Origin of the sequence: Rhodovulum euryhalinum (genome assembly GCF_004342445.1) — a bacterium.
In the GTDB taxonomy this organism is placed as follows: domain Bacteria; phylum Pseudomonadota; class Alphaproteobacteria; order Rhodobacterales; family Rhodobacteraceae; genus Rhodovulum; species Rhodovulum euryhalinum.
Map to the genome: position 1 here is coordinate 55,883 of NZ_SLWW01000001.1, position 55,644 is coordinate 111,526.

The window sequence follows — 55,644 nt, forward strand, 5'->3', positions numbered from 1 at the left end:
CCCAAGTGGAACCCGATGAACGTGTGTTCCTACCACTTGCAAGAGGCGGGGGCGACGCCGGAACAGGAACTGGCCTACGCGCTGGCAACCGCAACCGCGGTGTTGGACGATCTCAAGGGCAAGATCGCGCCCGAGCACTTCCCCGACATGGTCGGCCGCATCTCGTTCTTCGTGAACGCCGGGATCCGGTTCGTGACCGAGATGTGCAAGATGCGCGCATTCGTGGAACTCTGGGACGAGATCTGCCGCGAACGCTATGGCGTCGAGGACGAGAAATACCGCCGCTTCCGCTATGGCGTGCAGGTGAACTCGCTCGGGCTTACCGAACCGCAGCCAGAGAACAACGTCTACCGCATCCTGATCGAAATGCTGGCGGTGACCCTGTCAAAGAACGCCCGCGCCCGCGCGGTGCAACTGCCGGCCTGGAACGAGGCGCTCGGCCTGCCGCGGCCGTGGGATCAGCAATGGTCGCTCAGGATGCAGCAGATCCTGGCCTACGAGACCGACCTTCTGGAATATGGCGACCTCTTCGACGGCAACCCGGCGGTCACTGCGAAAGTCGAAGAACTGAAAGCCAACGCACGGTCGGAACTTCAGCAGATCGACGCGATGGGCGGGGCGGTCGCGGCCATCGAATACATGAAGTCCCGCCTGGTCGAGAGCCACGGCGAACGCATCGTCGGCGTAGAGACCGGCCAGACCGTCGTGGTCGGGGTCAACCGCTGGACCGAGGCCGAGCCCTCGCCGCTGACTTCTGGCGACGATTCCATCATGGTCGTGGACCCCGCGGTCGAGGCCGAGCAGATCGCCCGGCTGAACGCGTGGCGCGCGGCGCGCGACGAGGCCGCGGTCCAGGCCGCGCTGAAGGCGCTGCGCGAGGCCGCCGCCGCCGGCGCCAACATCATGCCGCCCTCGATTGCGGCGGCCAGGGCCGGGGCGACGACGGGCGAATGGGGCGACGTGATGCGCGCCGTCTTCGGCCAGTATCGCGGCCCGACGGGCGTCTCGAAAAGCCCCTCAAACCGCACCGAGGGCCTGGACGAGATCCGCGCGGCGGTCGACGGGTTGACCGGCCGGCTGGGCCGCCGCCCCAAGCTGCTGGTGGGCAAGCCGGGCCTCGACGGGCACTCGAACGGGGCCGAACAAATCGCGGCCCGCGCGCGCGACTGCGGCATGGACATCACCTACGAGGGCATCCGCCTGACCCCGGCCGAGATCGTCGCCGCGGCCAAGGAGGGGGGCGTTGACATCGTGGGCCTGTCGATCCTGTCCGGCAGCCACATCCCGCTGATGGAGGCACTGATGCGGTTGATGAAGGACAACGACCTGATGCACATCCCCGTGGTGGTCGGCGGCATCATCCCCGACGAGGACGAAAAGCGCCTCAGGGCGATGGGCGTTGCCAAGGTCTATACGCCCAAGGATTTCGAGCTGAACCGCATCATGTTCGACATCGTCGGTCTGATCGGCCCCGAACCCGTGGCGGCGGAATAGCCGGGGGCGGCATACCGCGCCGTCGTCGCCTTGCCTTGGGGGCCGTTTCGGTGCTAACAGCCCCGGCTTGGAACAATCTGCGCCGGCGGCCATGCTGAAACGGGTCTGGAATACGCTCATCCTGCCGCTGCTGGGGCGCCCCGCGCGCTTCCAGGTGGCAGCGCTGTGCTATCGCGGCCCGAGGGAGGCCCCCGAGATCCTGCTGATCTCCTCGCGCGACACGCACCGCTGGATCCTGCCCAAGGGCTGGCCCAAGGCCGGTTTCGGCGCCTCGGACATGGCCGCACAGGAAGCCTGGGAAGAGGCGGGCGTGCGACCGCGCCATGTCCGCCCGGATGCGATCGGCCGCTACCGCTATACCAAGCGCCTCAAGGGGGGCGTGCCGGTCGCGACCGATGTCAACGTCTTCGCCATCGAGGTCGAGACGCTCGAGGACGGCTTCCCCGAGGCGGCCGAACGCACGCGCTGCTGGATGCGCCCGGACCAGGCCGCGGACGCGGTCGACGAGCCCGAGTTGAAGGCGCTTTTGAGAAACCTGCCGGCGGTGCTGTCCGCATGAGGCGCGGGGCGCCTGAGACGCCCCGCTGAAGACCCCGAAAGGCCGCGCACATGGTGTCGGACACACACAAGACGAACCAGTGGCGCACGCTCGACAAGGACCTGAACCGGTTCTCGCGGGTCGAATATGCGACGATGCACGTCTCGCGCCCGCTGGTGGGCGTGGGCATCTCGCTGGCCTTCATCGTGCTTGCGGCACTGGCAGCCATGGTCATCACGGGCCAAAGCCCCGGCACGCTGTTCATCGTGGCCGCGGCCGGCTTCGGCGCCTACATGGCGCTGAACATCGGTGCGAACGATGTCGCCAACAACATGGGCCCCGCCGTTGGCGCGAACGCCCTGTCCATGGCGGGCGCCATCGCGATTGCGGCGGTCTGCGAGAGCGCGGGCGCGCTGATCGCGGGCGGCGACGTGGTCTCGACGATCTCGAAGGGCATCATCGACCCGGCCGGGGTTGCCGATGCGCAGGTCTTCACCTGGGCAATGCTCTCGGCGCTTTTGTCCGCCGCCATCTGGGTGAACATCGCCACCTGGCTCAGCGCACCGGTGTCGACCACCCATTCGGTCGTGGGCGGCGTGCTGGGGGCGGGCATCGCCGCGGCGGGCCTGTCGGCGGTGAACTGGCCGACCATGGGCGGCATCGCGGCAAGCTGGGTGATCTCGCCGCTTCTGGGCGGGGCGATCGCGGCTGCCGTGCTCGCCTTCATCAAGTGGCGGATCATCTATGTCGAGGACAAGATCGCCGCGGCACGCCTCTGGGTGCCGGTTCTGATCGGGCTGATGGCCGGGGCCTTCGCCGCCTACCTCGCCCTCAAGGGGCTGAATCGGGTTGCCGATATCGGCCTGGGCCACGCGCTTGCGATCGGCCTGGCCGTCGGACTGGCCGCCTGGCTGGTCGCGATCCCCGCGATCCGCCGCCAGTCCAACGCCATGGAGAACCGCAACAAGTCGCTCAAGGCACTGTTCGGCTTTCCGCTGGTGATCTCGGCCGCGCTTCTGTCCTTCGCCCACGGGGCGAACGACGTGGCCAACGCCGTGGGGCCGCTGGCCGCCATCGTCCACGCGCAGGGCGAGGGCGATTTCGCCGCCACGGTGGCGCTTCCCGTCTGGGTCATGGTGATCGGTGCCTTCGGCATCTCGTTCGGGCTGGTGCTGTTCGGGCCCAAGCTGATCCGGATGGTCGGCAGCCAGATCACCAAGCTGAACCCGATGCGCGCCTATTGCGTGGCCCTGTCAGCCGCGGTCACGGTGATCGTGGCCTCGTGGCTGGGGCTGCCCGTCAGTTCGACTCACATCGCGGTGGGGGGCGTGTTCGGCGTCGGGTTCTTCCGCGAATGGCATGTCGAGCGACGCGTCCGCAAGGCCAGCATGACCCAACCGGCCACGAAACGACTGCCGCCCGAGGAACGACGGCGCCGCAAGCTGGTGCGGCGGTCCCATTTCATGACCATCGTCGCGGCCTGGGTGGTCACGGTGCCCGCGGCGGCGGCGCTGTCAGCGGTGACATTCCTGGTGATCCGGGCGCTTCTCGGATAGTGCCACGCCGTGCGGGCAAACGGGCAGGAACCGTCCAGGCGTATCTTGCCGCTCAGACCGCCGCACCCTCGTCAAGACGATCGAGGAATACACTTGCATCGCGCAGGATCTCGGCCCGCCGCCCCGCGTCCATCCGGTCCCATGTTCGGTACATCTGCACCATGCGCGGGTTGCCCGCGAACCTGATGCGGTGGCGGTCGAGAAAATGCCAGTAGAGCAGGTTGAACGGGCAGGCCCCCTGCCCCGTCTTCGCCCTGACCGAATAGGCGCAGCCCCGGCAGTAGTCGGACATCCGGTCAATATAGGCCCCGGACGAGACATAGGGCTTGGACGCCACGATCCCGCCGTCGGCGAACTGGCTCATCCCCACGGTGTTCGGCGCCTCGACCCATTCATAGGCATCGGCGTAGACCGCAAGATACCATTCGTGCAGTTCGGCCGGATCGACCCCGGCCAGAAGCGCGAAATTCCCCGTCACCATCAGCCGCTGGATGTGGTGGGCGTAGGCCTCGTCTCGGGTCTGGGCGACGACCTGCGCGAGGCAGTTCATGCGCGTCCCGGCCCCCCAGTAGAACGCGGGCAGGCTGCGCCGGTGGCCCAGCGCATTGCGTCCCGGATAGCCGGGCCCTTCGCGAAAATAGATGCCGCGCACGAATTCGCGCCAGCCAAGGATCTGGCGGATGAACCCTTCGACGGCATTGATCGGCGCGCGGCCTGCCAGGTACTCGGCCTCGGCACGGCGGCAGACATCCAGCGGATCCAGAAGCCCCACATTCAGGTAGGGCGAGATCAGGGCGTGGTGAAGGAACCGGTCGCCCGCAAGCATCGCGTCCTGCGTATCACCAAAGCACGGCAGATGGTGGCGCATGAAATGGTCAAGCGCGGCCTCGGCCTGCCCGGTATCGGTCGCGAACCAGAACGGCCGGAGCCGGCCGAAATTGTCGGGGAACCGCTCGTCGACGAGGTCCAGCACCTCTTTCACGGTCTCACCGGGGTCGAAGCGCAACGGCCCCGCGCGAAAAAGGTCGTCCCGCGCGGGCTTGCGGTTCTCTTGGTCAAAGTTCCACTTGCCCCCGGCCGGAGCGTCGCCCTCCATCAACAGGCCGGTCTTGCGCCGCATCTCGCGGTAGAAATACTCCATCCGCAGCACCTTGCGCCCCTCGGCCCAGGCATCGAACCCGGCATGGGAACACAGGAACCGGTCGTCGGGCAGTTGGCAAAGCGCCAGCGGCAGTTCGCCCAGCGCCCTGATCAGCCGCCATTCGCCGGGCTCGGTGGCCAGCACCGCGTCCGTGCCATGCTCCGCCGCGCGGCGGAGCAGTTCGCCGGGGATGCTCTGGCTGTTCGCAGGGTCGTCGAGCCTTGTATACGCGACGCGCCAACCCTCCGCCCGCAGACGCGCGGCGAACTTGCGCATCGCGGCGAAGGTAAATGCGATCTTCTTGGGGTGATGGCGGACATAGGACGCCTCTTCCATCACCTCGGCCATCACCACGAGATCTTGCGCCCTGTCGGCCTGGCGCAGGGCGGACAACCCGGGGGACAGCTGGTCTCCGAGAACAAGGACGAGCCGGCTCACCACGGCACCCGTTGGCCCGACCAGTCGAAGAACCCGCCGGTCTGCTCTGGTCCAAGCCCGTCTATAACCGCCAAGAGGTTCGACGCCGCCTCGGCGGGCGCGACCGTCCGGTGCCGCCCGGCATATTCGGCGGTAAACCGCGTGGCGACCGTGCCCGGATGCAGCGCAACGCAGACCGCATGAGGATGGGAGCGCGCCAACTCGATCGCCGCGGTGTGCAGCCCCTGGTTCAATGCCGCCTTGGCCATGCGATAGGAATACCAGCCGCCCAGCCGGTTGTCCCCGATCGAACCGACACGGGCCGAAAGGGCGGCAAAGACCGCGCGACGCTCGCGCGGCATCAGGCGAACGGCATGTTTCAGCACCAGAAGCGGGCCCACCGCGTTCACAGCGAACTGGTGGGCCAGCGCCTCGGGGGCAAGGACCTTCAGCGTCTTTTCGGGCGGCTGGCCCGCGCCGTCGAGCATGCCGGTTGCGACAAGGATCAGGTCGAACGGGCCGCTCAGCGCGCCCAGCGCTTGGGCGATGCTGGCCTCATCGGTGAGGTCCAGCCCGTCATCGCGGCGCGACAGGGCCGTGACCGCGCCCGGACCCAGCCGGTCGGCAAGTGCCGCGCAGAGGGCGGTGCCGATCCCGCCCGAGGCGCCTATGACCAGGGCCCGTTCCATCGCGGCCAAGCTAGGGCGGACGCGGGCGGACACAAGCCCCGGCGATTCCGCTTTCCTTTGGTGTCGGCATGCCTATACTGGTCGCCATGGAACGTAAGGCCCACATCATTGCCGCCGCCCGCGCCCCGCGCGCGCTGCCGCTTGGCCTGCTGCTGCTTAGCCGCCTCTGAGCGTGCCGTCCCGGCGCGACCGCTCAGAGGATCCCGTTCCGCGCCACGACCCTTCCGGCTAAGACCAACACGAGAGATTCCACAATGACCGACAAGACCGAACAGGACCGGGTCCTGATCTTCGACACGACGCTGCGCGATGGCGAGCAAAGCCCCGGCGCGACGATGACCCACGACGAAAAGCTCGAAATCGCCGCGATGCTCGACGAGATGGGCGTCGACATCATCGAGGCGGGATTCCCAATCGCGTCCGAGGGTGATTTCGAGGCGGTGCGCGCCATCGCCAGGCAGGCCCGGACCGCGGTGATCTGCGGGCTGGCACGCGCCAATTTCGCCGATATCGACCGCGCGTGGGAAGCGGTGCAGCATGCGCGCCGTCCGCGTATACACACTTTCATAGGCACCTCGCCCCTGCACCGCGACATCACCAAGCTGACGCAGGACGAGATGGTCGAGAAGATCCAGGCCACCGTCACCCACGCCCGCAACCTCTGCGACAACGTGCAATGGTCGCCGATGGACGCGACACGGACCGAACACGACTACCTGTGCAGGGTGGTGGAGACCGCGATCCGCTGCGGCGCGACCACGATCAACATTCCGGATACGGTGGGCTATACCGCGCCCCGCGAAAGCGCCGACCTGATCCGGATGCTGCTGGAGCGCGTTCCCGGCGCCGACGAGGTGATCTTTGCCACCCATTGCCACAACGACCTCGGCATGGCGACGGCGAACGCGCTGGCGGCTGTCGAGGCGGGCGCCCGCCAGATCGAATGTACGATTAACGGCCTCGGCGAACGGGCCGGCAACACCGCGCTGGAAGAGGTGGTGATGGCGCTGAAGGTGCGCAACGACATCATGCCGTTCCGCACTGGGATCGACACCACGAGGATCATGGCGATCTCGCGCAAGGTCTCGACCGTGTCGGGCTTTCCGGTGCAGTACAACAAGGCGATCGTCGGCAAGAACGCCTTCGCCCATGAGTCCGGTATCCACCAGGACGGTGTGCTGAAGAACGCCGAAACCTTCGAAATCATGCGCCCCGCCGATATCGGGCTGAACGCCACCAACCTTGTGATGGGCAAACATTCGGGCCGGGCGGCCCTGCGCGCCAAGCTCAAGGAACTGGGCTACGACCTGGGCGACAACCAGTTGAACGACGTCTTCGTGCGGTTCAAGGCGCTGGCCGACCGCAAGAAAGAGGTCTACGACGACGACCTGATCGCGCTGATGCGCGACAGCGACCTCGACGCCGAACACGACCGCATCCAGGTCAAGTTCCTGCGGGTGATCTGCGGCACCGAGGCGCCGCAATCGGCCGACCTGATCCTGTCGATCGACGGCATTGAACAGCGGGTCACCTCGCAGGGTGACGGGCCGGTGGACGCCACCTTCAACGCGGTCAAGGAACTGGTCCACCACCACGCGCATCTGGAGCTTTACCAGGTGCACGCGGTCACGGGGGGCACCGATGCCCAGGCCACGGTCAGCGTTCGGCTGCGCGAGGATGGATTCATCGCGACCGGCCAGGCGTCGGACACCGACACCGTCGTGGCCAGCGCCAAGGCCTATGTGAACGCCCTGAATCGCCTGGCGGTACGGCGCGAAAAGACCCGGCCGGATGATACCAGGGCGGCCGTCTGAGACCGGCAGCCAGGTCCGGGGTGGGACGCGACATCCCGCCCCGGAACATCAAAAGCAGGAATAGTGATAGTAAATTTCGGCAGTCAGGCGGCATTGACCAGTTCGATTGTTCGATAAGTGCAAGCGGCGAAAATGCGCCGCAGCGGCGTGCAATGCGCCCTTTACCCTTGTGGCGCCAAACGCCTATAACGTGACGCGGCCCGACATACGGAATCGCGGGCAATCTCCTCAAGCGCTGGATGTCTCCATGGTAGGTTTTGGCGGTCTGTTCTCGTCGGATATGGCGATCGACCTCGGCACGGCAAACACGCTCGTCTATGTCAAGGGACGCGGCATCATCCTGAACGAGCCCTCGGTGGTGGCCTTCCACGTCAAGGACGGGCGCAAGCAGGTTCTGGCCGTCGGCGAGGATGCCAAGCTCATGCTCGGACGGACCCCCGGCAGCATCGAGGCGATACGGCCGATGCGCGAGGGCGTGATCGCCGATTTCGACGTGGCCGAAGAGATGATCAAGTATTTCATCCGCAAGGTCCACAAGCGCACCACCTTCACCAAACCCAAGATCATCGTCTGCGTGCCCCACGGCGCGACCCCGGTCGAGAAACGCGCGATCCGCCAGTCGGTGCTGTCGGCAGGTGCCCGACGTGCCGGGCTGATCGCCGAACCGATCGCGGCGGCCATCGGCGCGGGGATGCCGATCACCGATCCCACCGGCAACATGGTGGTCGATATCGGCGGCGGCACGACAGAAGTTGCGGTTCTGTCGCTGGGCGACATCGTCTATGCGCGGTCGGTCCGCGTCGGCGGCGACCGGATGGATGACGCGATCATCAACTATCTGCGCCGCCAGCAGAACATCCTGATCGGCGAGGCGACAGCCGAACGCATCAAGACCTCGATCGGTTCGGCGCGGATGCCCGATGACGGGCGCGGCGCCAGCATGCAGATCCGCGGCCGTGACCTGTTGAACGGCGTGCCCAAGGAAATCGAGATCAACCAGGCCCAGATCGCCGAGGCGCTGGCCGAACCGGTGCAGCAGATCTGCGAGGCGGTGATGACCGCGCTGGAGGCCACGCCCCCAGACCTGGCCGCCGACATTGTCGACCGCGGCGTGATGCTGACGGGCGGCGGCGCGCTGCTGGGCGAGCTGGATCTCGCGCTGCGCGAGCAGACAGGGCTGGGCATTTCGGTCGCCGACGAGTCACTGAATTGTGTGGCGCTCGGCACCGGCAAGGCGCTGGAATACGAAAAACAGCTTCGGCATGTGATAGACTACGAGAGCTAACCCGGACGGCCGCGCGCGCCGCAAGCGAGGCAGACTTGGCCGCTGATCGCAACGCACAGCTAGACTACGCCCGCCCGATCCGGCGCATCCTTTTCGGGGGAACGATTCTTTTCCTGATGGCGCTGTTCGCGCTGTGGCGGATCGACAGTCCGCGCGTCGAAAGGTTTCGCGCTGCCCTCGTCGACACGGTCATTCCCAGCTTTGACTGGGCACTTGTCCCCGTGACCCGGATGGCCGAACTGATCGAGGGCTTCCAGTCCTACGCGCGCCTTGCCGAACAGAACCAGGAATTGCGCCGCGAATTGCGTCAGATGAAGGCCTGGAAGGAAGCCGCCCTGCAACTCGAGCAGGAAAACGCCAAGCTGCTCGACCTGAACAAGGTGCGGCTGGACCCGAAACTGACCTATGTTACCGGCGTTGTGATGGCCGATTCCGGTTCGCCCTTCCGGCAGTCGGTACTGCTCAACGTCGGTGCGCGGGACGGCATCCTGGACGGCTGGGCCACGACCGACGGGCTTGGCCTTGTCGGCCGAATCTCGGGGGTCGGACAGAATACGTCGCGGGTGATCCTGCTGACCGATTCCAACAGCCGTGTGCCCGTCACGATCCAGCCCTCGGGACAGCGCGCGGTGCTGGCCGGCGACAACTCGGCCGCGCCGCCTCTCGATTTCGTCGAGGATCCCGCGCAGGTCCGGCCCGGCGACCGGGTCGTGTCATCAGGCGATGGCGGGGTATTCCCGGCGGGCCTTTTGGTGGGCCATGTCGCGATGGGCCGTGACGGGCGGCTGCGGGCGCGGCTGGCTGCCGAGTACGACCGGCTGGAATTCCTGCGCGTGCTCCGAAGCCATGCCAACGAGGTGATCCGCGACCCCGGCGCGCTGGTAGCCCCGGCCCCGATCGGTCCCGACCCGGTGCCCGGGGCCGCGCTGGGAACGGAGGCGGGGGATGGTTGATCCGCTGACGCTCGACCGCTGGATCTACCGGCTGATCTTCGTCGCGGTAGCGGGCGCGGCGGTCTTCATCCAGATCCTGCCGTTGGAGACCCGGGCGGGGCTCTTGCCGGGCCCCGAGTGGATGCTCTGCCTCACCTTCGCCTGGCTCCAGCGGCGGCCGGACTACCTGCCGCCCTGGCTGATCGCGGGCGTGTTCCTGATGCTGGACATGCTGTTGATGCGGCCGCCGGGCCTGTTCACGGCGCTTGCCCTGATCGGCGCCGAATTCCTGCGCTCGCGCCAGCAGGTATCGGTCGAGACGCCTTTTGGTCCGGAATGGCTGTTGACCGCGGGCACGATCGCGGGCGTGTTCTTGGCCGACTGGGCGGTGCTTGCGATCTTTTCCGTACCCGAGGCAAGTTTCGGCCTTCTGGCCGTACAGGCGGTGATGACCGTCCTGGCCTACCCGTTGGTGGCGCTGGCCTCGCGTTATCTGTTCCTGGTGCGGCGGGTCACGCCCGGCGATCTGGACCCGAGGGGACTGACCCGATGAAACGCTCGCCCAGGGATACCGAGGAAAGCGGCCGCCGGATCACCCGGCGCGCTCTGGTTCTCGGCGGCGCGCAGGCGGTGTTCGCCACCGCGCTGGCGCTGCGGATGCGCCATCTGCAGGTCACCCAGGCCGACGAGTTCCGCATGCTCGCCGAGGAGAACCGGATCAACATCCGCCTGATCCCCCCGGCGCGCGGCCTGATCTACGACCGGGCGGGCCATATCGTCTCGGAAAACGAGCAGAACTATCGCATCGTCGTGGTGCGCGAGGATGCGGGCGACCCCGAAGAGGCGCTTGCCCGGCTGACACGTCTCGTGCCGCTCGACCAGGACACGATCGAGAGGGCGCTGAAGGAAATCGAGCGCCACAGCCCCTTCGTGCCCGTGACCATCGCGGACCGGATGCGCTGGGAGGACGTCGCCCGTGTCGCCGTCAACGCCCCGGTCCTGCCCGGCATAAGCCCCGAGGTGGGGCAGTCGCGGCACTACCCGCTGGGATTCGATTTCGCCCATGTGGTCGGCTATGTCGGGCCGGTATCGGACTATGACCTTGCGCAGATCGAGGATCCCGATCCGCTGTTGCAGATCCCCCGGTTCCAGATCGGCAAGACCGGCGTCGAGGCCAAGTACGAGGAACTGCTGCGCGGCAAGGCGGGCACGCGGCGGATCGAGGTGAACGCCGCCGGACGGGTGATCCGCGAGATCGACCGGATCGAAGGCGAGCCCGGGGCCGACCTGCAACTGACCGTGGATGCGGGGCTGCAGAACTTCATACAGGCGCGGATGGGTGAGGAAAGCGCGGCGGCCGTCGTGATGGACCTCGAACAGGGCGATCTGCTGGCGATCGTTTCGTCGCCGAGCTTCGATCCGAACCTGTTCGTCCGCGGCATCTCGGTGGCCGATTACCGGGCCCTGACCGAGACCCCCTACCGGCCGCTGTCGAACAAGTCCGTGCAGGGCGCCTATCCGCCGGGATCGACCTTCAAGATGATCACCGCGCTCGCCGCGCTCGAGGACGGGGCGATAACGGCGGACGAAACGGTCTGGTGCCCGGGCTTCCTCAAGCTCGGCACCCGCCGGTTCCATTGCTGGAAACGTGGTGGTCATGGTCACGTGAACCTGATGGAAAGCCTCCAGCAATCCTGCGACGTCTACTACTACGACATCGGCCAGCGCATCGGGATCGACAAGATCGCAGCGATGGCGCGCAAGCTGGGCCTGGGCGAGGCGCAGGACTTGCCGCTGTCGGCGGTCGGCGCGGGGCTGGTGCCCGACCGCGCGTGGAAACGGGCGCGCTACGGCGAGGAATGGCGGATCGGCGACACGCTGAACGCCGCGATCGGCCAGGGCTACGTGCTGGCCACACCGCTGCAAATGGCGGTGATGAGCGCGCGGATCGCCACCGGCCGGGCGATCGAACCGCGGCTGGTGAAATCCATCGACGGGGTCGAGCAGCCCGCCCGCCCGGGCGAACCGCTCGACATAAATCCGGCCAACCTTGCCCGCATCCGCCAGGCGATGGACGCGGTGGTAAACACCCGCCGCGGCACGGCGTTCAACAGCCGCGTGGTTGCCGCCGAGATGGCGATGGCCGGCAAGACCGGCACCAGTCAGGTGCGCAACATCACCGCCGCCGAGCGCGCCGCAGGCGTGTTCCGCAACGAGGACCTGCCCTGGGAACGGCGCGACCACGCGCTGTTCGTCGCCTTCGCCCCGGCCGAGGCGCCGCGGATCGCCGTCGCGGTGGTGGTCGAACATGGCGGCGGCGGGTCGACCGCGGCCGCCCCCATCGCGCGCGACATCACGCTCAGGGCACTTTACGGCGAGGTGCCGCCCCTGTCCGCCTATCCCGAGCGGCAGCGTTGGCAGGTCGACGAGAAATTGCGCAACCTGCCGCTGCGCGACCCGGGCAGCGCGCCTTCGAGCGGACGGAGCCGCGCGTGAGCTATCTTGAATATACCGTCAAGCGGGTACCCACGGGCCTGTCCAAGGTACTCTATGTCAATTGGGCGCTGGTGCTCTTGCTTTGCGCGGTGGCCGCGGTCGGGTTCCTGATGCTCTACTCGGTCGCAGGCGGCACGCTCGACCGCTGGGCCGAGCCGCAGATCAAGCGGTTCGCCCTGGGGATGGCGGCGATGTTTCTCGTCGCCTTCGTGCCGATCTGGTTCTGGCGCAATATCGCGGCGCTGGCCTATGCGATTTCGGTCCTGCTGCTGCTGGCGGTCGAATTCTTCGGCGAGGTCGGCATGGGCGCCCAGCGCTGGATCGATCTCGGCTTCATGCGGCTGCAGCCATCGGAACTGATGAAGATCACGCTCGTTATGATGCTGGCGGCCTATTACGACTGGCTCGACATCAACAAGGTTTCACGCCCGCTCTTCGTGCTGATGCCGGTCCTGCTGATCCTGACCCCGACCTTCCTGGTGCTGGCGCAGCCCGATCTTGGCACGGCACTCCTGCTGATCGCGGGCGGCGGGATCATGATGTTCCTCGCGGGCGTCCACTGGCTGTACTTCGCCGTCGTGATCGCGATGGGCGCGGGTCTCGTGAGCGCGGTCTTTCTCGGCCGCGGGACGGGCTGGCAGTTGCTGCGGGACTACCAGTACCGCCGGATCGACACGTTCCTCGACCCGGAATCCGACCCGCTGGGGGCGGGCTATCACATCACCCAGTCGAAGATCGCGCTGGGCTCGGGCGGCTGGTCGGGGCGCGGCTTCATGCAGGGCACGCAGTCGCGGCTGAACTTCCTGCCCGAGAAGCATACCGACTTCATCTTTACAACGCTTGCCGAGGAGTTCGGCTTTCTCGGCGGCTTTTCGCTGCTGGCACTTTACATCCTGATCATCCTGTTCTGCGTGAGTTCGGCCCTGAAGAACAAGGACCGGTTCTCGTCGCTGCTGACGCTGGGGATCGCCGCGACCTTCTTCCTGTTCTTTGCGGTCAACATGTCGATGGTGATGGGCCTCGCCCCGGTGGTGGGCGTACCGCTGCCGCTTGTGTCCTATGGCGGTTCGGCGATGCTGGTGCTGATGGCGGCCTTCGGGCTGGTGCAGAGCGCCCATATCCATCGGCCGCGGGGGCGCTGATATGCTGACCTTGCTGTTCTCGGCCCGGGCCGGGCTCTGGCCGAAATATCAGGCGCCATTGGCGCAGGCACTGGACCAGGCCGGGATCAAGGCGCGGATCGTCACCGAAACGGATGCGCCCGGGACGGTGGATTACATCGTCTATGCCCCGAATGACCGCCTGTCGGATTTCACGCCCTTCAGCCGGTGCCGCGCGGTGCTCAGCCTCTGGGCGGGGGTCGAGCGGATCGTGACCAACCGGACGCTGACTCAGCCCTTGTGCCGGATGGTCGATCCCGGTCTCGAGGAAGGCATGGTCGAATGGGTGACCGGGCATGTGCTGCGCCATCACCTGGGGATCGACCGGCATGTTCTGCGCCGCGAGCCCGCCTGGGATCCCGTGGTGCCACCGCTTGCGCGCGACCGGCAGGTGGCGGTGCTGGGGCTCGGCGCGCTGGGGCGGTCCTGCGCGCAGGCACTCTCCGCGCTGCGGTTCCAGACGCTGGGCTGGAGCCGGACGCCACGCACGATCGAAGGGGTAGCCTGCCACCACGGCCCCGAGGGCCTGCGCCTTGTGCTGGAGCGCGCCGAGATCGTCGTGCTCTTGTTGCCGCTGACCGCCGAGACCGAGGCCCTGATGAACGTCGAACGGCTATCCTGGCTGCCCGAAGGCGCGGTCCTGCTGAACCCGGGCCGCGGGGCGCTGGTGGACGATGTCGCGCTGCTGGGCGCGCTGGACGGGGGGCGGCTGGCGCATGCGACGCTGGATGTGTTCCGCATCGAACCCCTGCCCGCCGGTCACCCGTTCTGGGCGCATCCGAACGTGACGATCACCCCCCATATCGCGGCCGAAACCAGGCCCGAAAGCGCCGCGCGGGTGATCGCCGAGAACATCCGCCGGGGCGAGTCCGGCGCGCCGTTCCTTTTCCTCGTGGACCGAGCGCGGGGGTATTGAGGGGGCGCTCCCGCCCCCGGCCCGCGCGGGGCTGACGCCCCGCTTGTCCGGCGTTGGGCCGGGCGCGCGGCCGTTGGCCGCGCGCGCCTCCGGCGGGGGAGTATTTGGACCAAGAAGAAGGCTCAGCGGAGCCGCGGGGGGGCGTCTGGGTCGGCCAGCGGTACCGGCCGGGCAGGCTCGGGGGCGGGCAACTCGATCCGGAGCCCGATGCGGGCAAGGCGCGCGGCAACCGGGTCATCCGCCCTGACGAAGCCGACATCGAGGGCCGCCTCGGCCAACCCGCAGAACCGGACCGCCTCGCCGATCGCGCGGGCAAGCACGGGCTCGGCGCCGGGCCGTGCATCGACGAAGGCAAGCAGGAGCCCCCGGCCGCCATCCGCATGGCAAAGCCCCCCGAGCCAGGCGCCGGACGCCAGCCCCGCCACCCCGGCAAGCCGCGAATCAAGAGCGGCGAGAAGCGGTTCGGAAAGCCCCGGCGGCGGCGTCACCGCCTCGGCCCGCAGGTTCTGCGCCTCGGGCGCCGGAGCAAGCGCCTCGGCCCACCAGACAACCGCCGAGGCGGGCAGGAGTTCCGCAGCCTCGGTGCCGAGATTGACCCCAAGTCCAAGCCCCTGCCCGGCCAGCATCCCGGCAAGCGCCCGGCCCGGCAGAGCGGCATAGGGCGCCGGGGCCCCGGTGAAGTCGGTGAGCCGCGACTCGCGGTCGAAGGCCAGGACGACGGGCCCCTCGTCGAGCGCGAAGACACGGGGGGCAAGGCGGCCTTCTTCCGCCTCGCGCTCGAGCAGCACAACCAGTTCCGCCGCCGCCAGCGCGCCGTACCAGCGCAGACGCGGGGCGGGGTCATCCGGGGCGGCCGCCAAGGCGCGATGGGCGAGGTCGAGGGGAGTCGGGTCGGTCATGGGAGTACCTCTTGCACCCGGGCGCGCAGCGCGGGCAGGAGTTCGTCGTCGAACCAGGGGTTGCGTTTGAGCCAGGCGGAGTTGCGCCAGGACGGGTGAGGCAGCGGGAAGACCCGGGGCGCGTGGGTCCGCCACCCCGCCACCGTCGCGGTGACGCCACCGCGTGCCGCAGGCCCCAGATGCCAGGCCTGGGCATAGCCCCCGATCAGCAGCGTCAGCGGCACCTCGCCCAGCGCGGCCATCACCCGGCCATGCCATACCTCGGCGCAAAGCCGGGGCGGCGGCAGGTCAGCCCCCCGAGCGTCATAGCCCGGGAAACAGAAAGCCATCGGCAGGACGGCCACGCGGGACAGGTCGTAGAAGCGGTCCGCGTCGATCCCCATCCAGTCGCGCAGGCGGTCCCCCGAAGGATCGAAGAACGGCCGCCCCGCCTTGTGGACCCGCATCCCCGGCGCCTGGCCGCAGACGAGGATGCGCGCCCCGCCCGCGAACCACGGGACCGGCCGCGGCGCATGCGCGGTCTTTGTCGCCGCGAAACGATCCGCGCAGAGGCGGCAGGCGGCGATCTCGTCCCTGAGGCGATTTGCGGAGGCACTCATTTCCCCGATCTAGGCCGGTTCGGACCGGGGTTCAATTCAGGCTTGTTATCATTTCGATATTTCTAGTAAAATACAAATATGAACGAGATTCCACAGGATGACATCACCCTTGCCCGCATGGCCTCGGCCTTTGCTGCGCTGGGATCGGAGCAGCGGATCTCGGTCCTGCGGACTTTGGTCCGGGCGGGCCCCGAAGGGCTGCCGATCGGCGAGCTTGGGGCGCGGTCGGGGATCACCGGCTCGACGCTGACCCACCACATGAAGATCCTGGCCCAGGCCGGACTCGTGCGCCAGACCCGGCAGGGCAGGTCGATCATCTGCGCGGCCGCATCCTATCCCGAGATGCGATCGCTGTCGGAATTCCTGCTGTCGGAATGCTGCGCCGATGCCGTTCACCCGCACGAGGAGGGACACCATGGCTGACATTACCGGATCCCCGGGCGGGCTGCCCGGGCTGTGGCGGCGGTCGGACAAGGCGTGGATCGCGATCCTGCTGATCCCGCCCCTTGTGGCGGTCGTGGATCCGGCGCAGGCCTGGCCAACGGTGCGCTTCGCTCTGGCGGCGCTGGCGCATACCGCGCCCTTCATCGTCTTCGCGGTGGTCGCCGTGGCCTATCTCAAGGCCAGCGGGGCCGAGACGCTGCTTGCCCGCGCCTTCGAGGGGCGCACGGCGCGGATGATCGTTCTGGCCGCCCTGCTGGGCGGGCTTGCCCCTTTCTGCTCGTGCGAGGTGATCCCGTTCATCGCCGCGCTGCTGGCCGTCGGCGCACCGCTTTCGGCGGTGATGGCCTTCTGGCTGGCCTCGCCGCTGATGGACCCGGCGATGTTCCTGATCACGGCGGGGACGCTGGGCACCGGGTTCGCGGTGGCCAAGACGGTGGCGGCGGTCTCGATCGGGCTGATGGGCGGCGCGCTGACGCTGGCGCTGGCCAAGAGCCCGATCTTCGTCGACCCGCTGCGGCCGCGAAAGGGCGCGTGCGGTGCCGGCGGCTGTGGTTGCGGCACCCGGCCCGCGTTCTCGGGTAGGCCGGTCTGGCGGTTCTGGACCGAAGCGCCACGGCGCGCGACCTTCGCCGAGGCCGCCATGGAAAACGCCCTCTTCCTTGGGAAATGGCTTCTGCTTGCCTACATGATCGAGGCGCTGATGCTGGAATACGTGCCGGCCCAGGCGGTCGCGGCGGTGCTGGGCGGCGATGGGCTGAAACCGATCCTGATGGGCACGCTGGTGGGCGGGCCGGCCTACCTGAACGGCTATGCCGCGGTGCCGCTGGTCGACAGCCTGCTGCGCCAGGGGATGAGCGACGGGGCCGCCATGGCCTTCGTGATCGCCGGCGGCGTAAGCTGCATTCCCGCCGCGATTGCCGTCTGGGCGCTGGTCCGGCCCCGGGTCTTCGCGGCCTATGTCGGCTTCGCCACGATCGGCGCGATACTGGCGGGCCTGGCATGGGACACCATCGCCTGAGCCCGCCCCCGCGCGCGGTTGCCCCGACTGCCCGGTTCCATTAACCAGCGGTTAACGACTCCCGGCGGAAGGACAACCGAGGATGTACCGCGTCTGGGACTACGTGACGACCTACTCGATCCTGTTGATCGGCGGCGCCATTGCCGCGCTGGTCTGGGTCAATCTGGACGCCGCCTCCTACCACGATTTCGTCGAGTTCGTCCTGCTGGACGACGCGCCGGTCGGCCATGCGCACGAGGTGGACGGCGTGATCCACCGGACGTTGACCCTTCATTTCCTGGTAAACGACGTTCTCATGGCGTTCTTCTTCGCCATTGCCGCCAAGGAGGTATGGGAAGCGATCATTCTCAGGAATGGCGCGCTCAGGGGCAGGCGGGCCGCGACGCCGCTGATTGCGACCGCCGGGGGCATGCTGGGGCCCGTGGCGGTCTATCTGGGCCTCGCAACGCTGCTGGGATCGGACATCTACGACGCGGTCGCCAATGGCTGGGCGATCCCGACCGCGACCGACATAGCGTTTTCCTACGTCGTGGGGCGGATCGTCTTCGGGGCGGGACACCCGGCGGTTCGGTTCCTTCTGTTGCTGGCGATCGCCGACGACGCGGGCGGTCTGCTGATCCTGGCGCTCTTCTATCCCTCCGGAACCGTCAACCCGGCATGGCTTCTGTTGTCCGTCGGGGCGGCGGGCGCGACCTTCGGTCTGTTCAACTGGCTGCCCCGCATCCTCGACCGGGGCAATCAGGTGCGCCCCAGATCGACCTGGGTACGGCGCAATCTCGGCCTTTGGCCCTATGCCGCCGCGGGCGCGGCAAGCTGGTTCGGCTTTCAGCAGGCGGGGCTGCACCCGGCACTTGGGCTCTTGCCAGTGATCCCGGCGATCCCGCATGCCGATCGCGCCTTCGGCATCTTCGCCGAGGCCGAACGCTATCTGAAGGACCTGTTGAACCATGCCGAGCACCTGCTGAAAGTGCCGGTCGAGATCGTCCTGTTCCTGTTCGGCCTCTGCAACGCGGGAGTCGAATTCTCGTCGATCGGCGCGCCCACCTGGCTGGTGCTGGCGGCACTTGTCATCGGCAAGCCGACGGGGGTGTTCCTGTTCGGCTGGATCGCCGCGCGTCCCATGGGCCTGGGGCTTCCGCGCGGCATGGGGCTCGGCGATCTGTTCGTTATCGGGTGTGTCGCCGGCACCGGGTTCACCGTCTCGCTTTTCGTGGCCTCGGTCGCGTTCAACGGCGGGCAGACGCTGGACGGCATCGACGTTCAGGCCGCGGCCAAGATGGGTGCACTGCTCAGCCTTGGCGCGTCTTTCGTGGCAATCCTTGCCGGACGCGTCGTCCGCATACGGCGACAGACCGCCTGAGCACTAACGCTCCGGTAATGGAAATGGCGCCAAGCGGGCAGACTACACGGCGCGGTTTCAGAACACGAAACGCTTTCGCGTAGCGCCTTCGTAGCATGGGACATAATATGGCCGCAAAGGCCCGTTAGGTTACGAAACGGAAACAAACGCCCGGGAAAGTCCGGGCTTCGGGCCGAGGGGCACGAACGACGGATGCTGGAGTTCATCGAGGTCAGCAAAAGCTTCTGGACTGGCAAGCAGCGCAAGGTGATCCTTGACCGCGTGTCCTTCCGCGTCGAGGTCGGAAACTCGCTGGGCATCCTCGCGCCGAACGGCACCGGCAAGACCACGCTGATCAACATGATGGCGGGGCTCGAAAAGCCTGATGAGGGCCGCATAAACCGGCTATGCCGCATCTCGTTCCCGCTGGGCTTCATGGGCGGTGTCGTCAACCGGCATACCGGCACAGAGAACGCCCGCTACATCGCCCGGCTCTACGGGCTTGACCCCGACTATGTCGAGGCATTCTCGCGCTGGCTTTGCGGGATAGGCGAGTATTACGACATGCCGCTGGGCACCTACAGCCAGGGCATGCGGGCGCGTTTCACCTTTTCGCTGATGCTGGCACTCGATTTCGACATCTACCTGATCGACGAGGGCATGCCCTCGACCACCGATGTAGAGTTCAACCGCAAGGCCGGGGCGATCCTGCGGGAACGGCTGGAAAGCACGACCGTCGTGATCGTCTCGCACCAGCCGGCAACGCTCGAGAAATTCTGCCGCTCGGCGGCGGTGCTGCATCACGGGCAACTTCATCTGTTCGACAGCCTGGACGAGGCCAAGGTACTTTATGACTACGAAACCCAAGGCTAAGAGGTTCCGCATACGGCGGAGCGAAACACCGGGCCTGCGTGCCGGAGATCCCGGTGCGCGGGCCGGTGCGCCCGTCGAGGATGGGTTCGGAGATGCGCCCTTTCCGACCGCCCGCCCAATCGCGCCCCAAGGCCAGCCCCACCTGCCCGACGCCAGGGGACAAGCCCCGGCAGGCCTTGCCACACCGGCAACCGGTCCGCTCAGCCCCGATCAGGAAATCGACGCGATCCGGCGCGAGGGCCTGACCGGGCGACAGTTGCGCATGGCGCGGCGCGTCGCGCAAAAGCACGGGCTGGTCCCCGCCTCGGATTTCGACGCGGTGCGCCTGCTGCGGCGCCAGGGCATCGACCCGTTTCAGCGCGCAAACATGCTGGAACTGGTACGCAGCGAGGCCAGTGCCGGCGAGGGTGGCGCAGGCCAGGTTCAGCCTCCGCGAACCATGCCGGAAACCACGCGCAACCTACCCTCGGCGAGGGCCGGGAATGGCGTTCCCGCCGGCACCGCCCCCCCCCCGCGGGGCGAAAGCCGGATGCGCGAGGTCCGCGAAATCCAGATCGACATCGCCAGGCGCCGCCGCCGCGCCTTCGCCCTGATGATGGCGCGGCTTGCGGCGTTTGTGCTGCTGCCGACGGCGATCGCGGGCTATTACTATTTCGTGATCGCGACCCCGATGTTCGCGACCAAGTCGGAATTCGTGATCCAGCAGGCAGATGCCCAGAGCGGTGGCGGCCTTGGCAGTCTGTTCCAGGGCACCGGCCTTGCGATGCAGCAGGATTCCATCGCGGTGCAAAGCTATCTGCAATCCCGCGACGCGATGCTCCGCCTCAACGAAGATCTCGGTTTCCGCAGCCATTTCAGCCAGGATTTCATCGATCTGGTCCGGCGTCTGCCGCCGGAGGCCAGCAACGAATCCGCCTACAAGCTCTATCAGAAGACCGTCAAGATCGGCTACGATTCGACCGAGGGCATCCTCAAGATGGAGGTGATCGCCGCCGATCCAGACACCAGCGCCGCCTTTTCCGAAGCGCTGATCTCTTATGCCGAAGAGCGGGTGGACGGGCTGACACAGCGCCTGCGCGGCGACCAGATGGCCGGCGCCCGTGAAAGTTATGACACCGCCGAGGCGCGGGTCGCCGAGGCGCAGCAGAAGGTACTCGACCTGCAGGAGAAGCTGGGGGTGCTCGATCCGGCCAGCGAGACCAGCGCGCTGATGAGCCAGATCGCCACGTTCGAGATCCAGCTCCGCGAGAAGCGGCTGGCCCTTCAGCAGTTGCTGGACAACCCACGTCCCAGCCAGGCCCGCGTCGACGGGGTCGAGGGCGATATCAGGCGGCTCGAGGACCTCGTGACGGACCTGCGCTCATCGATGACCGAAAGCGGCCGGCGGGGCGACTCGCTTGCCCGCGTTTCCGCAGAACTCAGGATCGCCGAGGCCGATCTCGCGAACCGCCAGCTCTTGCTGCAACAGGCGCTCCAGCAGATGGAAACCGCGCGGATCGAGGCCAACCGACAGGTGCGCTACCTGTCGCTCGGGGTCAGCCCCGTGGCGCCCGACGAGGCCACATATCCGCGCGCCTTCGAGAACACGGCCCTTGCGTTCCTGATCTTCGGGGGTATCTACCTGATGATCTCGCTTACCGTGTCCATCCTTCGCGAACAGGTATCTGCCTGACATGAACAACGTCACCATCGGCGGGCTGACCGTCGGCAACGACTGCCCTCTGACCGTCATTGCTGGCCCCTGCCAACTGGAAAGCCTCGACCACGCACTGATGATCGGGCACGCGATGCAAGCCGCCTGCGCGGCGGCCGGGGCAGGATTTGTGTTCAAGGCAAGCTTCGACAAGGCGAACCGCACGTCGCTTTCGGGCAGACGGGGGGTCGGCATGGCGGCGGGGCTCGCGATCCTCGCCGAACTGCGCGAAACCCTGGGCGTGCCGGTCCTGACCGACGTGCATGCCCCCGCGCAATGCGCACCCGCCGCCGAGGCGGTGGACATCCTGCAGATCCCGGCGTTCCTGTGCCGCCAAACCGACCTGCTGCTTGCCGCGGGCGAGACCGGCGCTGCGGTCAATGTCAAGAAGGGCCAATTCCTCGCCCCCTGGGACATGGCGAACGTGGTTGCCAAGATCGAATCGACAGGCAACCGGCGCATCCTGCTGACCGAACGCGGCACCTCCTTTGGCTACAATACGCTGGTTGCAGACATGCGCGCGCTGCCGATCATGGCGCGCACCGGATATCCGGTGGTGATGGATGCGACCCATTCGGTGCAACAGCCCGGCGGTCTTGGCGGGGCGTCTGGCGGCCAGCGTGAATTCGCCCCGGTGATGGCGCGGGCGGCAGTGGCGCTGGGCGTCGCCGCGGTTTTCATCGAGACCCACGAAGATCCCGACCGCGCGCCCTCGGACGGACCCAACATGATCCCGCTCGCCGAGATGCCCACACTGGTCGACACGCTTATGGCCTTCGACCAGCTGGCCAAGGCACATCCCCTGCGGATTTGACCAGCACCCCGGGCAGACAACCCCATGCATTTTTTGCAGAATGGGGGCTTGCGGCGCCCGCGCGACCGGCGTATCTAGCCGCCCAGCATTGGGGAGTGGCGCAACGGTAGCGCAACGGTTTTTGGTACCGCAGGTTGCAGGTTCGAATCCTGCCTCCCCAGCCATATTTCACTCTTCGCTGAATTCGCCTGACTTCTGGCGACTGCACGCACTTCAATGACACGCGTTTGATTGTGTTTCAGCGCATGGTGCAGGAATGCCGACCCTCGGAGTCGTCCGAGTTCGATCAGGTAGCCCAGCGATCACGCCGGGCTGCCGCGATGAATCCCTTCAGTCCCTGATTGTGGAAAAGCGCCCGTCGTAACGGATCACGTGTTGAACAGGAAATGCATCACGTCGCCGTCCTGGACGACATAGCCCTTGCCCTCGGACCGCATCTTGCCGGCATCCTTGGCCCCCTGCTCGCCACCGAAGGCCACGTAGTCGTCAAAGGCGATGGTCTCGGCACGGATGAAGCCGCGCTCGAAATCGCCGTGGATGACGCCCGCGGCCCTGGGCGCAGGCGTGGCCTTGGGAATCGTCCAGGCCCGCGCCTCCTTGGGGCCGACCGTGAAATAGGTCTGAAGGCCAAGCAGCGTGTAGCCCGCCTTGATCAGCCGATCCAACCCCGCCTCGGCCAGACCAAGCTCTGCCAGGAACATCTGTGCCTCCTCGGCGTCAAGCTGGCTGATCTCTTCCTCGATCCGGGCCGAGATCACCACGCTGGCCGCCCCCTGTTCGGCCGCCATCCGCGCCACTGCCTCGGAATGGGCGTTGCCGGTCGCGGCCTCGGCCTCGGCGACGTTGCAGACATAGAGCACGGGCTTGGCGGTCAGCAGTTGCAGCATCCCCCACGCCCTGCGGTCGTCCTCGGCCACGTCGACAGAGCGCGCGGGACGCCCCGCCTCCAGCGCGACAAGCGCGGTCTTCAGCAGGCGCTCCTGCTGGATCGCCTCCTTGTCGCCGCCCTTGACCTTGCGCACGAGGTTCTGAAGCCGCTTCTCGATCGACTCCATGTCGGCGATCATCAACTCGGTCTCGATCACCTCGGCATCGGCGACCGGGTCCACCCTTCCCTCGACATGGGTCACGTCGCCATCCTCGAAGCAGCGCAGCACATGGGCGATGGCGTCACATTCGCGGATGTTGGCCAGGAACTGGTTGCCCAGCCCCTCGCCCTTTGACGCGCCCTTCACCAGGCCCGCGATGTCGACGAAGGTCATCCGCGTGGGGATGATCTGTTTCGACCCGGCAATCGCCGCCAGCTTGTCGAGCCGCGCATCGGGCACCGCAACCTCGCCCACATTGGGCTCGATCGTGCAGAAGGGGAAGTTGGCCGCCTGCGCCGCCGCGGTGCGGGTCAGCGCGTTGAAGAGGGTCGACTTGCCCACATTGGGCAGCCCCACGATTCCGGTCTTGAAGCCCATCTGCCGTCTCTCCCGCCGAGGTCCGCGCGCATGTAGGGGGCGGCGGAGGCCGCCGTCAAGCGACGCGGCGGCCAAAGCGCCCATTGATTTTCCCCGCCCGGTGCCGCAAACCGCATCTGCCACGCTCCGGGGGAGGACCGACATGACCCGCATCGATGCCAAGTTCGCCGCGCTGCGCGCCGAGAACCGCAAGGCCTTCGTCGCCTATGTGATGGCGGGCGATCCGGATTACGCGACCTCGCTCGAGATCGTCAGGGGATTGCCGGGTGCCGGCGTCGACATCATCGAACTGGGCATGCCGTTCACCGACCCGATGGCGGACGGCCCGACGATCCAGCTGGCCGGGCAGCGCGCGCTGGAAGGCGGGCAGACCCTGCAGAAGACGCTGGACATGGCGCGCGCCTTCCGCGAGGGCGACGACACCACCCCGATCGTGATGATGGGCTACTACAACCCGATCTACAATCGCGGGGTAGAGCGGTTCCTGAAGGACGCGCAAGAGGCCGGAATCGACGGGCTGATCGTCGTGGACCTGCCCCCCGAGGAAGACGAGGAGTTGTGCATTCCCGCGCAGGCGGCCGGGCTGAACTTCATCCGGCTGGCCACGCCGACGACCGATGACAAGCGCCTGCCCAAGGTGCTGCAGAACACCAGCGGGTTCGTCTATTACGTCTCGATCACCGGGATCACCGGGGCGGCGGCGGCCGAGGCGGCCGATGTCGGCCCCGAGGTCGCGCGGATCAAGGCGCAGACCGCGTTGCCGGTGATCGTGGGCTTCGGCATCCGCACCCCCGAAACAGCCCAGGCCATCGCGGGCGTGGCCGATGGCGCCGTGGTGGGGTCGGCCATCGTCAAGCTGGTCGAAGACCGCCGCCCGGTGCCCGAGATCCTGTCCTATGTCGCGGGACTCGCCGCGGGGGCCCACCGGGCGTAAGGCGTCACGCCTTCATCCGGTAGCCCGTCCTGAGCCAGTACCAGCACAGCGCCATCACCGCGGCGGTACTCGCAGAACAGACCGCCAGCCCCTGCCAGGGCGAGCTGTCCGATTGGCCGATGATGCCGTGGCGCACCCCGTCGATCAGATAGAAGACCGGATTGAAATGGGTGATCGTCTGCATCGCGGGCGGCAGCCGCTCGATCGAATAGAAGGTGCCCGACAGGAAACTCAGCGGCGTCACGATGAAATTCGTGATCGCGGCCATCTGGTCGAACTTGTTGGCGAAAACCGCCGCGACGATCCCCAGCGCCGACAGGAAGGCCGAACCGAGCAGCACGAAGGCCAGCGCCCAAAGCGGATGCGCCACCCCCATTCCCAGCACCAGGATCATCAGCGCCCCGATGGTCAGCGCCACCAGCAGCCCCCGCGCCACGCCACCCGCCATATAGCCGATCAGCAACTCGGCCGCGGACAGGGGCGGCATCAGCGTGTCGACGATATTGCCCTGCACCTTGGAGATCAGGATCGAGGACGAGGTATTCGCGAACGCGTTCTGGATCACCGTCATCATCAGGATGCCCGGCGCAAGGAACTGGATGAAGGGCACGCCCATCACCGCGCCGCGGTCGGGCCCGATGGCCAGCGCGAAGACCCCCAGGAACAGCGCCGCGGTCGCCAGCGGCGCGGCCAGTGTCTGGGTCCAGACCGCCATGAACCGCTGGATCTCGCGCGCGGTCAGCGTGTAGAGCCCCAGCCAGTTGACCCGGCCGAACCGGCGCACCCCCATCGCGGCAGCCCCCTGTCCATTGCGGATACCTGTTGCGTCCATCTGAGCTGCCTCCTGTCTCCGGCTTGCGCTTGTATCCCCGAAGCGCCCCGGATTAGAATAGGGCCTTGATCGAATTCTCCCAACCGGCGGGCAGCCGGGGCGCCCGGCGCGCCCCCGCCCTGAACCGGACAATGCCCAAGGAAACGCCATGTCCTGGACCGAAGAACGCGTCGAGACGCTGAAACGCATGTGGGCCGAGGGCCAGTCGGCGAGCCAGATCGCCAAGGAACTTGGCGGCGTCACCCGCAACGCGGTGATCGGCAAGGTGCATCGCCTTGGCCTGTCGAACCGTGCCGGCGGCGCCGCGGCGCCGGTGAAGCCTGCCCCCGTCAAGGAAAAGTCGGCCAAGCCCGAGGCGCCTGCCGTCCGGGCCGAGCCGCCCGCGCCCGAGAAGAAACCCGCCGAACGGCCGGCGGCCGCCCCGTCGCCCCAGCCGGTGGTCGCCGCCACCGCCCCCGTGCCCGCCACGCGCAAGCCGGTTGTGGTGCCCGCGGGCCAGCCGCTGCCGCCGCAGCCCTCGGCCAACGAGATCAGCCCCGAGACGCTGGCCTCGGTGCGCGAGGTCGAGAAGACGGCAAAGCGCCTGACGTTGATGGAATTGACCGAACGGACCTGCAAATGGCCGATCGGCGACCCGGCGACCGATGATTTCTGGTTCTGCGGCCTGCCGGTGCAGCAGGGCAAGCCCTATTGCGAGGCTCATGTGTCGGTTGCCTTCCAGCCGATGAGCGCACGGCGCGACCGCAAGCGGTAGGCCGCGCGCGGGCCTGCCCGATGCGGCGGGGCGACCCGAGGTTCAGTCCCCGCCGAAGAGCTTTCTCAGCCCCTTGCGCGCCTCCTCCTCGAGCTTGCGTTTGGCCGCGTCTTCCAGGCTTTCGCCTTCCTCGCCCTGGACGCCCAGTTCCTCGGCGACGCGCGCCTTCGCCCGCTCTTCGAGCGCCTTGCGTTCGTCCTTCAGTTCCTGGTCCGCCAGCGCCTCGAGGTCGAGCCGGAATCGGGGGGCTGCCCAGGGGCCGGTGATCGTCAACGGCACCCGAACCCCTCCCTTGCCGTCGCCGCCCGGCAACGCGGCCGGCACCACGCGGTAGTCGAGCGTCCGCGTCCCGACCCCAACCGTGCCCGCGCCGGTCGCGGTCAGCAGCGGCGCGCGCAGGGCCAAGTCGTCATTGCGCAGCACCCCGCCCTCGATGACAAAACTTGCCGTGATGGCATCGAAAATGGTCTTGGCTCCCTCGCCCATGAAGGAGGTGTCGAGCGTCCGCAGCATCCCCACAAGGTCAAGACCGCGCAACTCGCCCTTGCCGAAGCTGACCGAGCCCGAGCCCGAAAGGTTTTGCATGATCGCGGCCATGGACCTGCCCGAACCCAGGAATTTCAGCCGCAGATCGCCCGTGGCGATCAGCCGGTCATAGTCCGCCAGCGCGCTCAGCAGGGCCTGCATCGCAACGCCCGACGCGGCCAGATCGCCGCCCACCGACAGGCCGCCGCGGCCGTTGACCACGAAATTTCCGGTGAGCCGTCCACCATAGCCCTGCACGTCGTGCAGATCGACCACGAGGCGGCGGTCGGTCAGCGTGGCAACCGCCCGCGTGGGCCCGAGCGACACCGTGCCGAGGTCGATGCTCTCGGCCGCAAGCGCGATCTCGGCGTCAAGCGCACCCAGCGCAGACACGTCGATGGGCGCGGTGGACCAGCCCCCTGCCCCCGCGCTGTCGCCCACGGACCTCGAGGCCCCGTCACCGCCGCCAGCGGTAAGGGCCGAGAGGTCCAGCGCCCCGGCAGTAAACTGCCCGGCCAGCCGCGGCCGGTCGCCGAAGGTCAGGTCGGCCGCACCGCGCAGCACATTTTCGTCCTGCCGAATCGTCGCCTCGCGCAGGTGAACCGACCCCTCGGGCGCATAGGTCACCTTACCGGCGACGCCAAGGCGCCGGCCGATGACCTCAGGCAGGTCGGGCGCGGGCTGGCCCAGCGCGGCGAAAAACCCCGCGAGGTCGGACAGATCGGCGTCGAGCGCGCCATCGGCGGCGAGGGGCGACAGCCCCGCCCGGCCGTCGAACAAAAGCCGCGCGCCGCCAAGCGCCGCCTCGACCGTAACACCCGAAACCCCGCCACCCAGGGCATCGGCAAAGCGGGCAACCCTTGCCGCCGCCGTCAGACGCTGCCCGTTCAGCGTGGCCGACAGGCTCAGGTCGGCGGGGCCGTCATGGGCGGGCAGTGCAACCGTTGCATCAAGCCCGGCAAGCTCGGTCCGTGTGCCCGTGGCGTGGTCGATATAGGATACGGTGCCGTCCGAGATGCGGCCCAGATCCAGCGTGACGGCGCGGGCGGACCTGTCCTTGCCCGCCGCAGCCGCCCCCCCGGGCGCAGGCGCCTCGCCCGCGAACACCCAGTTCGCCTGCCCATCCGCCGCCCGCTCCAGCACGATCCGCGGCGATTGGGCGACGATCTCGCGGATCGCGATGTCTCCGCCGATCAGCGCCTTGATGTCGATCCCGATCGACAGCCCCTCGGCCGACAGCATCGGCCCCGCATCGGACCAATCGGCGTTCGACAGGGTCACCGGCCCGGTCGCGACCCCGATCTCGGGCCAGAGCGATGGGGTCAGCCGCCCCGACATGGTCAGTTCGCGTCCCGTCGCAGCGCGCACCTGGTCCTGCACCAGAGCGGCAACCTTGTCGGCGGGCAGCAGGAATACCCCGCCGACCATCAGTCCGGCCAGCACCAGAACCGCAAGAACCAGACGGATGATCCAGCGCATGGCGCACCTCCGGGTTGAGCTGGCCCGAGTCTAGGCGCTACCGCAACGCGGGGGCAAGCGCGGGTTCCGCTTTCCCGCCGCCATCCGCGCCGCTATATGCGGCCCATGGTGACGAACCCGCCCCAGTTGCGCCCGGACCTGGCGCCCCGCGCCCGGATCGCGGACATCCCCCGCCCAGGCCAGCCGACCATCGGCATGGTATCCTTGGGCTGTCCCAAGGCGCTGGTGGACAGCGAACGGATTCTCACCCGGCTCAGGGCCGAGGGCTATGCAATCTCGTCCGACTACGCGGGCGCGGACGCGGTGATCGTGAACACCTGCGGGTTCCTCGATTCGGCCAAGGCCGAAAGCCTGGAGGCGATCGGCGAGGCGCTGAAGGAAAACGGCCGGGTGATCGTGACCGGCTGCCTGGGGGCGGAGCCGGGTTACATCACCGGCGCACACCCGACCGTGCTGGCCGTCACCGGACCGCACCAGTACGAACAGGTGCTCGATGCCGTCCACGCCGCGGTGCCGCCCGATCCCGACCCGTTCGTGGACCTTCTGCCCGCCTCGGGCGTCCGGCTGACGCCGCGGCATTACAGCTATCTCAAGATCTCCGAGGGCTGCAATCACGCCTGCCGGTTCTGCATCATCCCCGACATGCGCGGGCGGCTGGTCTCACGCCCGGCGCATGCCGTGATCCGGGAAGCGGAAAAGCTGGTCGAGGCAGGCGTGCGGGAGTTGCTGGTCATCAGCCAGGACACATCGGCCTATGGGCTGGACCTGAAACATGCCACCGACAAGGGGCACCGCGCCCATATCACCGATCTGGCCCGCGATCTGGGCTCGCTCGGGGCCTGGGTGCGGCTGCACTACGTCTATCCCTACCCGCATGTGCGCGAGCTGATCCCGCTGATGGCCGAGGGGCTGATCCTGCCCTACCTCGACATCCCATTCCAGCACGCCCATCCCGACACGCTCAAGCGCATGGCCCGCCCTGCCGCGGCCGCCCGGACGCTGGACGAGATCGCGGCCTGGCGCGGCATCTGCCCCGACATCGCGATCCGGTCCACCTTCATCGTGGGCTTCCCCGGCGAGACCGAAGCGGAATTCCAGACGCTGCTGGACTGGCTGGACGAGGCGCAGCTCGACCGGGTGGGCTGCTTCCAGTACGAGAACGTCGCGGGCGCCCGGTCGAACGCCCTGCCCGGCCACGTCCCCGACGAGGTCAAGCAGGACCGCTGGCACCGCTTCATGGAAAAGGCCCAGGGCATTTCCGAGGCGAAGCTGGCGGCGAAGGTGGGACAGCGGCTGCAGGTGATCGTGGACGAGGTGGATGCGGATGGCATCGCCACCTGCCGGACGAAGGCCGACGCGCCCGAGATCGACGGCTGCCTGTTCATCGACGAGGGCACCGAGGGGTTGGCGCCGGGGGACATCCTCACGGTCGAGGTCGACGAGGCTGCCGATTACGACCTCTGGGGGCAGCTCGCGTGACGGCCTCGGACCGCGTCGGCGATTTCATTCGCGCGCATTACGAGGTCCACGAATGGAAGCACGCCAGCGCGATCCTGAAACATGACTTCCCCGCGGAATGGGCCGACATGATCGCCATGCTCGAGGCGTTCCGGCTGCGCCGCGAATGGATCGAGGTGGGCGGCGGCAGCAAGTCGCGGGTGGCGGCCTTCATCGACGGGTTCCTGCACGCGCGCGGCTGGCGCGAGAAGGAATTCGCGACCGGCATGATCGTGGATGGCCAGACCTTCGACTCGCCCACCCACAAGGTCGATTGCGTCAAGAACCGCATCGCGCTCGAGATCGAATGGAACAACAAGGATCCGTTTTTCGACCGTGATCTGAACAACTTCCGCCTGCTGTTCGACCTGCGCGCGATCAGCGTGGGCGTGATCGTCACCCGCGCCGACGAGCTTCAGGACATTTTTAACGACCTGGGGCGAAAAGGCTCCTACGGTGCGTCGACGACACATATGTCAAAGCTGTTGCCACGCATTGAGGGTGGCGGCGGGGCCGGTTGTCCACTATTGGTATTCGGTATCACGAAGAAACTATATGTAGCCTAGGAGGCGGGCATGTCAGAGGCGGCGGACGATCTGCTGAGATCGCTTGGCGGCACCCGCTTCGGCACGATTCTGGCCGACCCGCCCTGGCAGTTCCAGAACCGCACCGGCAAGATGGCGCCCGAGCACAAGCGGCTGAGCCGCTATCCCACCATGACGCTGGACGAGATCTGCGACCTTCCGGTCGAGGCCATCGCGGCAGAACGCGCCCATCTCTACCTCTGGGTGCCGAACGCGCTTCTGCCCGAGGGGCTGAAGGTGATGGAGCACTGGGGCTTCAAGTACAAGAGCAATCTGGTCTGGTACAAGGTGCGCAAGGATGGCGGCCCCGACCGGCGGGGGGTCGGCTTCTACTTCCGCAATGTGACCGAGATCCTGCTGTTCGGCGTGCGCGGCAAGGATGTGCGGACGCTCTCGCCCGGCCGATCGCAGGAAAACATCATCTCGTCCCAGAAACGCGAACACAGCCGCAAGCCGGACGAACAGTACGAGATCATCGAAAGATGCAGCTGGGGCCCCCGGCTCGAGATTTTCGCGCGCGGGCCCCGGGACGGCTGGACGGTCTGGGGCAACCAGGCCGACGCGTACAGCCCGGACTGGGCGACCTATTCGAATCATTCGCAGGCAAACGTCGTCAAGATGAAACGGGCATAGGACCGCGCCGATGATCCACGTCTCGACCACCTGCCCCGACCTCGACACCGCCCGGTCGCTGGCACAGGCCGCGTTGGCCGAGCGGCTGGCCGCCTGCGCCAACATCACGCCCGGCATCCTCAGCCTGTTTCACTGGCAGGACGACATATCGGAGGACGAGGAGGTACAGATCACCTTCAAGACCACCGAGGCCGCGCGCGCGGAACTGGTCAAGCTGATCGAGATCGAACACCCTTACGAACTGCCCGTCATCACCTGGGAAACCGTCGGCGCGACCCGCGAGGCCGAGGACTGGCTGGCCTGGGAAACCCGCCGCCCCTGACAGGATGTCGCAGCCGCGACGGGCGCGGCCGGGCGCGCCGTATCACGCCTCGACACTCACAAGGCAGATCGAGGTTTTTCCCATGTCCACCCAGGCCACACTCCGCAAATTCGCCACACCGCTGACCATCGGCGCGTCGCTCCTTCTGGGCGTCACCGGCATCCTGATGTTCTTCCACGCAAATTCCGGGCTGAACAAGCTGGCACATGAATGGGTCGGACTGGCCTTCGTCGCCATCGTGGGGCTGCATGTCGCGGTGAACTGGCGTCCCTTCACCGCGCATCTGAAACGCCCCGTGGGCCAGGCCGCCGCGCTTGCCTTCGCGGCGCTGCTGGCGCTGTCCTTCCTGCCGCTCGGCGGGGCCAAGGGCGGTGGGCGCCCCGATTTCGCGCTTCTGCAGGAGATTCAGGCCGCCCCGCTCGACGCGCTGGCGGTGGTACTGAACGAAAGCCCCGAGGGTCTGGCCGAACGGCTGCGCGGCGCGGGGTTTTCAGCCGCCGATCTCGACAGTTCGATCGTCTCGCTCACGGGCGGCGACCGGCAGGCCGAGATGGAGCTTATCAAGGTGATCGTCGCCGCGCCGCAGGGGTGACGGCGCCTCCTGCCCCGCCCCTCCGGGCGGGTCAGGCCGGTTCCTTCAGCGCCTCCAGCCGGGCCTTGAGCGGGCACCAGTCCGGCACCCCCTCGGCCCCGGCGCCTTGCCGGGCAAGCCAGGGGATACAGCGTTCCGTCCGGTCGCAATGGCAGCATGTCGCCACCAATTCGGCGAATTCGCCGCGGCCCAGATTGCCGGCCCTCAGCGCCTCGTTCACGTTGACGCCTATGGTCCGCGCCATCCCCTGGGTCAGCCAGAAATGTTTCGAAAGCCTGCCCTGGTCTTCCATCGCGCGTCAGGCGGACACAAGCCGTGTCCGCATCGCCTCCAGCAGATCCTTGTTGCGGCAATAGCCGGGGGCATGCGCGGCGTCTTCCTGCTGATCCTCAAGCCAGCCCTTGCAATGGGCCGGATCGGTGCAGCCAAGGCAGCGCGACACGGTCGCCTGCATGTCCTCCGGCGTCCAGTTGCCGGCCATCGCCTCTTCGGTCAGATCGACACCCAGCACCGCCGCCATCTTCTCCACCAGTTCCGTATGTTCGTCGTACTTGCTCTGGCCGGACATCGCGGTCTCCCGTAGCCTCGTGATGAGGACCACTAAACCGCAAGGCGCACGAGCCCACCTTGACACGTGTCAAATCGCCACCCGGCGCTTGCCCGGACGGCCGCAGTTGTTCGGGCGCTTCACAACGGGCGCGGCGGCGGCTAGCCTGACCCCATGTTCACCATCGAGCACGAGTTCGACGCCACCGTGATCACCCTCGTCGACGAGGGACCGCGCCCCTTGCAGGAGGACGTGACGATCACCGCCTTCGAGGATTGCGTGACGATCGAGCAACTGGATCCGCGCACCGACCGGGTGCAGAAGATCACCCTGTCGCTGGCCCAGCTGCACGAACTGGGCGCGGCGCTCGATCTGCCCGAAGGCGTCTACCGCATCCGGCTGGACCGGGAGTAGGCGGCGCCCCTATTCGCCCGCCCGGTGCCGCCGCCGCACGCGCGCGGGTCGCCCGTCCAGCGACAGGTGGCTGTCGTTGCGCGCCTTCTCGGCGACCACCCGGCCCTTCGCGATCACCGCCAGCCGGTCGGGGCGCAGGCGGATCGCCTCGACCGGGTCGCCCGCGTCGAGGATCACCAGCGAGGCCAGCGCGCCCTCGTGCAGCCCGTAATCCGGGAGGTGCAGGATCGCCGCGTTCTCGACCGTCACCATGTCGAAACAGCGCCGCATCTCCTCGGGCGAGGTCATCTGCGCCACGTGCAGCCCCATGAAGGCCACGTCCAGCATGTCGGCGGTGCCGAGCGAATACCACGGGTCGCGCACGCAATCCTGCCCCCAGCCGACCCGGATTCCGTGCGCCTGCATCTCCTTGACCCGCGTCAGCCCGCGCCGCTTCGGGTAGCTGTCGTGCCGCCCCTGCAACACGATGTTGATCAGCGGGTTCGGGATCGCCGCCAGCCCCGCCTCCGCCATCAGCGGCAACAGCTTGGAGACGTAGTAATTGTCCATCGAGTGCATCGAGGTCAGGTGGCTGCCCGCCACGCGCCCCTGCAGGCCCAGCCGCTGGGTTTCATAGGCCAGCGTCTCGACATGGCGCGACAGCGGATCGTCGGTCTCGTCGCAATGCATGTCGACCAGCAGGCCGCGGTCGGCCGCGATCTCGCAGAGCGCCCGGACGGACGCGCGGCCATCCTCCATCGTGCGTTCGAAATGCGGGATGCCGCCGACCACGTCCACGCCCATGTCCAGCGCGCGCAGCGTGTTCGCCCGCGCGGTCGGGTCGCGGAAGAATCCGTCCTGCGGGAAGGCCACCAATTGCAGGTCGAGATAGGGTTTCACCCGCTCGCGGACGTGCAACAGCGCCTCGACCCCCTTCAGCGTGTCGTCGCAGGTATCGACATGGCTGCGGATTGCCAGAAGCCCCATGCTCACCGCCCAGTCGCAATAGGCCAGCGCGCGGTCGACCATCTCGTCGACCGTGGTCTGGGCCTTCAACTCGCCCCACAGCGCGATGCCTTCCAGCAGGGTTCCGGAAGCGTTGATCCGCGGCGTGCCGTAGCTGAGCGTCGCGTCGAGGTGGAAATGCGGATCGACGAAGGGCGGGCTGACGAGGTCGCCCGTGGCGTCGATCACGCGGCCCGCGGTGGACCCGCCGAGGTCGCCCACCGCCGCGATCCGGTCGCCGCGGATGCCGATATCGGCCACCCGCCCGTCCGGAAGGGTGCCGCCCGTCACGATCAGGTCGAACTCGGCCATTCAGCGTTCTCCGCGATTGTAGGGCACCATCAGCGCGGCCGGCACCTCAGCCCGGCGCGACATCAGCACCAGCGCCAGGATCGACAGCACGTAGGGCACCATCAGGAACACCTGGTAGGGGATCTCGGCGCCGAGCGGCGTCTGCTGCATGCGGATCTGCAAGGCGTCGAACGCGGCGAACAAGAGCGCGCCGAGCAGCGCCTTGCCCGGCATCCACGCGCCGAAGACGACCAGCGCGATGCAGATCCAGCCGCGCCCGTTCACCATCTCGAAGAAAAAGGACGAAAACGCCGACATGGTCAGGAACGCCCCGCCCACCGCCATCAGGCCCGACCCCACCATTACCGCCCCCATGCGGATCGCGGTGACCGAAAGCCCCTGCGCCTCGACCGCCGAGGGGTTCTCGCCCGCCGCCCGCAGCGCAAGGCCCAGCGGCGTCCGGTACAGCACCAGCGCCACGATCAGGACGGTGGCAAAGGCCAGGTAGGTCAGCGCGGTCTGGGAGAAGATCGCCTCGCCGAGGAAGGGGATATCCGACAGGACGGGGATATCCAGCGGCTGAAACGGCTCGATCCGCGGCGGGCTGGTGACCTCGGGCAGCGCCAGCCGATAGGCGTAATAGGCCGAAGACGTCGCCAGAAGCGTCACCCCCAGCCCCACCACATGCTGCGACAACCCGAAGGGCACCGTCAGCGTGGCATGCGCCAGCCCGAACAGCGCGCCCGAGGCAAAGGCCACCAGCACGCCGGGCCAAAGCCCCAGCCCCGCGTAAACCGCCATCCAGCCCGCGAAGGCGCCGAACACCATGATCCCCTCGATGCCAAGGTTCAGCACGCCCGCCCGTTCGCAGATCAACTCGCCCATCGTGGCAAAGATCAGCGGCGAGGCGATGCGCAGCACCGCGGCCCAGAAGCTGGCCGAGACGAGGATATCGAAAATCTCCATCAGCCCCTCACCACGCGGAACCGGGTCAGCAGGATCGCCAGCACCATGAACAACAGCGCCGTGGCGACCGAGATATCGGCGATATAGGTGGGCACCTCGGCGGCGCGGCTCATGGAATCGGCGCCCACGAAGATGCCCGCAACGAACAGCGCCGAGACGACGACGCCCAGGGGGTGCAACAGCGCCAGCATCGCCACCACGATGCCCGTGTAGCCAAAGCCGGGCGACAGATCGAGCGTCAGGTTGCCCTTCAGCCCCGCCACCTCGGAAAAGCCCGCAAGTGCCGCCAGCCCCCCCGACAGAAGCGCCGTCTTGACCATGACACGCCCCACCGGGATACTCGCGAACCGCGCGGCCTGCGGGTTCTGCCCGACCGCGCGGATTTCATAGCCCAGCGTCGTTTTCACCTGGATCACCCAGACCACCACCGCCGAGATCAGCGCCAGGCCAAAGCCCCAATGCAGGCGCAGCCCGTCGACGATGCGGGGCAGGCGGGCGTCCCGCGGGATCGCCTCGGATTTCGGCCAGCCCATGCCCATCGGGTCCTTCAGCGGGCCTTCCAGCAGCATCGAGATGAACAGCAGCATGATGAAGTTGAACAAAAGCGTGGTGACCACCTCGTCGACGCCCAGCCGCACCTTCAACAGCACCGGCCCCAGCAGCACCAGCGCGCCGGCCAGCACCGCGGCAATCGCCATCGCCGGAATCGCGACCGGCCCGGGCAGGCCCATCTGCGTGCCGATCAGCACGGTCATCAAGGCACCCGCGTAAAGCTGCGCCTCGGCGCCAATGTTCCACAGCTTGGCGCGAAAGGCGACGGCCACCGCCAGCCCGGTAAAGATCAGCGGCGTCGCGCGGTTCAGCGTTTCCAGGGCCGCGAATTTCGACCCCGCCGCGCCCTTGACGATCAGCCCCAGCGTGGCGAAGGGGTTGGCGCCTGCCAGCATCGCCAGCGCCGAGGCCACGACCACCGTCGCCGCGATGGCCAGCGCCGGCAGGCCCAGCGTCCGGGCCAGCCCCGGGGCGGCAACGGGTTCAAGCCGCATCGGAAAACCCCTGTCCGGCCATCCACTGCCCCAGTTCCGCGGGCGTCTTGCTGCCGCGCGGGAATTCCGGCGACAGGCGGCCCTCGCTCATCACGTGGATCACGTCCGACAGCGCGCGGATTTCATCCAGGTCTTCCGAGATCAGCAACACCGCCGCGCCCGCGTCCCGCGCCGCGATCAGGCACTCCTGCACATAGGTCAGCGCGCCGATATCCAGGCCGCGCACCGGCTGGTTGGCCAGGATGATCTTCGGCCCCGCCTCCAGCGCGCGGCCCAGGATCAGTTTCTGCATGTTGCCCCCCGACAGCAGGCGAATGCGCGCCTCGGGCCCCGGGCAGCGCACGTCGTATTTTTCAATGATTCCCTCGGCATGGGCGCGCGCGCGGGTCCAGTCCATCCAGCCCGCGCGGCTGAAGGGCGGGCGGGCATAGCCTTCCAGCACCGCGTTCTCGGTCAGGGTGAAATCGGCGATCGACCCGGTGGCATGCCGGTCCTCGGGGATGCGGCCGACACCTGCGGCCAGTGCCGCCCGGGGGGACCATCCGGCGACGGTTTGGCCCGCCACGCGCAATTCCCCGCTGTCCGGCGCGATCAGCCCCGACACCAGGTCGGCCAGCGCCCCCTGCCCGTTGCCCGACACCCCCGCCAGCCCGGTGATCTGCCCGGCCTTCAGCGACAGGGTCACGCGGCGCAGGCCCGTCCGGTTGCCCTCGGGCGGGGTGGAGACGTCACGCAGCTCCATCAGCGCCGCGCCGGGCGTGCCCAGCGCGGGGTGGGGCAGGGCGACCTCGGCGCCGACCATCATCTCGGCGATCCGGTGGCGGTCGGTCTGGTCCGTCGCGACCTCGCCCACGACGCGCCCGTGGCGCAGCACGATCACCCGGTCGCTGACCGCCGTCACCTCGTGCAGCTTGTGCGAGATGAAGATGATCGACAGCCCCTGCGCCACCGCCTTTTTCAGCGTCTCGAACAGCGCGTCGCTTTCCTGCGGCGTCAGCACCGCGGTGGGTTCGTCCAGGATCAGGATGCGCGCGTCGCGATACAGTGCCTTGAGGATCTCCACCCGCTGGCGTTCGCCCACCGACAGCGTCTTGACCTTGGCATCCGGGTGGACCGCCAGCCCGAAATCGCGGGACAGCTGTTCCACCCGCGCCCGCGCCGCCGCCCGCCCCAGGCCAGGGGCCAACAGGGGCCGCGTGCCCAAAAGGATGTTCTCCAGCACCGTCATGTTGCCCGCCAGCGTGAAATGCTGGTGCACCATGCCCACGCCCGCGGCCAGCGCCGCGCCGGGCGCCCCGGGCGGCAGGGCCTGCCCGAACACCTCGACCGTGCCCGCATCGGCCGTGTAATGGCCGAACAGGATGTTCATCAGCGTCGTCTTGCCCGCGCCGTTTTCCCCAAGCAGGGCAAGGACTTCGCCCCTGTGCAGGGCGAAGCCGACATCATCGTTGGCGGTAAGCTTCCCGAACCTCTTGGTGATCCCCTCAAGGCGCAGGACGACCTCGCGCGCCCCCATCAGGAGGATTTGGGTTCTTCGTCGTTGATCTCGACGGTGAACGCACCCGCCTTGATCGCGGCCTCCTTCTCCGCCACCATGTCCAGCGCCGCTTGCGGGACCTTGCCTTCGAAGGTGCCCAAGGGGGCCAGCGAACAGCCGCCTTCCTTCATGAAGGAATACAGGCCGTAATTGTCGGCCTTGAAGCTGCCATCGGCGACCCGGGCCAGCGCCGCCTGAAGCGTCGGTTCGAAATGCCAGATCGCCGAGGCGACCACCGTGTCGGGATAGTCCGACTGCGTGTCGATCACGTTGCCGATCGCCAGCACGCCCCGTTCCTGCGCCGCGTCCGACACGCCGAACCGTTCCGCATACAGCAGGTCGGCGCCGTTCTCGATCATGGCAAAGGCGGTTTCCTTGGCCTTGGGCGGATCGAACCACGACCCGATAAAGCTGACTTGGAAGATGGCGTCGGGCCGCGTCTCGCGCACCCCCGCCATGAAGGCATGCATCAGGCGGTTGACCTCGGGGATCGGAAAGCCTCCGACCATGCCGATATTGCCGGTCTGCGTCATCGCGCCCGCGATGATGCCCGACAGGTAGCTGGCATCCTGGATGTAGTTGTCGAACACCGCGAGGTTCGGATAGGCCGGGTCCGGCAGGAACGACGAGCCCAAGAGGAACGCGGTCCCGGGATAGTCGAGCACCACCTCGCGCGCCTCCTGTTCCACCCCGAAGATCTCGCCCACGATCAGCTTGACGCCGCTTTCGGCATATTCGCGCATCACGCGGGGGTAATCGGTGTTCGAGGTGTTCTCGGAGAAGGTGTAGGTGACCTGCCCGGCCGCCTTGGCGGCCTCGGCGGCGACGTGGATGCGGCTGACCCATTGCTGCTCGACCGGCACGGTGTAGATGCCTGCGACGCTGATCGGCGCCTGCGCGAACAGCCGCCCCGGCGCAAGGCCCAGCCCCGCGGCGGCGGCCGCGCCCGCCGAGCCCAGCAGGAGCCCGCGGCGCGTGATGTCGAAGGGATGGGTTCTGTTGGCAGACATGGTCGTTTTCCCCCTGGTGTCTCCGTGATCGTCGGCCCCGATAGGAAACCATTCGCCCGGAATTTGGAACGCCGCGAGAGTGGCATGGCCGCGGGCCGAAGGGAAGATTGCTTGTTCGTCGGGCAGATCGCCTGCGGGCTGCCCGTCTAACGCGCAGGAAGCGGTGTCACGGGGCGGGGTGGCGGGTCGGGCAAAGTCCCGCCCGGAACCAGCAGACGAAGTCGTAGATCGAGTAGACCGGCAGCCCCGTGGCCGCGCGGATGTCGGCGGCATGGGGCGTCATGTTCGTGCATTCCAGGACGATGGCGCCGAGGTCGGGGTGGGCGGCGGCCAGCGCGCGGGCGGCGTTCACGGTGTCGGCGCGGGCCAGGTCCACGTCCATCTCGGGCAGGTCGTTGAGGATCACGCGGCTGAACTCGCCCCCGGCCTCGGTGGTGCCGATGGGCGTGCCCTTGGGCACGCGGGCCGCCGCCAGGTGGGCCGGGGTCAGGCTCGCGGCCGATATCGTCAGGATCCCGGCGCGGCGCCCCTGCGGCAGGACCCGGTTGACCAGCTCCACCTGCATCAGCGACGAGGTCGCGACCGGCACGCCGACGGCGGTGGCCAGCGCGTCCTGGTAGAGCGACAGGAACCCGCAGGTCGTGGTGATCCCGACCGCACCCTCGGCGACCAGCTCCCGCGCCGCCGCGACGAAGGCGTCCAGCGTGTCGCCCCCGCCCTCGCACACGACCCGCCGGGGCGAGGCGCCGGGGACCACGCGGACCAGCACCGGGAAGGGCCAGGTCGCCGGATGGCCCATGTCGCCCGGAATGCGGGGAAAGCGCGACTCCAGCATCAGGATGCCGATCGGTGCGGTCATGCCGTTCAGTTCCATCCCCCTGCCTCCGGTGCCCCTCACGCCTCGGTGGCACGGGCGGCGCGTCCGTGCAAGCGCCCCGCGCGGGACGGGCAGGGCGCGGCCGCGGGGCGGAGGGCCGCCCGAACATTGACCTTGCGCCGCCGGGCCCGACGCGGTTTCAATGATCGTCAACAAGAACCACACCACAGGGAGAGACGGATGAAGACCCCCGCAACGCTTCTGGCGGCCACCGCGCTTGCCACCCTCGCCACCGCCGCCTCGGCCGAGAAATGGGACATGCCCCTGGCCTATGCGGCGACCAACTTCCATTCCGAGGTCGCCGCCGGCTTCGCCCAGTGCGTGACCGAGGGCACCGGCGGCGCGCTGGAAGTCGTCACGCACCCCTCGGGCTCGCTCTTCGGCGGCAACGAGATCAAGCGCGCGGTGCAGACCGGCCAGGCCAATATCGGCGAGCGTCTGCTCTCGGCGCACCAGAACGAGAACCCGCTTTACGGCGTCGACTCGATCCCGTTCCTTGTCTCGTCTTTCGACGAACACGAGAAACTGTGGTCGATCGCCGAACCGGCGGTGTCCGAGGCGCTGGCCGAGGACAACCTGCATTACCTCTATTCCGTGCCGTGGCCGCCGCAGGGCCTCTACATGAACAAGGCGGTGGAAACGGTCGAGGACCTGAAGGGCGTCAAGTTCCGCTCCTATTCCGCCGCCACCGCGCGGATGGCCGAACTGACCGGCATGATCCCGGTGCAGGTCGAGGCCGCCGAACTCAGCCAGGCGCTGGCCACGGGCGTGGCCGAAAGCTTCGTGTCGTCGGGGGCCACCGGCTATGACCGCAAGGTGTGGGAGCATCTCAGCCACTTCTACGAGGTGGACGCCTGGCTGCCCCGCAACGCGGTCTTCGCGAACATGGACGCCTGGAACGGGCTCGACGACGCGACGAAGGCCGTGATGACCGATTGCGCCGCCAAGGCCGCGGCCGAGGGGCTGCAGCGGTCCATGGATTATACCCAGTTCACGCTGGACGGGCTGAAGGAAGGCGGCATGACCGTCGGCCGTGCCCCCGATGCGCTAGTCGAGGGGCTGAAGGCCATCGGCGAGACGATGACGCAGGAATGGCTGGACCAGGCCGGCGACGCGGGCCGCGCCATCGTCGAGCAATACAAGAGCAGCATGTAGGCGAAGGGGCGGGCCGGGGGCGATCTCCGGCCCGCCCTGCGCCTTGGGCGGGGGGCAGGCGATGGCGGCGGCGCGCGCGCTCAGGCGCATCCTCGATGGTGTCTATCTTGCGGGCGGCGTGATCGCGGCAGGTTTCATGCTGGCGATCCTCGGCATCATCGTGCTGCAGATGCTGGCGCGCTGGACCGGACAGGTCTTCCCCGGCGCCACCGACTACGCGGGCTACTGCATGGCGGGCGCCTCGTTCTTTGCGCTGGCCTACGCGCTGAACCACGGCGCGCATATCCGGGTGTCGCTGATGCTGTCCGCGCTGGGCCGCTTTCGCTGGTGGGGCGAGCTGTGGTGCTTTGGCATCGGCGCGGTCACCGCCACCTTCTTCGCCCGCTACGCGATCAAGGGCACCTACTGGTCGTGGAAGCTGAACGAGATCAGCCAGGGCCTCGACAAGACGCCGGTCTGGATCCCGCAACTGTCGATGGCGGCGGGCGCGGTGCTGCTGGCGGTCTGCTTCTGGGATCACCTGATCCGGCTGATCGTGACCGGCGACCACGGCATCCGCCGCGACCTCGTCGACCAGAGCCGCGGGGAATAGCCGATGGAACAGCTCGCCCCGATCGCGATCTTCCTCTTCGTGCTGTTCCTGCTGCTGGGCTCGGGCGTCTGGGTGGGCCTTGCGCTGATGGGCGTGGCCTACGTGGGGATGGAGCTTTTCACCTCGCGCCCCGCGGGCGACGCGATGATCACCAAGATCTGGTCCTCGTCCTCGTCCTGGACGCTGACCGCGCTGCCGCTCTTCATCTGGATGGGCGAGATCCTCTACCGCACCCGGTTGTCCGAGGACATGTTCAAGGGCCTCAGCCCCTGGATGGCGCGGCTGCCCGGCGGCCTCGTGCATACCAACATCGTCGGCTGCACCGTCTTCGCCGCCGTGTCGGGCTCGTCCGCGGCGACGCTGACCACGGTCGGCAAGATGTCGATCCCGGAACTGAGGCGCCGCAACTACCCCGAGACGATGGTGATCGGCACGCTGGCGGGCGCCGCCACGCTGGGGCTGATGATCCCGCCCTCGCTGACGCTGATCGTCTATGGCGTCACGATCAACGAGAGCATCACCAAGCTGTTCATGGCGGGCGTGCTGCCGGGGCTGGTGCTGGCGGGGATGTTCATGGCCTATGTCGCCATCGCCGCGACGCTGTCGAAGGATTTCGACCCGACGCCCGAGCCGCCGATGCGCCTGGCCGACAAGCTGCGGAACTCGCGCTTCCTGATCCCGGTCATCAGCCTGATCCTGGTGGTGATCGGCTCGATGTATCTGGGCTATGCCACCGCGACCGAGGCCGCGGCCTTCGGGGTGATCGGCGCGCTGGTGCTGGCGGCGGCGCAGGGCTCGCTGACGCGGGCCACCTTCGGCGAAAGCCTGATGGGCGCGGTGCGCACGACCGCGATGATCATGCTGATCCTCGCGGGCGCATCCTTCCTGTCGCTGTCGATGGGCTTCACCGGGCTGCCGCGGGGGCTGGCGGACCTGATCGCGGGGTTCGAACTGACGCGCTTCGAACTGCTGATGGCGCTTCTGGTCTTCTACATCGTGCTGGGCTGCTTTCTCGACGGGATCTCGTCTGTGGTGCTGACCATGGCGGTGGTCGAGCCGATGATCCGGCAGGCGGGCATCGACATCATCTGGTTCGGGATCTTCATCGTCGTCGTGGTGGAGATGGCGCAGATCACGCCGCCGATCGGGTTCAACCTGTTCGTGCTGCAGGGCATGACCCGGCACGAGATGACCTTCATCGCCCGGGCCGCGATCCCGATGTTCCTGATCATGGTGGTGATGGTCTTCGTGCTGATCGCCTTCCCCGAGCTTGCCACCTGGCTGCCCGAGAACATCCGCCAGCGCCCGGGCGGCTGAGGCCGCGATGGACGACGCCGTGCTTCACCTGGTGTCCTCGCCGCTGCTGCTGGTGGCGCTGCTGGTGATCGTCTTCGCGGCCAGCATCGTGCAGGTGGGGCTTGGCCTCGGCTTCGGACTGGTGGCAGCACCCTTGCTGGCGTTGCTGGACCCTGCCCTGGTGCCGGTGCCCACGCTGATCGTCGGGCTTGCCACGGCATCGGCGGCGGCGCTGCGCGAGCGCGCGGGCATCGACTGGGCCGAGGTCTGGACCGGCCTGTGGGGCCGGGTCGCGGGCGTCGCCGTAGCCAGCCTGCTGCTGGCGCGGCTGGCCGACCCTGATACCTTCGCGCTGGTCTTCGGGGCGATGATCGGGCTGGCCGTGGCGCTGTCGGCGCTGGGGCTCGGGATGCGGTTGACCCGGAGGCGCCTTGTGGGCATGGCGGCGCTGTCGGGACTGATGGGCACCATCACCTCGGTCGGCGCGCCGCCCATGGCGATCGTCTACCAGAACCGGCCGGGGGCGCAGGCGCGCCCCACGCTGTCGGCCTTCTTCGCGCTGGGCACGGCGATGTCGCTGGGTGGGCTCTGGGCCGCGGGATGGGCGGGGGCCGAGGACCTTGTCCTCGCCGCGATCATGGCGCCGGGCATGGTCGCGGGCGTCCTAGTTTCGGGCCGCCTGAGGGGCCGGTTCGATGCGCGGTACCGGGCGGCGCTTCTGGCGGTCAGCGGACTTGCCGCCCTGGTGCTGATCCTGAGGGGCCTTTTGTGAAACCGGCGGTGTGCGTTCTCGGGTTGGCCGCGCGGCACGGGCGGCTGTTGCTGGTAGCGGGGCTGTTGACCGGGCTCTTGCTGCCCGCGCTTGCCCAGGCGATGCGGCCCTGGCTGCCGGAACTGGTGGCGGGGCTGATGTTCGTGGCCGCGCTGCGGATCGGGCCGCGGCAGGCGCTGGGCGCGGTGCGCGAACTGCCCGCGGTTGTCGGGCTGGTCCTGGTCTATCAACTGGCGCTGCCGCTGGCGCTGGCAGGTGCGTTCTGGGCGGCGGGGCTCGGGGGGACGGCGGTGGCGACGGCGCTGGTCCTGATGACCGCCGCCTCGCCGATCTCGGGGGCGCCCAATCTGGCGGTGCTGACCGGTGGCGACCCGGCGCCCGCGCTGCGGCTTCTGATCGTGGCGACCGTGCTTCTGCCCCTGACCGTTCTGCCGGTCTTTCTGGTGGCCGAGGGGCTTGGCGGTGCCGGGGCCGTCCTTGCCGCGGCGGGGCGGCTGCTGATGGTGATCCTGTTGGCGGCGAGCGCGGCCTTTGCGCTGCGCCATCTGGCGCTGAAGGCCCCCCAGCCCCCGACCATCGCCGCGCTCGACGGGCTGTCGGCACTGGCCATGTCCATCGTGGTGATCGGCCTGATGTCCGAGGCGGGGCCGACGCTGGTGGCGCGGCCAGCGGAGTTCGCGGGCTGGCTGGCGCTGGCCTGCACCGCCAATCTGGGCGCGCAGGTCGCGGCCGCGCTGCTGCTGAAACGCACCCGGTTCGACGACCAGAGGATCGGCCTGTCGATCGCCGCGGGGAACCGCAACATCGCGCTGTTTCTCGTGGCGCTGCCGCCCGAGATCACCACGCCGCTGCTGGTATTCATCGGCTGCTATCAGGTGCCGATGTACCTGACGCCGCTGATCCTGCGGCGGTTCCACGCCTGACCGCCCCGCGGGCGGCGGCGCTATTCCTGAAGGCTTGCCACCTCGATCTCGCCTTCCTCGCGCGACTTCATGGCCAGCGCCGCGGCATGGCTGCCCGCCGCCGTGGTGTAATAGGGGATGCGGTCCATCAGCGCGACGGTGCGCATCGAGCGGCTGTCCTCGACCGCCTGCGCGCCCTCGGTGGTGTTCATCACCAGATGCACCAGCCCGTCCTTCATCACGTCGACGATGGTGCGCCCGCCCTCGTAGCCCTTGTTGACGATCTGCGCCTCGATCCCGTGCCCGGCCAGGAATTTTGCCGTGCCGCGCGTGGCGAGGATGGAAAAGCCCAGATCGGTCAGGATGCGCGCGGTCTCGATCAGGTCGGGCGTCTTGTCCGAATCCTTGATCGACAGGAACACCGTACCTTCGTGCGGCAGATGCGTGCCCGCCCCCATCTGCGCCTTGAGGAAGGCGCGGGGGAAGCTGCGGTCATACCCCATCACCTCGCCGGTCGAGCGCATTTCGGGGCCGAGAAGCGTGTCGACGCCGGGGAAGCGGGCAAAGGGCAGCACCGCCTCCTTGACCGCGAACCCCTCGATCTGCGGATCGACGAGGTCGAAATCGGCCAGCTTCTCGCCCGCCATGATGCGGGCGGCGATCGACGCGATAGGCGAGTTGACCGCCTTGGCCACGAAGGGCACGGTGCGCGACGCACGCGGGTTCACCTCGATCAGGTAGATCTCGCCATCCTTGACCGCGAACTGCACGTTCATCAGACCCACGACACCCAGTTCAAGCGCGAGCGCCCGGGTCTGCCGTTTCAGTTCCCCGACGATCTCGGCCGACAGCGAATAGGGCGGCAGCGAACAGGCGCTGTCGCCGGAATGGACGCCTGCCTCCTCGATATGCTGCATGATGCCGGCGACGTGCACATCGGTCCCGTCGCAGATCGCATCGACGTCCACCTCGGTCGCCCCCGAGAGATAGCTGTCCAGAAGCACCGGCGACTTGCCGGAGACCACCACCGCCTCCTTGATATAGCGTTCCAGATGCGCGGTATCGCGCACGATCTCCATCGCGCGGCCGCCCAGAACGTAAGAGGGGCGGATCACCAACGGATAGCCGATATCCTCGGCGGCGCGCATGGCAGCCTCGGCCGAGGCGGCGATAGCGTTGTGCGGCTGTTTCAGCCCCAGCCGGGTGACCAGCGCCTGGAACCGTTCGCGATCTTCGGCCAGGTCGATGGCGTCGGGCGTGGTGCCGAGGATCGGGATGCCCTCGGATTGCAGCGCATCGGCCAGTTTCAACGGAGTCTGCCCGCCGAACTGCACGATCACGCCATGCAGCGTGCCGCGTTCCTGCTCGACGCGCAGGATTTCCATGACATGCTCGAAGGTCAGCGGCTCGAAATACAGCCGGTCCGAGGTGTCGTAGTCAGTGGAGACGGTCTCGGGGTTGCAGTTGACCATGATGGTCTCGTAGCCCGCATCGGTCAGCGCGAAACAGGCATGGCAGCAGCAATAGTCGAACTCGATCCCCTGTCCGATCCGGTTGGGGCCGCCGCCCAGGATCACGACCTTTTTCCGGGTGGAGGGGCGGGCTTCACATTCGACCTCGCCCATCACCGGAGTTTCATAGGTGGAATACATGTAGGGCGTCTGCGCCTCGAACTCGGCGGCGCAGGTGTCGATCCGCTTGAACACGGCGGTGACGCCCAGGTTCTGGCGCGCGCGGCGCACCTGCGCTTCGTCCCGGCCGGTCAGCGCCGCAAGCCGCGCATCGGTAAAGCCCATCATCTTGAGCTGCCGCAGGCCCTGCTCGGTCACGGGCAGCCCGTCACGGCGGATCCGGTCCTCGGTCTCGACGATCTCGCGGATGCGGGCGATGAACCAGGGATCGAAGCTGGTGACCGCCTGGATGTCGTCATCCGACAGCCCGTGCCGCATCGCCTGCGCGATCAACCGCAGCCGGTCCGGTGTGGCCTTGGACAGGGCGGCGATGATCACGGCGCGGTCTGGCGCGCCCTCGATCTCGATCTCGTCGAAGCCGGTCAGCCCGGTTTCCAGCGAGGCCAGCGCCTTTTGCAGCGATTCATGGATGGTGCGGCCGATCGCCATCGCCTCGCCCACCGACTTCATCGCCGTGGTCAGTTCCGCCTTGGCGCCGGGGAATTTCTCGAAGGCAAAGCGCGGGATCTTGGTCACGACATAGTCGATGGTCGGCTCGAAGCTGGCCGGCGTCACCTTGGTGATGTCGTTGTCCAGTTCGTCCAGCGTGTAGCCCACGGCGAGCTTCGCCGCGATCTTGGCGATGGGGAACCCGGTGGCCTTGGACGCCAGCGCAGACGACCGCGACACCCGCGGGTTCATCTCGATCACCACCATCCGGCCGTCCTCGGGGTTGATCGCCCATTGCACGTTCGACCCGCCGGTTTCCACACCGATCTCGCGCAGCACGGCGATAGAGCCGTTGCGCATGATCTGGTATTCCTTGTCGGTCAGTGTCAGCGCAGGCGCCACGGTGATGGAGTCGCCCGTGTGCACGCCCATCGGGTCGACGTTCTCGATGGCGCAGACGATGATGGCGTTGTCCGCGCGGTCGCGGACCACCTCCATCTCGAATTCCTTCCAGCCCAGCAAGCTTTCGTCGATCAGGATTTGCTTGACCGGCGAGGCATCGAGACCGGTCTTGCAGTAATGCACGAACTCCTCGCGGTTGTAGGCCACCCCGCCGCCGGTGCCACCCAGGGTGAAGGCCGGGCGGATGATCGCGGGCAGGCCGACATGGTCCAGCGCGGCCATGCATTCGTCCATGGTGTTGGCGATGGTGGCCTTGGGATTTTCCAGCCCGATCCGGTCCATTGCCTCGCGGAACAGCTTGCGGTCCTCGGCCATCTCGATGGCGGCACGGTTCGCGCCGATCAGTTCCACCCCGTACTTGTGCAGCACGCCCATGTCGGCCAGCTTCAGCGAGGTGTTCAGCCCGGTCTGCCCGCCCATCGTGGGCAGCAGCGCGTCGGGGCGTTCCTTCTCGATGATCTTGGCCACCACCTCGGGGGTGATCGGCTCGATATAGGTGGCGTCGGCCAATCCCGGGTCGGTCATGATCGTGGCGGGGTTGGAGTTGACCAGGATCACCCGGTAGCCCTCTTCCCGCAGCGCCTTGCAGGCCTGGGCGCCGGAATAGTCGAACTCGCAGGCCTGCCCGATCACGATGGGGCCCGCGCCGATGATCATGATGGACTTGATATCGGTTCTCTTCGGCATGCGCCCGTCCCCCGGATTGGCAAATTGTTGGGGGTTATAGAGAAGCCTCGTTCGGACGCAAGGGCCCGGGCGCGGGCCAGTGTCCTCGTGCCGCCCGCCCCGCCACGACACTCACCGCCAGCCCGACAGCAAAAAGCGTCAGCGCCGCGGCCGAGGCACAGGTGAACCCGGGGTCTGGCCACATGTTCATTCGTACGACGGTCAGAACACTGCCGCCGAGCACAACGGCAAAGCCCGCGCCAAACCGCACGGCGCGCCCCGCAAGAGCCAGAAGCACCGGCGCGAGGAGGACCTGCACCAGGAAGTAGTGCCCCCAGCTGAACGGCCCGAAGAGCCCGGCGAAAAGCGTGAGCTGGAACAACATATAGGGCAGGCGCCACGCCTCGGACAGTCTGCGGCCAGCATGCCAGGCCACCAGCAGCACCGCAGCCAGCAACACCTTCGACAGCAGCGTGATCGACACCGGCGGACCATGGATCACGGTGTTCTTGATCTCGCCGGAGAGAGGCGCGACCAGACCCAACTGATACCAGAGAGCGTACAGCGTCGAGGAAATCGAGAAGTTCGGGCAGGTGAGCACCATCACGCCACGGATGCGCGAGGTATTCTCGAGGAATGCCGCGTGCAGGTCGCCCCCCGCGACCGCCAGGCCGACGGCCAGCAACGCGGCGGCGGACAGCAGGAAGGCCGCAAGCGCATGCCAGCGCCGTTCGAGAAGGAAGATCACCACCAGCACCGCAGGCGTCAGCTTGATCGCGGCCGCGACAGCCAACGCCACGCCGGCGGCCACGTTGCGGCCATGGGCGAGCCGCTCTACGGAGAGAATGCAGAGGATGGTCACGGCGATCTGCGGCTGCATCAACTCCAGCGCAAAGGCCGGAACAAAGCCCGTCTGGAGCAGCAGCCCCGAGAATCCGGCCCAGGCCCAGAAGGGGATGCGCGCGGCACGACCGGCCAGCCGCCAGGCGAGCCAGACGCCGAGAACCATCAGCGAAACCTGCGCCACCGCGAAGAGATCGTTGAACCCCCGCGGACCGAGCCAGCCGGTCAGCGGCGCCACCAGCACGGCCCATAGCGGCGGGTAGATATAGGGAAAGGCCGTCAGCCCACCGACCCCGAGCCGCGCCATTTCCGGCAGCCAGGCCTCGGGAACCGAATTGACGAAGTTTTCGGCGGAAACAAGGTAAACCAGCTCGGGCTTTCCGATGCGGATCATGTGACCGGCCATGTAGAGCGCGGCCAGATCCTCGCCCCAATCACCCCAGACGCGCCGCAGGGCGACCGCGGCCCACAGGCCGAGCATCAGGAAGCCCAGAAAGTACGAACGCTTCGCTGACAAGACCCGGCCCTTATTGCCCGTCGGGCTGGCGTCGCGCCCGAACACACCAATACAAACATGCGCCATACCGGATCTGCCCCGGAGCATATGCACGATCCCGGCGCAGTTCACACGAGGTGCATTACCAAGCCCTTAAGCGCCGAAATCCGGATACTTGCCGGCGGCGGCCGAAGGTCGAATCTCTGCAGATCCGCGTCACCGCCCCGCCCGCCGCAGACATCAGGATACTCTTCGCCGCACTCCCTTCGCCTGCACACCGTTGCCGGCAACTGCGCAAAGGCGTGCCGGGACCATGGCCCTGCCCCCGGAATCGCCTTCGCCCGGGATCACGCGGCTCGGCCGAATCTCCCCATTACGGTGGCCCCGAACAGGGTGACGGGCTGGGCCACGATCACCGCAGCTTCAGGAATATTGTTTACTTACAGATACCTGAGATGCTCAACTTGGCAAATGCGCAAACCTGACACTGATTTGACTTGTGTCAATTAGAGTTGACAGCGGATGTGTCATGTTGTCCCGCGAAACACGGGGAGTCGATCCATGCGCATTGTCTTTGTCCATCCCAACTACAGGTCCGGTGGCGCCGAGATCGCGGGCAACTGGCCGCCAGCCTGGGTGGCCTACCTGACCGGTTCGCTGCGAACCGCGGGATATGACGACATCATATTCGTCGACGCGATGACCAACAACCTCAGCGAGGACGCTGTCCGCGCCGAGTTCCGGCGGCTGAAGCCCGACGTGGTGGCGTCGACCTCGATCACGCCGTCGATCTATGCCGCCGAACGGTTGTTGCAGATCGCACAGGAAGAGGTGCCGAACGCGGTGCGTGTTCTGGGCGGCATCCACGCCACCTTCATGTTCAAGCAGGTGCTGTCCGAGGCGCCGTGGGTCGACGTGATCGTCCGCGGCGAGGGCGAGGAAATCGTCGTCGAACTGATGAACGCGATCCGCGATGGCAAATGGCCGGAAAGCCGCCGTGACATCAAGGGCCTGGCCTTCCTCGACGGTGACGAGATCGTGGCGACCGCCGCCGCGCCCACCATCAAGGATCTCGACGCGATCAAGCCCGACTGGGACATCCTTGAGTGGGAAAAGTACATCTACATCCCGCTGAACTGCAAGGTCGCGATCCCCAACATGGCGCGCGGCTGCCCGTTCACCTGCTCGTTCTGCTCGCAGTGGAAGTTCTGGCGCGACTACCGCATCCGCGACCCGAAACTCGTCGTCGACGAGATTGAGGAGCTGGTGAACAAGCACGGCGTCGGCTTCTTCATCCTTGCGGACGAGGAACCCACGATCAACCGCAAGAAGTTCATCGCCTTCTGTCAGGAACTGATCGACCGCGGCCTGCCCGACAAGGTCAAGTGGGGCATCAACACCCGCGTCACCGACATCCTGCGCGACGAGGAACTGCTGCCCTTCTACCGCAAGGCCGGTCTCGTCCATATCAGCCTCGGCACCGAGGCCGCGGCGCAGTTGAAGCTTGACCAGTTCAACAAGGAAACCCGCGTCGAGGACAACAAGCGCGCAATCCAGTTGCTGCGCGATGCCGACATCCTGACCGAGGCGCAGTTCATCGTGGGGCTCGACAACGAGACCCCCGAGACGCTGGAAGAGACCTTCCAGATGGCCTGGGACTGGCAGCCCGACCTGGCGAACTGGGCGATGTATACGCCCTGGCCGTTCACGCCGCTGTTCCAGGAACTGCACAACAAGGTCGAGGTGTTCGACTACTCGCGCTACAACTTCGTGAACCCGATCATGAAGCCCGAGGCGATGGACCGTGCGGAACTGCTGGACCGGGTGATGAACAACTATCGCCGGTTCTACATGCGCAAGGCGCTGTTCCACTATCCGTGGCGCGGCACCGGGTTCCGCCGCCGGTATCTGCTGGGCTGCCTCAAGGCGTTCCTCAAGGCAGGCGTCGGGCGGACCTTCTACGATCTCGGCAAAAACAACTACTGGGGGCCGCAGTCCAAGGACAAGGTCAAGTTCGAGTTCGACATGACCCGCCAGCCCGCCCAGGCCCAGATCGCGGATTGGGAATCCGCCGCCGACCGCGCTGCACAGGCGCGCGCCAGGCGGCAATCGGCTGACAACTCGTTCAAGATGCCCGCCGAGGGCAATGCCGCAGAGGTCAAGGTCTGCGGTGGCGGCGACCAGCAACTGGAAGACGCAAGATGAAGGATACCCTGTCCGGCCATTCGGGCCGGATCGGACCGAATGCCGTCCTCCAGTTGCTCCCTGTGCTGGAGACGGCGGGCGGCGGGGCGCTTCGCGACGAGATGCTAGAGGCGGCGGGCCTGTCGGAACCCCCGTCGGACACCGGCCTTATGGACGAGGGACCGGCCGCCGCCATGCATCGCGCCCTGCGCCGCCGCCTGCCCGGCCGCGCGCCCGACCTCCTGCGGGAGGCGGGCGCGCGGACCGGGGACTATATCCTTGCCCATCGCATCCCGGCCGCGGCCCAGAAGGTGCTGAAGGTGCTACCCGCCGCACTGTCCGCGCCGATGCTGGCCAAGGCCATCGCCAAGCACAGCTGGACCTTCGCGGGCTCGGGCCAGTTCCGCATCGTCTCGACCCGGCCGCTGGTGTTCGAACTGACCGACAACCCGCTGATCCGGGGCGAACATGCGCCGCACCCGATCTGCGGCTGGCACGAGGCGGTGTTCGACCGGCTGTTCCAGACGCTGGTGGACCCGCGCCTGCGCACGCGCGAGACGAAATGCACCGCAAGCGGCGCCTCGGTCTGCCGCTTCGAAATCACCCGCGGCTAGCCTCGGGCGCCCCGGCAGGCCGGGGCGCCCCTTGACTTCCCCCGCCATCGGGGGTGTATCGGCGCGGACCTGCCGTTATCCTTGAGGACCCGCCCCATGCATCCCTTCCGCAGCCATACCTGCGCCGAGCTGACCAAAGCGAACGTGGGCGAGAATGTGCGCCTCTCGGGCTGGGTGCATCGCGTGCGCGACCACGGCGGCGTCCTGTTCATCGACCTGCGCGACCATTACGGCGTGACCCAGGTGCTGGCCGACAGCGACAGCCCGGCCTTTGCCGCGGTGGAAAAGGTGCGCAGCGAGTGGTGCATCCGCATCGACGGCGAGGTGAAGGCCCGCGAGGAAAGCCTGATCAACCCCAAGCTGCCCACCGGCGAGATCGAGGTCTTCATCCGCGACGTCGAGGTGCTGGGAAGCGCCGAGGAACTGCCGCTGATGGTCTTCGGCGATCAGGACTACCCCGAGGAAACGCGGCTGCGCTATCGCTACCTCGACCTGCGCCGCGAGGGGATGCAGGAGAACATGAAGCTGCGGTCCGACGTGGTGGCCAGCATCCGGCGGCGGATGTGGGACAAGGGGTTCCGCGAATACCAGACGCCGATCATCACCGCCTCCAGCCCCGAGGGCGCGCGCGACTTCCTGGTGCCCTCGCGGCTGCATCCGGGACGCTTCTACGCGCTGCCGCAGGCGCCGCAAATCTTCAAGCAGCTGATCATGGTCTCGGGCTTCGACCGCTATTTCCAGATCGCGCCCTGCTTCCGCGACGAAGACCCCCGCGCCGACCGCAGCCCCACCGATTTCTACCAGCTCGACATGGAGATGAGCTTCGTGTCGCAACAGGACGTGTTCGACACGATCCAGCCGGTGATCGCGGGCGTGTTCGAGGAATTCGGCCGCGGCCACAAGGTCGACCAGCACTGGCCCCAGATCTCCTATGCCGACGCCGCGAAATGGTATGGCACCGACAAGCCCGACCTGCGCAACCCGATCAAGATGCAGGACGTGTCCGAGCATTTCCGCGGCTCGGGCTTCGCCATCTTCGCCAAGCTGCTGGAGCAGGACGGCACCGAGATCCGCGCGATCCCCGCGCCCGGCGGCGGCTCGCGCAAGTTCTGCGACCGGATGAACGCCTTTGCCCAGAAGGAAGGGCTGCCGGGGATGGGGTATATCTTCTGGCGCGACGTCCCAGGGCCGTTCCACGGAGATCAGATTTGGAGCAAGATTCGGCTCTGGATGAATGGGAAACTCACAGACAAGGAACTTGTTGAGCGCGGTCTTATTCAGACGAGTCCTGAACAGTGGAACCGGCTAGACGAGCTTATGGCAGAGTTCCATGCTGAAGATCCAATCGGAAAAGAAAAAGTTAGAGAGAAGATAGTTCGAGACTTTGGGCCTTCGAGGATGGAGGCAGCGGGGCCGCTCGCCAAGAACATCGGCGAGGACCGCACCGAGGCGATCCGCCAGCAACTGGGCCTCGGCAAGGGCGACGCCGCGTTCTTCCTCGGCGGCAAGCCCGCGGCCTTCGAATCCGTCGCGGGCCGCGCGCGCAACGTCATCGGCGAGGAACTGGGCCTGACCGAGAAGGACCGCTTTGCCTTCTGCTGGATCGTCGATTTCCCGATGTACGAGAAGGACCCGGAAACCGGCGCCATCGACTTCAGCCACAACCCCTTCTCGATGCCGCAGGGCGGCATGGCGGCGCTGGAGGGCGACCCGCTGGAGGTGCTGGGCTATCAGTACGACCTGGCCTGCAACGGCTATGAACTGATCTCGGGCGCGATCCGCAACCATCGCCTCGACGTGATGTTCAAGGCGTTCGCGCTGGCCGGCTATGCCGAGGACGAGGTGCGCGCCCGCTTCCCCAGCCTTGTCAACGCCTTCCGCTTCGGCCCGCCGCCGCACGGCGGCTGTGCTGCGGGGATCGACCGGATCGTGATGCTGCTGGCCGACGAGGCGAACATCCGCGAGGTCATCATGTTCCCGATGAACCAGCGCGCCGAGGACCTGATGATGGGCGCGCCCACGCTGCCCACGAACGAGCAACTGCGCGAATTGCGGCTGAGAGTGATCCCCGAAGAGGAGTGATCCGCCCGGGCGCGGCGGGGGCGGGGAATCAGACCGTCAGAAGGGTGCCGATGACCGAAACCGCGAAGGACGAGACCCCGCCCCAGAACAGCGTGCGGTCGAACAGGCTTTTCAAGGTTTCGGTCGGCATGGCGTCATTTCCTCATCTGCGTTCCGCTCAGGGGTGCCAAGCGAATCGGGCAGGAATTCGACGCTGTTGGCGCGGAACCGGGGCGCTTTCCAGGCCCTTGCCGGACGGACGGAGGCCGCCCCATGACTGATGATCTGCCCCTCGGCGCCGCCCTGCCGGACTGGACGCCGCCGCCCCGCCCGCCACGCGCGCCGATGGACGGCCGCTACGCCCTCCTGGAACCGCTCGATGCGTCCCGCCACGCCGCCGACCTCCATGCCGCCTTCGCCCCCGATCCGGCGATCTGGACCTACCTGCCCTATGGCCCGTTTCCCTCCGAGGCGGCCTATCGCGGCTGGATCGAGGACAAGGCCCCGGGCGCGGACCCGCTGTTCTTTGCGGTCCGCAGCACCGCGACGGGCCGGGTGGCGGGCGTGCTGTCCTACCTGCGGATCGCGCCCGAGGCAGGCTCGATCGAGATCGGCCATGTCTGCCTTGCGCCCGCGCTGCAACGGACGGCCGCCGCGACCGAGGCCGTGACGCTGATGATCGGCCGGGCCTTCGACGCCGGCTACCGGCGGGTCGAGTGGAAATGCAACGCGCTGAACCTTGCCTCGCGGCGGGCGGCCGAACGCCTGGGCTTCAGCTACGAAGGCCTGTTCCGCCAGGCCGGCGTGGTCAAGGGACGCAACCGCGACACCGCCTGGTTCGCCGCGATCGATTCGGACTGGCCGACGCTGCGCGCCGCCTACGCGCGCTGGCTCGACCCGGCGAATTTCAGCGCCGACGGTCGCCAGTTGGCCGCGCTGTCCGACCTGACCCGGCCGCTGCTCGCCGCCCGCGACCCGGTCCTTGCCCCTGGGGCTTGCGCTGCGCCGCGGCAGGGCGGATAAACGCGCGCAAACCCGAACGAGGAGACCCGCGCATGATCGGCCGCCTGAACCATGTCGCCATCGCCGTCCCGGACCTTGAGGCCGCGGCGGCGCAATATTCCGACACTCTGGGCGCCAGGGTCGGCGCACCCCAGGACGAGCCCGACCACGGGGTGACGGTGATCTTCATCGAACTGCCGAACACCAAGATCGAACTCTTGTATCCGCTGGGCGACGAAAGCCCGATCAAGGGGTTCCTCGAAAAGAACCCTTCGGGCGGGATCCACCACATCTGCTACGAGGTCGAGGACATCCTGGCCGCCCGCGACCGTCTCAAGGCGCAGGGCGCCCGCGTGCTGGGCACGGGCGAACCCAAGATCGGCGCGCATGGCAAGCCCGTGCTGTTCCTGCATCCCAAGGATTTCAACGGCACGCTGATCGAGCTGGAGCAGGTCTGAGCCGACCCTTGCCTCAGGCCGCCGGGGCCTGGGGCGCCAGCCGGTTCACCAGATGCGTGAACACCGCCGCGCCCAGGATCGGGATCACCAGGTTCACCAGCGGCAGCGACAGCGGCACCGCCATCAGCAGACCGGCGGCAAAGACCATCAGCCCGTGGCGCTTGCGCAGTGCCACGGCACCCTTGCGCCCAAGCCTGCGCATCGCCGCCATCTGGAAATATTCGCGGCCCAGCAGGAACCCGTTCACCGCCCAGAACAGGATCGGCGCGAAGGGACCAACCAGGAAATAGGCCACCAGCGCCACAAGGTTCACGGCCACCACCACCCCGAAGAACCCGACCGCATCGCGGATCTGGTCCAGGACCGGGATCGGCGCGACCTTGGGCAAATCCGGATAGTGCCGCGCCTCGACCGCCTCGGCGACATCGTCGAGAAAGATCCCGATGAAGGCCGAGGCGACCGGCACCATCAGGAAGATCGAAAGCACCAGCATCAGCACCAGCGAGGCGCCCGACGCCAGATCGTCGACCCACTGCACCTCGCCGATCCACGGCAGCGTGAAGCTGTCGGGCAAAAGCCAGCCGATCAGCAGGAAAACGGCCGCGTAGACAAGC

52 protein-coding genes and 1 tRNA gene (2 of these 53 only partly in view) are annotated in these 55,644 nt (G+C 67.5%); 35 read left to right on the top strand and 18 right to left on the bottom strand.

Annotated features, from left to right (window positions below; genetic code table 11):
* From EV655_RS00260 to EV655_RS00270, 3 genes are all read left to right on the top strand, one after another.
* Positions 1-1,494, top strand: the 3' portion of a protein-coding gene (locus EV655_RS00260; protein WP_132540042.1) for a protein meaA. Its footprint begins 474 nt before the window's first position; 1,494 of the gene's 1,968 nt are visible here — the last part of the coding sequence; its start codon lies off the left edge, out of view; it ends in the stop codon at positions 1,492-1,494.
* Positions 1,495-1,585: 91 nt separating this feature from the next.
* Positions 1,586-2,053: an NUDIX hydrolase gene (locus tag EV655_RS00265; protein ID WP_132540045.1), complete on the top strand. Its 468-nt coding sequence runs from the start codon at positions 1,586-1,588 to the stop codon at positions 2,051-2,053.
* Between the two features lie 50 nt (positions 2,054-2,103).
* Entirely contained in the window at positions 2,104-3,588 is a 1,485-nt protein-coding gene (locus EV655_RS00270; protein ID WP_424511289.1) for an inorganic phosphate transporter, read from the top strand.
* Between the two features lie 52 nt (positions 3,589-3,640).
* Here the strand turns inward: EV655_RS00270 and EV655_RS00275 are convergent, their stop codons facing one another.
* Together EV655_RS00275 and EV655_RS00280 are read right to left on the bottom strand one after the other, a co-directional pair.
* On the bottom strand, positions 3,641-5,170 hold the full coding sequence (locus EV655_RS00275) for a cryptochrome/photolyase family protein (protein ID WP_132540048.1): 1,530 nt from the start codon (positions 5,168-5,170) through the stop codon (positions 3,641-3,643).
* Complete coding sequence (locus EV655_RS00280; RefSeq protein ID WP_132540051.1) at positions 5,164-5,835, bottom strand: SDR family NAD(P)-dependent oxidoreductase; 672 nt, start codon at positions 5,833-5,835, stop codon at positions 5,164-5,166. Before EV655_RS00280 ends, EV655_RS00275 begins: the two co-directional genes overlap by 7 nt.
* Positions 5,836-6,089: 254 nt before the next feature.
* Between EV655_RS00280 and EV655_RS00285 the strand changes: the two genes are divergently transcribed.
* The 7 genes from EV655_RS00285 to EV655_RS00315 all read left to right on the top strand — a co-directional run bounded on the left by EV655_RS00285 (position 6,090) and on the right by EV655_RS00315 (position 14,438).
* On the top strand, positions 6,090-7,649 hold the full coding sequence (locus EV655_RS00285; protein WP_132540054.1) for a 2-isopropylmalate synthase: 1,560 nt from the start codon (positions 6,090-6,092) through the stop codon (positions 7,647-7,649).
* A 247-nt stretch (positions 7,650-7,896) separates the two neighbouring features.
* Positions 7,897-8,934: a rod shape-determining protein gene (locus tag EV655_RS00290; protein WP_132540057.1), complete on the top strand. Its 1,038-nt coding sequence runs from the start codon at positions 7,897-7,899 to the stop codon at positions 8,932-8,934.
* A 35-nt stretch (positions 8,935-8,969) separates the two neighbouring features.
* Positions 8,970-9,887: a rod shape-determining protein MreC gene (mreC, locus tag EV655_RS00295; protein WP_132540059.1), complete on the top strand. Its 918-nt coding sequence runs from the start codon at positions 8,970-8,972 to the stop codon at positions 9,885-9,887.
* Entirely contained in the window at positions 9,880-10,419 is a 540-nt protein-coding gene (locus EV655_RS00300) for a rod shape-determining protein MreD (protein WP_132540062.1), read from the top strand. Before mreC ends, EV655_RS00300 begins: the two co-directional genes overlap by 8 nt.
* Positions 10,416-12,362, top strand: a complete 1,947-nt coding sequence (gene mrdA, locus EV655_RS00305) for a penicillin-binding protein 2 (RefSeq protein WP_132540065.1) — start codon at positions 10,416-10,418, stop codon at positions 12,360-12,362. The genes EV655_RS00300 and mrdA overlap by 4 nt, the downstream gene beginning before the upstream one ends.
* Complete coding sequence (gene rodA / locus EV655_RS00310; RefSeq protein WP_132540068.1) at positions 12,359-13,504, top strand: rod shape-determining protein RodA; 1,146 nt, start codon at positions 12,359-12,361, stop codon at positions 13,502-13,504. The genes mrdA and rodA overlap by 4 nt, the downstream gene beginning before the upstream one ends.
* A gap of 1 nt (position 13,505) precedes the next feature.
* Positions 13,506-14,438: a 2-hydroxyacid dehydrogenase gene (locus EV655_RS00315; RefSeq protein ID WP_132540071.1), complete on the top strand. Its 933-nt coding sequence runs from the start codon at positions 13,506-13,508 to the stop codon at positions 14,436-14,438.
* 122 nt (positions 14,439-14,560) lie between these two features.
* Here EV655_RS00315 and EV655_RS00320 read toward each other — a convergent pair whose 3' ends face one another.
* Complete coding sequence (locus EV655_RS00320; protein ID WP_132540074.1) at positions 14,561-15,337, bottom strand: SseB family protein; 777 nt, start codon at positions 15,335-15,337, stop codon at positions 14,561-14,563.
* On the bottom strand, positions 15,334-15,936 hold the full coding sequence (locus EV655_RS00325; protein WP_132540077.1) for a uracil-DNA glycosylase family protein: 603 nt from the start codon (positions 15,934-15,936) through the stop codon (positions 15,334-15,336). Before EV655_RS00325 ends, EV655_RS00320 begins: the two co-directional genes overlap by 4 nt.
* A 78-nt stretch (positions 15,937-16,014) precedes the next feature.
* Between EV655_RS00325 and EV655_RS00330 the strand changes: the two genes are divergently transcribed.
* The 7 genes from EV655_RS00330 (at position 16,015) to EV655_RS00360 (ending at position 22,281) form a co-directional block, all read left to right on the top strand.
* Positions 16,015-16,359, top strand: coding sequence for an ArsR/SmtB family transcription factor (locus EV655_RS00330; protein ID WP_132540080.1), 345 nt, complete (start codon positions 16,015-16,017; stop codon positions 16,357-16,359).
* Positions 16,352-17,398: a permease gene (locus EV655_RS00335; RefSeq protein ID WP_132540083.1), complete on the top strand. Its 1,047-nt coding sequence runs from the start codon at positions 16,352-16,354 to the stop codon at positions 17,396-17,398. The genes EV655_RS00330 and EV655_RS00335 overlap by 8 nt, the downstream gene beginning before the upstream one ends.
* Before the next feature lie 82 nt (positions 17,399-17,480).
* Positions 17,481-18,758 (top strand): Na+/H+ antiporter NhaA, encoded by a 1,278-nt coding sequence (locus EV655_RS00340; RefSeq protein ID WP_132540086.1) that lies wholly within the window; start codon positions 17,481-17,483, stop codon positions 18,756-18,758.
* A 192-nt stretch (positions 18,759-18,950) separates the two neighbouring features.
* Complete coding sequence (locus tag EV655_RS00345; protein ID WP_132540089.1) at positions 18,951-19,610, top strand: ABC transporter ATP-binding protein; 660 nt, start codon at positions 18,951-18,953, stop codon at positions 19,608-19,610.
* The gene (locus EV655_RS00350; RefSeq protein WP_132540092.1) at positions 19,588-21,282 is read left to right on the top strand and encodes a KpsE/RkpR family capsule polysaccharide export protein; all 1,695 of its coding nucleotides are present in this window, start codon (positions 19,588-19,590) and stop codon (positions 21,280-21,282) included. The genes EV655_RS00345 and EV655_RS00350 overlap by 23 nt, the downstream gene beginning before the upstream one ends.
* A 1-nt stretch (position 21,283) precedes the next feature.
* Positions 21,284-22,117 (top strand): 3-deoxy-8-phosphooctulonate synthase, encoded by an 834-nt coding sequence (gene kdsA, locus EV655_RS00355; protein ID WP_132540095.1) that lies wholly within the window; start codon positions 21,284-21,286, stop codon positions 22,115-22,117.
* A gap of 89 nt (positions 22,118-22,206) precedes the next feature.
* A tRNA-Gln gene (locus EV655_RS00360) sits at positions 22,207-22,281 on the top strand.
* Positions 22,282-22,485: 204 nt separating this feature from the next.
* On the opposite strand, the gene ychF is transcribed toward EV655_RS00360, so the two are convergent.
* A complete protein-coding gene (gene ychF, locus EV655_RS00365; RefSeq protein WP_132540098.1) occupies positions 22,486-23,583 on the bottom strand; it encodes a redox-regulated ATPase YchF in 1,098 nt (365 codons plus the stop codon).
* 142 nt (positions 23,584-23,725) lie between these two features.
* Here ychF and trpA point away from each other — a divergent pair, with 142 nt between their 5' ends.
* A complete protein-coding gene (gene trpA / locus EV655_RS00370) occupies positions 23,726-24,517 on the top strand; it encodes a tryptophan synthase subunit alpha (RefSeq protein ID WP_132540101.1) in 792 nt (263 codons plus the stop codon).
* Between the two features lie 4 nt (positions 24,518-24,521).
* Here the strand turns inward: trpA and EV655_RS00375 are convergent, their stop codons facing one another.
* A complete protein-coding gene (locus tag EV655_RS00375; protein WP_243644932.1) occupies positions 24,522-25,349 on the bottom strand; it encodes an ABC transporter permease in 828 nt (275 codons plus the stop codon).
* A 148-nt stretch (positions 25,350-25,497) separates the two neighbouring features.
* Between EV655_RS00375 and EV655_RS00380 the strand changes: the two genes are divergently transcribed.
* On the top strand, positions 25,498-26,103 hold the full coding sequence (locus EV655_RS00380) for a GcrA family cell cycle regulator (RefSeq protein ID WP_132540104.1): 606 nt from the start codon (positions 25,498-25,500) through the stop codon (positions 26,101-26,103).
* A 42-nt stretch (positions 26,104-26,145) separates the two neighbouring features.
* Here the strand turns inward: EV655_RS00380 and EV655_RS00385 are convergent, their stop codons facing one another.
* Entirely contained in the window at positions 26,146-28,107 is a 1,962-nt protein-coding gene (locus EV655_RS00385; protein WP_132540107.1) for an AsmA family protein, read from the bottom strand.
* A 105-nt stretch (positions 28,108-28,212) separates the two neighbouring features.
* Between EV655_RS00385 and rimO the strand changes: the two genes are divergently transcribed.
* From rimO to EV655_RS00410, 5 genes are all read left to right on the top strand, one after another.
* Positions 28,213-29,586, top strand: coding sequence for a 30S ribosomal protein S12 methylthiotransferase RimO (gene rimO / locus EV655_RS00390; RefSeq protein ID WP_165905222.1), 1,374 nt, complete (start codon positions 28,213-28,215; stop codon positions 29,584-29,586).
* On the top strand, positions 29,583-30,170 hold the full coding sequence (locus tag EV655_RS00395; RefSeq protein ID WP_132540111.1) for a BglII/BstYI family type II restriction endonuclease: 588 nt from the start codon (positions 29,583-29,585) through the stop codon (positions 30,168-30,170). The genes rimO and EV655_RS00395 overlap by 4 nt, the downstream gene beginning before the upstream one ends.
* Positions 30,171-30,179: 9 nt before the next feature.
* Entirely contained in the window at positions 30,180-30,821 is a 642-nt protein-coding gene (locus EV655_RS00400; RefSeq protein ID WP_132540113.1) for an MT-A70 family methyltransferase, read from the top strand.
* Positions 30,822-30,831: 10 nt separating this feature from the next.
* Positions 30,832-31,143 carry a divalent-cation tolerance protein CutA gene (gene cutA, locus EV655_RS00405; protein WP_132540115.1) on the top strand — a complete coding sequence of 104 codons (312 nt, stop codon included), beginning with the start codon at positions 30,832-30,834 and terminating at the stop codon, positions 31,141-31,143.
* A gap of 82 nt (positions 31,144-31,225) precedes the next feature.
* Positions 31,226-31,735 (top strand): DUF4405 domain-containing protein, encoded by a 510-nt coding sequence (locus EV655_RS00410; protein WP_132540117.1) that lies wholly within the window; start codon positions 31,226-31,228, stop codon positions 31,733-31,735.
* Positions 31,736-31,766: 31 nt separating this feature from the next.
* On the opposite strand, the gene EV655_RS00415 is transcribed toward EV655_RS00410, so the two are convergent.
* Together EV655_RS00415 and EV655_RS00420 are read right to left on the bottom strand one after the other, a co-directional pair.
* Positions 31,767-32,027 carry a DUF6455 family protein gene (locus EV655_RS00415; RefSeq protein ID WP_132540120.1) on the bottom strand — a complete coding sequence of 87 codons (261 nt, stop codon included), beginning with the start codon at positions 32,025-32,027 and terminating at the stop codon, positions 31,767-31,769.
* Positions 32,028-32,033: 6 nt separating this feature from the next.
* Entirely contained in the window at positions 32,034-32,303 is a 270-nt protein-coding gene (locus tag EV655_RS00420; RefSeq protein WP_132540123.1) for a DUF6455 family protein, read from the bottom strand.
* 153 nt (positions 32,304-32,456) lie between these two features.
* Here EV655_RS00420 and EV655_RS00425 point away from each other — a divergent pair, with 153 nt between their 5' ends.
* Positions 32,457-32,696, top strand: coding sequence for a hypothetical protein (locus tag EV655_RS00425; protein WP_132540125.1), 240 nt, complete (start codon positions 32,457-32,459; stop codon positions 32,694-32,696).
* Positions 32,697-32,705: 9 nt separating this feature from the next.
* On the opposite strand, the gene EV655_RS00430 is transcribed toward EV655_RS00425, so the two are convergent.
* From EV655_RS00430 to EV655_RS00455, 6 genes are all read right to left on the bottom strand, one after another.
* Complete coding sequence (locus EV655_RS00430) at positions 32,706-33,992, bottom strand: amidohydrolase family protein (protein ID WP_132540128.1); 1,287 nt, start codon at positions 33,990-33,992, stop codon at positions 32,706-32,708.
* Positions 33,993-34,937, bottom strand: coding sequence for an ABC transporter permease (locus tag EV655_RS00435; protein ID WP_132540131.1), 945 nt, complete (start codon positions 34,935-34,937; stop codon positions 33,993-33,995). It lies immediately after the preceding gene.
* Positions 34,937-35,983 (bottom strand): ABC transporter permease, encoded by a 1,047-nt coding sequence (locus EV655_RS00440; RefSeq protein WP_132540134.1) that lies wholly within the window; start codon positions 35,981-35,983, stop codon positions 34,937-34,939. The genes EV655_RS00435 and EV655_RS00440 overlap by 1 nt, the downstream gene beginning before the upstream one ends.
* Positions 35,973-37,499 (bottom strand): ABC transporter ATP-binding protein, encoded by a 1,527-nt coding sequence (locus EV655_RS00445; RefSeq protein WP_132540137.1) that lies wholly within the window; start codon positions 37,497-37,499, stop codon positions 35,973-35,975. The genes EV655_RS00440 and EV655_RS00445 overlap by 11 nt, the downstream gene beginning before the upstream one ends.
* A complete protein-coding gene (locus tag EV655_RS00450; RefSeq protein ID WP_132540140.1) occupies positions 37,499-38,530 on the bottom strand; it encodes a BMP family protein in 1,032 nt (343 codons plus the stop codon). The genes EV655_RS00445 and EV655_RS00450 overlap by 1 nt, the downstream gene beginning before the upstream one ends.
* Positions 38,531-38,696: 166 nt before the next feature.
* Positions 38,697-39,404: an aspartate/glutamate racemase family protein gene (locus tag EV655_RS00455; RefSeq protein ID WP_132541097.1), complete on the bottom strand. Its 708-nt coding sequence runs from the start codon at positions 39,402-39,404 to the stop codon at positions 38,697-38,699.
* Between the two features lie 183 nt (positions 39,405-39,587).
* On the opposite strand from EV655_RS00455, the gene EV655_RS00460 reads away from it, so the two are divergent.
* The 5 genes from EV655_RS00460 to EV655_RS00480 all read left to right on the top strand — a co-directional run bounded on the left by EV655_RS00460 (position 39,588) and on the right by EV655_RS00480 (position 44,145).
* Entirely contained in the window at positions 39,588-40,562 is a 975-nt protein-coding gene (locus EV655_RS00460) for a TRAP transporter substrate-binding protein (RefSeq protein ID WP_132540143.1), read from the top strand.
* Positions 40,563-40,623: 61 nt separating this feature from the next.
* Positions 40,624-41,154, top strand: a complete 531-nt coding sequence (locus EV655_RS00465) for a TRAP transporter small permease (RefSeq protein ID WP_132540146.1) — start codon at positions 40,624-40,626, stop codon at positions 41,152-41,154.
* Positions 41,155-41,157: 3 nt separating this feature from the next.
* Positions 41,158-42,471, top strand: a complete 1,314-nt coding sequence (locus EV655_RS00470) for a TRAP transporter large permease (RefSeq protein ID WP_132540149.1) — start codon at positions 41,158-41,160, stop codon at positions 42,469-42,471.
* A 7-nt stretch (positions 42,472-42,478) separates the two neighbouring features.
* A complete protein-coding gene (locus tag EV655_RS00475) occupies positions 42,479-43,222 on the top strand; it encodes a sulfite exporter TauE/SafE family protein (protein ID WP_132540152.1) in 744 nt (247 codons plus the stop codon).
* Positions 43,219-44,145, top strand: coding sequence for a hypothetical protein (locus tag EV655_RS00480; RefSeq protein ID WP_243644933.1), 927 nt, complete (start codon positions 43,219-43,221; stop codon positions 44,143-44,145). Before EV655_RS00475 ends, EV655_RS00480 begins: the two co-directional genes overlap by 4 nt.
* 20 nt (positions 44,146-44,165) lie before the next feature.
* Here the strand turns inward: EV655_RS00480 and carB are convergent, their stop codons facing one another.
* Entirely contained in the window at positions 44,166-47,393 is a 3,228-nt protein-coding gene (gene carB, locus EV655_RS00485) for a carbamoyl-phosphate synthase large subunit (protein WP_132540155.1), read from the bottom strand.
* Positions 47,394-47,427: 34 nt separating this feature from the next.
* The gene (locus EV655_RS00490) at positions 47,428-48,777 is read right to left on the bottom strand and encodes a glycosyltransferase family 87 protein (RefSeq protein WP_165905223.1); all 1,350 of its coding nucleotides are present in this window, start codon (positions 48,775-48,777) and stop codon (positions 47,428-47,430) included.
* Positions 48,778-49,272: 495 nt separating this feature from the next.
* Here EV655_RS00490 and bchE point away from each other — a divergent pair, with 495 nt between their 5' ends.
* The 5 genes from bchE (at position 49,273) to mce (ending at position 55,030) form a co-directional block, all read left to right on the top strand.
* Positions 49,273-50,916, top strand: coding sequence for a magnesium-protoporphyrin IX monomethyl ester anaerobic oxidative cyclase (gene bchE / locus EV655_RS00495; protein WP_132540161.1), 1,644 nt, complete (start codon positions 49,273-49,275; stop codon positions 50,914-50,916).
* Entirely contained in the window at positions 50,913-51,509 is a 597-nt protein-coding gene (gene bchJ / locus EV655_RS00500; protein ID WP_132540164.1) for a bacteriochlorophyll 4-vinyl reductase, read from the top strand. The genes bchE and bchJ overlap by 4 nt, the downstream gene beginning before the upstream one ends.
* A gap of 96 nt (positions 51,510-51,605) precedes the next feature.
* Positions 51,606-53,591 (top strand): aspartate--tRNA ligase, encoded by a 1,986-nt coding sequence (aspS, locus tag EV655_RS00505; RefSeq protein ID WP_132540168.1) that lies wholly within the window; start codon positions 51,606-51,608, stop codon positions 53,589-53,591.
* A gap of 252 nt (positions 53,592-53,843) precedes the next feature.
* On the top strand, positions 53,844-54,593 hold the full coding sequence (locus EV655_RS00510; RefSeq protein ID WP_132540171.1) for a GNAT family N-acetyltransferase: 750 nt from the start codon (positions 53,844-53,846) through the stop codon (positions 54,591-54,593).
* A gap of 32 nt (positions 54,594-54,625) precedes the next feature.
* Positions 54,626-55,030: a methylmalonyl-CoA epimerase gene (mce, locus tag EV655_RS00515; RefSeq protein ID WP_132540174.1), complete on the top strand. Its 405-nt coding sequence runs from the start codon at positions 54,626-54,628 to the stop codon at positions 55,028-55,030.
* 13 nt (positions 55,031-55,043) lie between these two features.
* Here the strand turns inward: mce and EV655_RS00520 are convergent, their stop codons facing one another.
* A protein-coding gene (locus EV655_RS00520; protein WP_132540177.1) for an EI24 domain-containing protein crosses the window boundary here: on the bottom strand, positions 55,044-55,644 show its 3' portion. Its footprint extends 101 nt past the window's final position; only the last 601 of its 702 coding nucleotides appear in the window; the start codon falls outside the window, past its right edge; it ends in the stop codon at positions 55,044-55,046.

Bases quoted from the DNA above. Each gene is read 5' to 3' on its own strand.
- EV655_RS00335 (WP_132540083.1), top strand. From the start codon at position 16,352: ATGGCTGACATTACCGGATCCCCGGGCGGGCTGCCCGGGCTGTGGCGG.
- EV655_RS00270 (WP_424511289.1), top strand. From the start codon at position 2,104: ATGGTGTCGGACACACACAAGACGAACCAGTGGCGCACGCTCGACAAG.
- carB (WP_132540155.1), bottom strand. From the start codon at position 47,393: ATGCCGAAGAGAACCGATATCAAGTCCATCATGATCATCGGCGCGGGC.
- mrdA (WP_132540065.1), top strand. From the start codon at position 10,416: ATGAAACGCTCGCCCAGGGATACCGAGGAAAGCGGCCGCCGGATCACC.
- EV655_RS00265 (WP_132540045.1), top strand. From the start codon at position 1,586: ATGCTGAAACGGGTCTGGAATACGCTCATCCTGCCGCTGCTGGGGCGC.
- EV655_RS00430 (WP_132540128.1), bottom strand. From the start codon at position 33,992: ATGGCCGAGTTCGACCTGATCGTGACGGGCGGCACCCTTCCGGACGGG.
- trpA (WP_132540101.1), top strand. From the start codon at position 23,726: ATGACCCGCATCGATGCCAAGTTCGCCGCGCTGCGCGCCGAGAACCGC.
- EV655_RS00330 (WP_132540080.1), top strand. From the start codon at position 16,015: ATGAACGAGATTCCACAGGATGACATCACCCTTGCCCGCATGGCCTCG.
- EV655_RS00445 (WP_132540137.1), bottom strand. From the start codon at position 37,499: ATGGGGGCGCGCGAGGTCGTCCTGCGCCTTGAGGGGATCACCAAGAGG.
- EV655_RS00315 (WP_132540071.1), top strand. From the start codon at position 13,506: ATGCTGACCTTGCTGTTCTCGGCCCGGGCCGGGCTCTGGCCGAAATAT.
- kdsA (WP_132540095.1), top strand. From the start codon at position 21,284: ATGAACAACGTCACCATCGGCGGGCTGACCGTCGGCAACGACTGCCCT.
- bchJ (WP_132540164.1), top strand. From the start codon at position 50,913: ATGAAGGATACCCTGTCCGGCCATTCGGGCCGGATCGGACCGAATGCC.
- EV655_RS00460 (WP_132540143.1), top strand. From the start codon at position 39,588: ATGAAGACCCCCGCAACGCTTCTGGCGGCCACCGCGCTTGCCACCCTC.
- EV655_RS00435 (WP_132540131.1), bottom strand. From the start codon at position 34,937: ATGGAGATTTTCGATATCCTCGTCTCGGCCAGCTTCTGGGCCGCGGTG.
- EV655_RS00380 (WP_132540104.1), top strand. From the start codon at position 25,498: ATGTCCTGGACCGAAGAACGCGTCGAGACGCTGAAACGCATGTGGGCC.
- mce (WP_132540174.1), top strand. From the start codon at position 54,626: ATGATCGGCCGCCTGAACCATGTCGCCATCGCCGTCCCGGACCTTGAG.
- EV655_RS00475 (WP_132540152.1), top strand. From the start codon at position 42,479: ATGGACGACGCCGTGCTTCACCTGGTGTCCTCGCCGCTGCTGCTGGTG.
- EV655_RS00410 (WP_132540117.1), top strand. From the start codon at position 31,226: ATGTCCACCCAGGCCACACTCCGCAAATTCGCCACACCGCTGACCATC.
- cutA (WP_132540115.1), top strand. From the start codon at position 30,832: ATGATCCACGTCTCGACCACCTGCCCCGACCTCGACACCGCCCGGTCG.
- EV655_RS00470 (WP_132540149.1), top strand. From the start codon at position 41,158: ATGGAACAGCTCGCCCCGATCGCGATCTTCCTCTTCGTGCTGTTCCTG.
- EV655_RS00465 (WP_132540146.1), top strand. From the start codon at position 40,624: ATGGCGGCGGCGCGCGCGCTCAGGCGCATCCTCGATGGTGTCTATCTT.
- ychF (WP_132540098.1), bottom strand. From the start codon at position 23,583: ATGGGCTTCAAGACCGGAATCGTGGGGCTGCCCAATGTGGGCAAGTCG.
- EV655_RS00290 (WP_132540057.1), top strand. From the start codon at position 7,897: ATGGTAGGTTTTGGCGGTCTGTTCTCGTCGGATATGGCGATCGACCTC.
- EV655_RS00510 (WP_132540171.1), top strand. From the start codon at position 53,844: ATGACTGATGATCTGCCCCTCGGCGCCGCCCTGCCGGACTGGACGCCG.
- EV655_RS00375 (WP_243644932.1), bottom strand. From the start codon at position 25,349: ATGGACGCAACAGGTATCCGCAATGGACAGGGGGCTGCCGCGATGGGG.
- EV655_RS00350 (WP_132540092.1), top strand. From the start codon at position 19,588: ATGACTACGAAACCCAAGGCTAAGAGGTTCCGCATACGGCGGAGCGAA.
- EV655_RS00425 (WP_132540125.1), top strand. From the start codon at position 32,457: ATGTTCACCATCGAGCACGAGTTCGACGCCACCGTGATCACCCTCGTC.
- EV655_RS00415 (WP_132540120.1), bottom strand. From the start codon at position 32,027: ATGGAAGACCAGGGCAGGCTTTCGAAACATTTCTGGCTGACCCAGGGG.
- EV655_RS00340 (WP_132540086.1), top strand. From the start codon at position 17,481: ATGTACCGCGTCTGGGACTACGTGACGACCTACTCGATCCTGTTGATC.
- EV655_RS00285 (WP_132540054.1), top strand. From the start codon at position 6,090: ATGACCGACAAGACCGAACAGGACCGGGTCCTGATCTTCGACACGACG.
- EV655_RS00400 (WP_132540113.1), top strand. From the start codon at position 30,180: ATGTCAGAGGCGGCGGACGATCTGCTGAGATCGCTTGGCGGCACCCGC.
- aspS (WP_132540168.1), top strand. From the start codon at position 51,606: ATGCATCCCTTCCGCAGCCATACCTGCGCCGAGCTGACCAAAGCGAAC.
- rimO (WP_165905222.1), top strand. From the start codon at position 28,213: ATGGTGACGAACCCGCCCCAGTTGCGCCCGGACCTGGCGCCCCGCGCC.
- EV655_RS00325 (WP_132540077.1), bottom strand. From the start codon at position 15,936: ATGAGTGCCTCCGCAAATCGCCTCAGGGACGAGATCGCCGCCTGCCGC.
- bchE (WP_132540161.1), top strand. From the start codon at position 49,273: ATGCGCATTGTCTTTGTCCATCCCAACTACAGGTCCGGTGGCGCCGAG.
- EV655_RS00280 (WP_132540051.1), bottom strand. From the start codon at position 5,835: ATGGAACGGGCCCTGGTCATAGGCGCCTCGGGCGGGATCGGCACCGCC.
- EV655_RS00450 (WP_132540140.1), bottom strand. From the start codon at position 38,530: ATGTCTGCCAACAGAACCCATCCCTTCGACATCACGCGCCGCGGGCTC.
- EV655_RS00420 (WP_132540123.1), bottom strand. From the start codon at position 32,303: ATGTCCGGCCAGAGCAAGTACGACGAACATACGGAACTGGTGGAGAAG.
- EV655_RS00320 (WP_132540074.1), bottom strand. From the start codon at position 15,337: ATGACCGACCCGACTCCCCTCGACCTCGCCCATCGCGCCTTGGCGGCC.
- EV655_RS00345 (WP_132540089.1), top strand. From the start codon at position 18,951: ATGCTGGAGTTCATCGAGGTCAGCAAAAGCTTCTGGACTGGCAAGCAG.
- EV655_RS00455 (WP_132541097.1), bottom strand. From the start codon at position 39,404: ATGGAACTGAACGGCATGACCGCACCGATCGGCATCCTGATGCTGGAG.
- EV655_RS00440 (WP_132540134.1), bottom strand. From the start codon at position 35,983: ATGCGGCTTGAACCCGTTGCCGCCCCGGGGCTGGCCCGGACGCTGGGC.
- EV655_RS00300 (WP_132540062.1), top strand. From the start codon at position 9,880: ATGGTTGATCCGCTGACGCTCGACCGCTGGATCTACCGGCTGATCTTC.
- EV655_RS00385 (WP_132540107.1), bottom strand. From the start codon at position 28,107: ATGCGCTGGATCATCCGTCTGGTTCTTGCGGTTCTGGTGCTGGCCGGA.